We start from the raw sequence: 43,524 nt of genomic DNA on the forward strand, positions 1-43,524 counted from the left end.
CATTTGGATGCGGCTGCCGGTATTGCGGGCTTAATTAAGACGATTCTGGCTCTCAAACACGAACAAATACCACCTAGCTTACATTGTGAGCAGCCCAATCCCCAGATCGACTTTGCCAACAGTCCCTTCTATGTTAATACCACACTGGCGGAATGGAAATCGGGCAGAATTCCTCGCCGAGCTGGAATTACTTCTCTTGGTTTTGGTGGAACCAACGCTCATCTGATTGTAGAAGAGGCTCCTCTGATTGCAGCCTCTAACGTTGGGCGAACCCATAAGTTGTTAATGGTGTCTGCAAAAACCAGTTCTGCTTTAGAAACCGCCACAGTAAATCTAACAAATCATCTCAAGCAGCATCTTGATTTGAACCTAGCTGATGTGGCTTACACTCTCCAGGTTGGTCGTCAGACTTTCAACCATCGCCGGATACTGGTGTGTCATGATATTGATGATGCAGTCGAGGCACTGCATACTTTGGAAGCTCAACAAGTTTTCACCCACTACCAACAGCCTTGTAATCGACCTGTCGTATTTATGTTTCCTGGACAGGGAGCGCAGTATGTAAATATGGCTCAGGAATTGTACCAGAGCGAACCAATATTTACTGAGGAAGTTGATCGCTGCTGCCTGATTCTAAAACCTCACTTAGGGTTAGATTTACGAGATATTCTTTATCCAAGCGAAATCCAAACCCAAACAGCTACACAACAATTAACACAAACTTCTATTAGCCAAAGTGCGCTATTTGTCATTGAGTACGCTTTGTCCAAATTGTGGATGGCTTGGGGTGTGCTACCAGAAGCAATGATTGGTCACAGCATAGGGGAATATGTGGCAGCAACTCTTTCCGGGGTTTTCTCCCTCAAAGATGCTTTAGCGCTAGTAGCAGCTAGAGGACTACTGATGCAGCAAGTTCCAACAGGTACTATGCTCTCCGTTCAACTTTCTGAACAAGAAGTGCAACCCCTGCTCCCAAAAGAGCTTTCTCTTGCGGGAATCAATAGTCCTTCCTTATGTGTTGTTTCTGGTTCGACAGATGTCATCGATAAATTGCAGCAGCAACTACAAAAGAAAGATGTAGGCTGTCGAAAGCTGTATACGTCCCACGCCTTTCATTCTCAGATGATGGATTCCATCATTGAGCCATTTACAAGGTTATTACAAAAAGTCAAGCGAAATCCACCTCAAATTCCATTTATTTCCAACGTAAGTGGCACTTGGATTACCACAGCACAAGCAACAGACCCTCACTATTGGGCAAGGCATCTACGGCAAACTGTGCGCTTTGGCGAAGGGATGACTGAATTACTTAAAGAACCAGAGCGAATCTTGCTAGAGGTTGGCCCAGGGCGGACATTAAGTACCTTCGCCAAACAGCATTATAATTTGGAACCTGTGGTGCTGACTTCAATCCGCCATCCCCAGCAGCAACAGTCAGATGTAGCATTTCTACTCAATACTTTGGGTCGCCTCTGGCTTTTCGGAGTTCAAGTAGACTGGTCTGGCTTTTACGTCAACGAACAGCGTCATCGCATCCCTCTACCAACATATCCATTTGAGCGTCAGCGTTACTGGATTTCACCACAAGCACAGCCACGTGATGTCCGCGCTACGGAAGTGTCATTGAGTAAAAAACCGGATATCGCCGACTGGTTTTACCTACCTTTTTGGAAGCAATCTGCACCTCCAGAGTTACTCGGTACAGGAGACTTAGGAGAGCAAAATTCTTGCACGCTTGTGTTTACCGATGAGTGCGGCTTGGGTTTTCAAATGGTAAAAAAACTGCAACAGCAGGGACAAGATGCGATCGCAATCAAGATCGGATCAGAATTCTTCAAACTAAGCGAATGCCTATATACCCTCAATCCTCGACAAAGTAATGATTACGATGCCTTGCTCAATGAACTCATAGCACAAAACAAGATTCCTAAGACAATTATTCATTTATGGAATGTCACACCAAACTACCGTGCAGAATCAGAACTTGAGTGGTTTGACAGCGCTCAATATTTGGGATTTTACAGCCTGTTGTTTCTCACCCAGGCACTTGGAAAACAGAATTGGACTGATAAGTTTCAAATCACAGTTGTCTCCAACAACATACAGTCAGTAACAGCAGAAGAAATGTTGTGCCCAGAGAAAGCGACTGTACTTGGGTCTGTTAAAGTCATTCCTCAAGAATACTCAAACATTAGTTGTCGTAGCATTGATGTTGCTCTTCCAAAGCCAGCAAGTTGGCAAGAGGAAAAACTTGTAGATTATTTGCTGGACGAGCTACAAATTAAATCCCCTGAGTTTTTTATAGCCTACCGTGGTCTGAATCGTTGGGTGCAAACTTTTGAGCCAGTGCGATTGTCAGAAGCTAAGGGAAAAACATCAAGATTACGCAACGGCGGAGTCTACTTAATTGCTGAGGGTCTAGGAAATATTGGACTGATACTAGCGGAGTCTCTAGCTCAGACAGTGCAGGCAAAACTGGTGTTGATTGGACAGAAGAATCTTCCCCAAAAAGATGAGTGGTTTGGGTGGCTGGAAACTCATGATAATCAAGATGAGGTGAGCCGCAAAATCAGGAAACTGCAAGCTTTAGAGGAGTTAGGAGCCGAGGTTTTAGTTTTGAGGGCAGATGTGACCAACTTTGAACAGATGCAAAGAGCGATCGCCTCTGTCACGGAGCATTTTGGCGACATACATGGTGTTATTTACGCACCAGAGATTGTCAACGACAACTCACAAAAATCTGTTCAAGAAATTTCTCAAACTGATTGCCAGTATCACTTGAAATCAAAAGCTAATGGACTATTCGTACTAGAAAAAATTTTGCAGGGGAGAAAGCTTGATTTTTCTCTGTTGATATCTTCTTTATCATCCATTTTGGGAGGATTAAGATATATCGCTTATTCAGCAGCAAACATCTTTGTAGATATTTTTGCTCAAAAACAAAATCAAACAAATCCTGTCCCCTGGATTAGTGTTAATTGTGTAGGCATAGCCCTTCGTAGACATCGCTGGCAACTTGGAGAAGAAAACACAGCTAGAACAATATTATCTGAATTATTTATCACACCAGAAGAAGGTATAAAAGCTTTTCAACGTATTTTCACAAGTGATAAAATAACTCAAGTTGTTCTCTCCACAGGAGATTTACAAGCTAGGTTCGACCAATGGTTGAACCTAGAATCTTTAGATGATGTTGAGCAGACCTCTTTTGCTGGGGACATAAAAGAGAAATTAGCTTCAAGAAGTCTTGCCAGAATACTCCATCCCCGTCCCAATCTAGGAAATGATTATGTGGCTCCTCGCACTCATATTGAACAAACACTTGCTAATATCTGGCAAGAAATTCTTTGCATTGAAAGCTTAGGCATCAACGATGACTTTTTTGAGCTTGGGGGACACTCGCTATTAGCTGTACACCTAATAGCAAAAATTAATAAACAGTTTGGTAAAAATATTCAATTATCTGCCATTTTTCAGAGTCCAACTATCAAACAGTTAGCAAATACTCTGCACGAGCAAGCTAATTATCAAACCTCGTCCCCCTTAGTCGCAATTCAACCTCAGGGTTCCAAGCCACCTCTGTTTTTTGTGCATCCAGTAGGTGGGAATATTCTCTGTTACTACGAATTGTCACTTCATTTGGATTCAGATCAACCATTCTACGGGCTGCAAGCACTAGGTTTGAATGGGGAATGTGAACCTTATACCCGAATAGAAGATATGGCAGCTAAGTATATTGAAGCACTACGCGAGATTCAGCCGAATGGGCCATATTTTCTTGGAGGTTGGTCTATGGGGGGCGTTGTAGCTTTTGAAATGGCAACTCAGTTACTAAGAAATGGTGAGCAAGTTGACATGCTTGCTATGCTAGACAGCCCAGCACCAGTTAACAGCGAACAAATTGCAGAGATTGATGACTACAACGATGTCAAAATATTAGTCGATTTTGCCACAGATATGGCACAGTCTGCTGGGAAAAACCTATCGGGTTCGGTTGAGCAACTTCAAGGACTGACGCTAGACGAGCAATTGAACTATTTTTTAGAGCAAGCAAGGATAGCTAACCTCTTGCCTTTGGATTTTGAACTAGAACAGCTTCGTTATCTTCTGAATGTTTTTAAGAGTAACGTACTAGCTCTACAAAGCTATACACCACAAGTTTATCCAAACAAAATTATATACTTTCAAGCTAATGATGAAGTATCTAATGAATTTTCTAATCCAACTTTAATTTGGGGTGGACTTTCAAGCGAGCCAATAGAGATTATTACTATCCCTAGCAATCATTATACAATCATTACCAAGCCTCATATCCAAATGATTTTAAAGCATTTGAATGTTTTTATGAATCAGATTTAAAATGAACAGAATGAATTATTAATAAAAATATAAATATTAGTTAAATATTAAATAATAAGTATTAAATTATATTTCATTAAATGGGTTTTAAACGCAAAAAATTATTATTAAAGATTTATGGTAAATTAAAAAAATGATTTTTACAACATGTTAAATATATTTTAGTCTGGAAGTGATATCTAGATTACCAAAACAAATATAAATTCCCTAAATAATCGGAGAAATGAATGATATGATCGGGAAAATCGAGCCACTAGGCACTAGCACAGGAAAAATACTATATAGTAGTAGTCATTGCCAAAATATTCTTGACCTCTCCGTAGCAGAGACTATAGAGATATTCAAGTCATCTGGAGTTATTCTATTTCGAGGTTTTGGGGTAACTCCCAAGCAGATGAAAGAATTTTCAGAACAATTTAGTGGGAAACATATTATAGATTTTACAAAAGTCAGCATTGATTCTGACAAGTTTGTTAATTTTGTAGATGGCGGGATGGATGGTCTTATTCCTCATTGCGAAAATTCTTGTTTTCCCTTTCGACCTGATGTTATTTGGTTTTGCTGTACTGTACCAGCCGAACAAGAAGGCGAAACTTTATTCTGGGATGGTGTCCGAGTGTGGGAGGAACTGAGTCAAGAATCGAAACAGTTATTTATTTCCAAGCAATTAAAGTTTTCTTATAAAAATATTCCGGTTGATATATTGAAAGGAATAATAGGTTTAGATGCTAATACTATAGATGATCTCAAGCAAAAATTAGACAGTCTTGATGGGATAAGTTATCAGTTTAATGATGATAAAACTGTTTCTATAGAATATACTTGCTCATCTGTAGTAAACAACAAATATAATCATCAAAATGCATTTGCCAATCACTTTTGGGTATATCAGAAAAAGACAGAAGAAGCAATTTTTGAAGACGGTTCAAGAGCTTCTGATGAAGTTGCTGATGAAATAGAAATAATTTTCGACAAGTTAACAGAAAAGATCCCGTGGGAAGCAGGTGATCTGGTAATGATGGATAATTCAAGATTTTTACACGGTCGTGGAGCATTTAACGATAAGCGACGACAAATTTTTACTACCCTAAGTAACCTGAAGTTTTGATCAATTGTTTCACATTTGACTTGCATATTAACGCGAGTAGATGATTATTTTTCATTAATTATGAAGCAAAGGAAAAACCTTTTATGTCTTCGTCTTCAGCAACTAGCTATAACAAATTTGATGAACCATTTGCCCGAATATATAACGAGACTTTAGGGCCAAGTTACAACAAAATAGCCTTCCCAACCTTGGAAAAATTACTATTACCTTACATTCCTGAAGGAGCGAATATTCTTGACCTCTGTTGTGGGACAGGGGAACTGTCACAATGGCTGCTAAATAAAGGTTATCAGGTAACTGGAATTGATCGCTCCCAGAGAATGTTGGAATATGCTCATCAGAATGCACCTAATTGCAAATTGATTCTTGGTGATGTGCGCTTCTTTGAATTGCCGCCTACTTTCCATGCAATTTCTTCAATGGGTTTGGGTTTCAATCACATTCTGAATTTGTCAGAATTAACAGGTACTTTCCATAATGTATACAGCGCACTTCATCGCAACGGTATATTTGTATTCGACTTACGTCTAGAAGAAGCATATAATTCTAATTTGAACGGTCGTGTACTAGGTGATATTAAAGATGAATATGCTTGGGCTATGAAAAATATTTATTATCCAGAAACTAAAGAATGTCAAGTTTTTGTAACAACTTTTCAATTAAGAGAAAGAGATTGCTGGAAGCGCCTAGATACTAGTTTTTCAGTCATTGGTTATTCTCAGGCTGAAGTCCAGTCAACTTTAGAAAATATCGGTTTTACAGAAGTTAGTGTATATGATTTTAAACTTGATTTAGCATTGATTGCAGAGGCTGATATGGTCTGCTTTGTTTGTCGTAAAACCAGCTAGAAAGTTAATATAACTTTATTTTAAGTAAAGAATTTTATCAGTACGTTCTTCTATAAAAATAAATGCTTACTGTTTGGAAAAAATCTTCTCCAATACTCCGTATTTTTCTGGTATGAAATATGTCAACTTTGGTAAAACTGGATTGAAAATTTCGCGATTATGCCTCGGGACTCTGAGTTACGGTAGTCCTCAATGGGAAGAATGGATACTTTCAGAAGAAGCGAGTCGTCCGTTTATCCAAAAAGCCCTAGAGTTGGGAATTAATTTCTTTGACACTGCTGATATGTACTCGCAGGGAGTTAGCGAACAGATCCTTGGGCGATCGCTCAAAGACTTTGCCAAAAGGGAGCAGGTTGTTATTGCTACCAAGCTCTACTATCCGATGGGGGATAGTCCCAATGACAAAGGCTTGTCTCGTAAACACATCATGGACAGTATTGATGCTTCGTTACGACGGTTACAGACAGATTATGTAGATATCTATCAGATTCATCGCTGGGACTACGAGACACCGATTGAGGAAACTCTTGCGGCACTACATGATATTGTGAAGGCAGGTAAGGCTCGTTACATCGGGGCTTCCAGCATGTACGCTTGGCAGTTTGCTAAAGCGCTTTACTTGGCTGATATGCATGGTTGGACTCGTTTTGTTTCCATGCAGAATCTTTACAACTTGATTTACCGAGAAGAAGAGCGAGAGATGCTGCCGTTGTGTCAAACTGAGGGGATCGCGGTGATTCCGTGGAGTCCTATTGCACGAGGCTTTCTGGCTGGTAATCAGCCTCGCCATAGTTCCGGTAAGACGATTCGTGCTAGAACCGATTATCAACTCAACTATGAAGAGTTTGATTTTGAAATAGTTGACCGAGTTATAGATCTAGCAAAGCAACGCGGTGTATCTGCTGCCCAGATTTCTCTAGCTTGGCTTCTACATCAACCAAGTGTTACTGCTCCTATCATTGGTGCCACAAAGATAAAGCACCTAGAAGAAGCTGTAGCTACATTAGATTTGGTTATGGATAACGACGAGCGCACCTTGCTAGAGCAGCCATACAAGCCTCGTGCTATCTTTGGGCTTGACTAAAGGTACAGAATCTGAGGAAAGCCAATTCATTAGATGGTAGACCTCGTCTATGACGATAAAATCAAGACTGTGACAAATATTCAACCTTCAATCTTGCAGTCAGTTTACAAAAATACCTATCAAAGGTAAATAGACCAACTCATGCAAAAGAATATAAACAGAGGTATCACTATGGCAACAATGGGAAAATACTGTAAAGCTTACTCTCTCAAAAAATTACGTCAGTTCAGTCAGTGGACAGAACGTGCTGAAAATAGCAGAAAAGAAAAGAAACAAATCGACGGTAAGGAAGTCGAAATAAATCGAAAACTAACTGATGACGACTTTCTTTATCTACAAGAAAACTATGTAGTCACAGATGGTATTTTTCAGGATAAAAATATCATTTTTGACAATGTAACACCTGAATGGCAAAAGTTCTGTAAAAATACACTTTTATTCGATATTCCAGTTGACGAACCTGTGCAAGTAAAAGCATCAGCAGGTTAAGAAAAGAGGTGAGTCATCAAATGAGAGAATAAGAATACAAAAACTAAGTTTGACATCGTGTAAGACAAATCACAGGAGATAAATTATGTATCAAGACGACAAAGAAGACACGACGATTTATAAAGTGGTAGTCAATCATGAGGAACAGTATTCCATTTGGCCTATTGACCGAGAAAACGCTCTTGGCTGGCGAGATGCAGGTCATAGTGGTTTAAAAGCGGAATGTCTTGAGTACATCAAGCAAGTTTGGACGGACATGAGACCACTCAGTTTAAGGAAGAAGATGGAAGAAGCGGCTCATAGCAACACATAACACTACCGATTAGCAAAAGGTTTTAACTACAAGGAAGAATGCCTACCAAAGACGCTCTGTAGGGCTGTTTTATTCATGACAACTACACCAACATTTAACTTTTGCGTTACCTGTCCCAAGCCAAATACTCAAGCTTCGCTGCGTTTATTCTGCTTCCCATATGCAGGTGGTAGTTCTCTCATTTTTCGCACATGGTTAGACAGTCTACCCACAACTGTCGAAGTTTGTCCCATCGAACTACCCGGACGAGGTATGCAAATGAGGACAAGCTTATTCTCGCAGTTAGAACCCCTTATCGGTGCGATCGCTCCAGTCCTCATTCCATATTTAGATAAACCATTCGCCTTCTTTGGCCATAGTATGGGAGCGATTGTCAGCTTTGAGCTAGCCCGTTTACTTCGCAAACAGTACAGTTTGTCACCTGTACACTTGTTTGTTTCCGGTCACCACGCTCCGCAAATTCCCGATCCAGATCCACCCATCCATGCTCTAAGCGAACCTGCTTTCAAAGAAGAAATACGCCGTCTCAATGGGACTCCTGAGGCAGTGCTGGAAAACGCCGAACTGATACAACTTCTTATTCCAATTCTTCGAGCAGACTTTGCAGTTCTGGAAACTTATTTGTACACTACTGAATCACCACTTAACTGCCCCATCACTGCTTTTGGTGGTTTACAGGATCACAAGGTTAGTTACGATAAGCTCCAAGCTTGGCGGGAGCAGACAAATGCTGCGTTCTTACTACAAATGTTTCCTGGGAACCATTTTTTCCTGCACTCAGCCCAATCACTCCTACTAGAGTTTATGTCTCAACAATTGTGGCAAATTACCAGTGAGATAAAGTCGTTGTAACACAACCAGACAACAGGTTAATTTTTTATCTCATTTCTTAAACCTCAACTAGTGGTCTATGAAATTAAATTTGAGGAGGGTAAGAAAACGAACCGCGTACTCCTACAAAAAAGCAAGCTACGCAAAGCGTCTCACAGAGAAGGACGCAAAAAGCGTAAAGTCAGAGGGAAAGAAGAGAAATTTAAAAGCTGATTCACCTATCAAAATTAATGAGACAGACTACTAAGTTACTATATTTTTTCCAGCTTATAATGAGCTATTTACATAAAGGTTTCAAAAATAAAGGTTTTAAAAAAAAATTATTCCGACTTTTAGCATTTGTACTTGGTATTTTATTTACTCTCGTTGTTGGAAGCTACACTCCTGCACAGGTCACAAAATCTACTGAAATACTTTGGGATACCTATGGCATACCTCACATCTATGGCAAGGATGTCCCAAGTGCGTTTCAAGCCTTCGGTTGGGCGCAGATGCAAAGTCATGGTAACTTGCTTTTGCGTCTTTATGGTCAAGCACGTGGACGCGCTGCCGAATATTGGGGAGAGAAATATTTAGAATCAGACCGTTGGGTACAGACTATGGGAGTTCCAGAACGCGCTCGTTCTTGGTACACTTCCCAAAGTCCAGCTTTTCGTAGCTACCTGAATGCCTTTGCTGCTGGAATTAATGCTTATGCTCGGGAGCATGGCGAACTGATTGATGATCAAGTAGAGTTAGTGTTGCCAGTCAAAGCAGAAGATGTTCTGGCTCATTTACACCGAGTTCTGCATTTTACTTTTATTGTTAACCCAGAAGACGTTGCAGCAAGTGTTGCAGGCGATATTTCAAAGGAGCCAAAAGCAGGGTCTAATGGTTGGGCGATCGCTCCATCACATTCTGCGAGTGGTAAAGCGATGCTGCTTGCAAATCCACACTTGCTTTGGGCGGATTTATTCTTATGGTACGAAGCTCAAGTTACTGCTCCAGGTATTAATGCTTACGGAGCAACACTTGTAGGAATTCCTGTATTGGCGATCGCATTTAACAATAATTTGGGTTGGACTCATACCATCAACACTTTTGATGGCTGGGATGCTTACAAACTCAAATTAGTTGACAATGGTTATCGCTTTGATGGCAAAGTTCGTCCCTTCGAGACCACAACCCTTTCCTTGAAGGTAAAACAAAAAGACGGTACAATACGCAACCAATCTCTAGTTGTAAAACGTTCTATCCACGGGCCAGTGCTGACAGAGAAAGATGGAAAAGCTATAGCACTACGGGTTGTCGGTCTTGATCGACCAAAGGTACTTGAACAGTGGTGGGATATGGCGCGCTCCCAAAACTTGAAACAATTTCAAACCGTACTCCAACGCTTGCAACTGCCAATGTTCACGGTGATGTATGCAGATAGAAATGGGAATATCATGCACCTGTTCAACGGTAATGTTCCAGTTCGTTCTCAAGGTAATTTTGAATACTGGGAAGGGATTATTCCTGGTGATACTTCCAAGACATTATGGACAAAAATCCATCCTTATAAAGATTTACCACGCATTATTAACCCGAAAAGCGGATGGTTACAAAATACCAACGACCCACCTTGGACAACCACGTTTCCTGCTGCTATTAAAGCAAATAATTACCCTTCTTATATAGCACCTCGTTCACCGTATTTTCCTGCGAATTTTCGGACAGAGCGTTCTCTAAAAATGCTTTTTGAGGATAACAAAATTTCCTTTGATGAAATGGTGCAATACAAACATTCAACCCGGATGGAACTAGCGGATCGCATCTTGGATGACTTAATTCCGGCAGCACGCAAGCAAGGAAGTTCCTTAGCGCGGCTAGCTGCTGATACCCTAGAAGCCTGGGATCGGCAAGCCAATGCAGATAGCAAGGGTGCGGTACTCTTTGCCGCTTGGGTAGAACAGATGAACTGGGATAAAGGGTTTAGCAAACCTTGGAGAGAAAACTCCCCACTTACTACGCCAGACGGTTTAGCCGATCCAGCGAGTGCAGTCGCAACACTAGAAGCTGTTGCTACCAAAGTTGAAAAAGCATACGGGGCACTAAATGTGGCATGGGGGGACGTTTTTCGGCTAGTGGTAAATAATAAGGATTTGCCTGCTAATGGTGGTGTTGGACGTCTCGGTCTTTTCCGCGTTCTTAATTTTGCTCCAGCATCGCAAAATCGCTTCCAAGCAGTTAGTGGTGATTCGTTCGTCGCAGCCATTGAATTTTCTCAACCAGTAAAGGCGATGGCACTCATTAGCTACGGCAATGCTACTCAACCGGGTTCGCCCCATGTTGGCGATCAGTTAGAGATGTTCACTCGCAAGCAGTTGCGTTCGGTTTGGCGTGAGCGCTCAGATATCCTAGCTCATTTAGAAGAGCGCAAGGTGTTCTGAAGTCAATACATTCTATTATCCAACATCAGAATATAGAAGTATCAAGCGCTCCAAAAGTTATGGATGTCATACAAAGTTTAGACTTGACACATGTAATTAAATTTCATAATTCTGATTTCAGGACATTCATCAACAACCTTGATAATCAGTGGCTTCCATTTGATTTTATTTGGAACGATGCTACTAATTCTGGTGGGGTTCAATTCAGAGAGTTATTTGATTTGCTTAAGCCCAATGGTGGGATAATGGTTATTCACGATAAGCTAACGAGTACGACAGGTCAAAAGGAGATTAGTGATATTAAGCAGGCTCAAGCAACAACTATGTTCAATGATTTTGAATTATTTAACATACTAGAGCCTCATAAGTTTTGGCAAACTAGTGCGACGCTAATTAAGAGAACATCCGAGTGTAAACCCAAATTATTTCCAGGTGTGCTGACACCGGAAATGGAGCAAGATGCTACATATTTCTTGGAAACTAGGGCAGTTCGTAACCCACATATTGATTATTGACAAAGTTTTATATCTAATTTGTTCAGCAGTTTCGCACCGAGAACTAGTCTAAACTCCAGTTAGTAGAAGATAACCAAATCCCTCATAGCTACCACACAGTAGTTTGAGGGATTTACGCTCTGTTCTTTTCCAAAAGTTAAAAAAAAGGCTATTCTTTCTAGCTAATTGCCTTCTTTTTCTTCAGCCATATTCCTAATAAACCAGCAGTAACTGCTATTCCTCCAATAGTTGATGGCTCAGGCACAGGTTTTACACTCACATTATCCAAGTATAAGAATTCATATTTATCCCAATTTCCAAACTTTAACTCTGTGGATGATGCATCTGCCGTGAAATTAAACTTATATTGCGTGTATGGTTGAAAAGAAATATCTTTTTGATCAAAAAGCTTATTTCCACCTACAAATGTCTGAAATTGATTATCAAGGTTAGGAGCCTCATCTATAGATGCTAAATAGTAACTAAGTTCGTATTTCTGACCAGGTTGTGTAGAAAGTGTCTGTGATACGTAGCTGAGACCTATAAATCCACTAAGTGATAAGCCCTGATTACCACTATTATGCTGAGGAAAATTGCTTATTCTTATCCCTGATATATCCATTGGATCGCCAGACTTAGTCCAGTCTGTAATATTCGGATTTGTAGCGTTGGGATTGTTAGGATCTACGAGGGGATCAAGTTCAAAACTTCCGTTTTTAACAAGTTCTGCCGCTTGTGCTGCTGCATTATAAATATTAGTAATCACAGCAGTGCTAATTAAGATAGTAGTAAAACTAAAAACAATAATTGAGAGTTTTTTAGTTAAATTCATGAAACTTGACTCCAAATAATTCTAAAATTTGACAATGAAAACAAGTTGATAGTTACATTTATACTTGCTGGCTTTCAGTAGTGTCAAGAAAAATGAACACTTTCTTCTGGTTTATAAGAGTTAGCTATAGATGTGGATAATGATTTATACACTCAAGGCAATTTTCTCAATAAACCTATGATAAAGTTTTTAAATCAGATAAATTTTAATGGCATTCTTGACACTATTGAGCCAGACATTGCTTATGCTTCTACCTGTGGTTTATTCATCCCCATAGTTTTTCCCTTTATATTCAGGTGTAGCTTTGACACTCACATCATCCAAATATAAAAACGCATATTTAGCTTGGGAGCCAAACTTTATTTCGGTGGATCTTCCTTTTGCTCTAAAATTTAACGTGTATTGTGTGTAGGGTTGGTAAGGAGTATCTTTTTGAACATAAACATTTTTACCACCTACAAAAACCTTAAATTTGTTCTTTAGCTCAGGTGCCTCTTCTGTCGATGCAAGATAGTAAGTAAGTTTGTAGCATTGACCAGGAAATGTAGGGATAGTCTGTGATATGTAGCTAATAGCTGAAAATCCACCAAGCGATAATCCCTGCTTACCAGTATTTGAAAAATTGTCAATTTTAGTACCTGATGTATCTATCGAATTACCAGATTTAACCCATCCTGTAACATTAGGATTTGTAGTTTCGGGATTAGTTGGATCTATAAGAGAGTCGTATTCAAATCCTCCGTTGATAATCAGTTCTTGTCTTTCAGCTTGTGCTGCTGACTTATAAGTATTAGTAATCACAGCAGTATGAAGGAAAGCAGTAGTCAAACTACAAACAATAATTGAGAGTTTTTTAGTGAACTTCACAAGACATGACTCCAAATAGTTCAAAATTCACGACAACAAGTACTCGATTGATTTACTTTCTGGTGATTAAGGCAGGATAAACCCGTAAGTATTTTTGAAGATATTCTGAGCAGTACTACCACTTAAGTAGTTAGAAAAACTCTGTGCCGTCGTTAAAACTTTTGTCCTGCTGAGTATACCCAGTGGATAAACAATCGAATCGCTCTCTGTTGTGAGGGCAGTTTGTACAACTCTTACCTTGTTAGAAATGGCCGCATCAGTTTTGTAAACAGCACCTGCACTGATGGTTGTAGTTATACCTCCAACTACAAGAGTTTTATTTTCAACAGCAGTTAAGACGGCACGCACATTAGCAGCACGGTATAATTTGGGACTAAGAGTAGTAAAAATACCTCGGCTAGTGAGAACTTGTTTGGCATAATTTCCTGCTGGCACAACTGGAGGAGTACCTGTGTAGTCACCTATGGCAATACCAGTAATGTTGGCATTGGTCAAACCATTGAAGCTAGTGAGAGCAGCACTACCAGCACTAACAGGAGGTGTTGTAGGCGCAATCAAAACTAAACGATTTTTAACGACGTTTTTACGGCTACCTGCAACCAATTTACTTGGGGTTGAATTCTGCAATACATCTATTTGGCTGGTAGCAGCAGAAATGAAAATATCTGCTGGTGCTCCTGCTTGTATTTGGCTTAGTAAAGTACCAGAAGCACCAAACGTATAAACGACGTTGACGCCTGGGTTAGCATTTTGGTACTGAGTCTTAATGGCATTCAGCGCGTTTGTTAAACTGACAGCTGCATACACGTTAAGTGTCGTTACAGAGCTTGCTGGTGATAAATTAACGAACTGTAAGCCTATTACCAGCATCATGCTGCTAGCTGCTGTAGCAATCCAAGCAATAAGTCTTCTTCTGTTCATGAAAGTTATAGTTTGGGGGAAATATTACCTAAAAGTCTCATTGTTGACATACCTGACTTACACACAGTCAACAGAAATACCAACCACACAGAAGGTAGAGGATATAGATAAATGGGAGTTAGAGAAGGTTTTGGTGTAAATCTTACGCATCATTACACATCATAAATTTTGGAAATAAACGGCCAATCACAATTGCTAAAAGCATTGGTGTGATAGGCCCTTTGTTATTTCCAAGTGGAATTACACAAACAGCGAGTGAAATATATTTAGTGATGAAATAATATCAGTTAAATACGATTATTACCAACTTTTCTGGTCAATAAATCCTGACAAAAAGCTAATGCAAGTATATTTAAATTCTCTAAAAACCTTGATTTATCTATATAGAATGGATTATGCTATAGACTTTTCTGATCACTCCTAAATATCTAAAGCTTTATTTATACCAACTAAATACTTTCAATCATCCGTTTAGCTAACTTTATTGGTATTGTAAGTACTGCTCTGACAATCTTTGGATGCGATCGCCTCTCCTACTGTGTAAAAAATCGTAAGCGCATCCAGCAGTGCTCATAACTCATCCGCCTAAAGATGTACATATAATTCTTTATTTGTATAAAAACATATATAAACTTCTATATCATCAATAAGAAAAATTGATTTAACATAAGTTTAATGATAGATAGATTTTATTAAATGAACAGTCGAAACTTGTAACAAGTTACACAGAACTAGATAAAACACATGGCTAACATAATTGACACTGCCACTAACAATGGTTCTTTCACGACACTAGTTGCAGCAATCCAAGCGGCTGATCTGGTAGATACACTTAAAGATCCAGGGCTATTTACTGTCTTCGCACCCACTGATGAAGCGTTTAATAAGCTTCCAGCAGGTACAGTAGACGCACTACTTTAAGATACTGCCAAGCTCAAAAAAATCTTGACCTATCATGTTGTCTCAGGCAAGGTACTGGTTGCTGATGTGGCTAAACTGAAGACAGCTAAAACAGTTGAAGGTTCAGATGTAAAAATTGACGCTTCTAATGGCGTCAAGATAAATGATGTAACAGTTGCAACAGCAGATGTTGCTGCTGATAACGGTGTCATCCATGTCATTGACACAGTTTTGATTCCTGCATAACCAAACGTCAGAATAGCGAACGCTATTTCTGGGGTGACGACTACCTATAGTCATCTCTTCATTACAGTCTGGTTGAATGTTTTTTAGTAAACACCAACTAACAATAAATCCATCTAGATAGGATCTAGATGGATTTATTGTTTTATGCATGTAGAAACGTTGCAATTGCTAGTCTCTCTTAATTAAATGCAATCAAATTTTTAGTTTTGCTAAACCTAAATAACGGATACCTTCGGGGGAAATGTCAAAACGGCAAGGTAAAACTTCTAAACCGAGAGCGATCGCATCCCGCAATAATTTACCATATACAGGATCTGTGCGATCGCCAGGGGAAAACTCTGTACAATCACCCCGATTGATAAAATAAAGCATCACCGCACGAGTCAAAGGTAACAGCGCCATTAATTCTCGCAAGTGTTTTTGCCCTCTGGTAGTTTCCGTGTCAGGAAATAGGGCTAATCTCCCCTCAGACAAAGTTGTATTTTTCACTTCTAAATAAATCGGGCGTTTCTCATCACTCCCCGTCAAGAAAAAATCCACTCGACTTTTTTTATCTAGCCCATAAACTACCTCGCCCTTAATTTGGCTATAGTCACCCAATTCCGGGAAAAGGTATTTCGCCAAAGCTAGCTTTACCACCCGATTAGGCAAAACAGTATTTATGCCTACCCAAGTCGGCTCATTATCATGTACCTGAATTAGTTCTAGAGTGTAAGCCAATTTGCGGTTAAGATTATCGCTTTTAGAAAGTTGTACCGTACTTAAAGGTGTCGATACTCCAGTCATTGGCCCTGTATTAGGACAGTGTGCTGTCACTATTTCGCCAGAAGTAAGTTGAACATCAGCAAAAAACCGCTTGTAACGCTTAAGTAAAATACCGGAATATAAAGGTGGGTAACGGTAAAGCCAATCTATCATTATGGAACCTTGTTGCTGTTTGTAAATATACGTCGATTCATTGACCACCGAACCCATATCTGCAAATCTTTTCAGTAGCGACTCCGTTCTGTGACAGAATTTGAGTTACTTTAAATATCATAAGTTGTCCATTTATGTAGTTAAATTGACAACATATTAACAAAAATTAGCATATAATAAATATTATAAGCCTCCCATAAAAAAATTCGGGAGAATCTCAACGTGCAAGGAGGTAAATCCTATGCAAAAAGTGTGGACAGTAACGGAATTAGAATATGCTTTTCTATTTACTCTCAGAAAGGTAAATTCGATCGGTCTAGAAGGTTTTAAGCCGTTTTTTAGTAATATGCCTCTTGACCCTTATATCAAAGGCAATTATCGTTCCAGAAGATTATCTCGGTTCACAGTCTCTGGAAATCAGTTAATCAAATTACCTCATGGCGTCTTCTTTCAAAGTAAAGAGTATAATCGATTAGCGGGTGACGTAAAAAGAGAGTTTGCAGAATTAGATGATGCACTCATAGAACTTGATATTTTCAAAAATCTTGTTTTGGCATTTAGTGATTCTTGTAAACTTCATCCGGAAGCTGAAATTGGAGTTCATCAAATTAGAATTAGTTGTTCTCCAGAGAATTTTGGTAATCCAGCGCCTGAAGGTATCCATCAAGATGGCACTAATTTTATTGGCATATTTTCAGTAAATAGAGAGAATATTCAAGGTGGAGAAACACATCTGTACACTGCCAAAAAAGAAAAGCCTGTGTTTAGTAAAATTCTCAATCCGGGAGAACTTCTATTAGTTAATGACCATGAATTTTTCCACTACGCTAATCCTATCAAACCACAAACTGACGCTCAAGGAAGTTGGGATGTTTTTGTTCTAACTTCTCCTAGCTTGCTTTCAGAATAATGTTAGTGCGATAATTCAGGACTCAAAAAGCATAAGTCAGAAGAAATCTAGTACTATTAGTATATTTATTCTAGAAATTGTCTACTGATTATTGAACTATTCTGATTGCTAAATTTTGAATTTTAGTCAGCCGTAAATATTTGAAAATCTACGAGATATGGGGGATTGAATTTAGTCAATTTTCCATATTTTTATTGGAAAATTTACAGAAGCTAGCTGATAATAGTTGATTAAAATTAATGGCTAAAGTTGCCATATCAATTAATAAAGCTCTAATATTTTATTGTAAGACGAAACTATATCAAATACATAGGCACAAACTGCTGAATATAATCATAAATTTAATTGGTGATATTTTCACCAAACTTAACCCTCAAATCTGGATGTGTACAATATTCCATTTCTCAAAACTTAGGGTAGTGTGTTGGTTTTATTTCACAAAAACTATGAAATATACTTAAAATATGAAGATGATTGTATAGGTTAGACTACGAAACAAGCCTGTTGGAATTCAATTAACTGAATCAACCAAACAAATGCCATGAATGACGAATTATACAATAGAGGATTGGAAAAGGCTAGGGGAAAAGATTACGCGGGAGCAATTGAGGAATTTAACCATGCTTTACAACTGACACCTTACTTTAGCGAAGCTTATTTGCAACGGGGTTTAGCATATTATGACTCAGGAGCAGTCCTGAAAGCTGTTTCAGATTATACCGAAGCCTTGAAGCTGAATCCTGATAGTGTAGAGGCATATTATTGTCGGGGATTGGCTAGGGTAGCGCTGAAAAATTTACCGGGGGCGCTAGACGATGTTGAACGCGCGATTCGTCTCAATCTTAATTATGCTGCTGCTTATAATCTGCGGGGAATGGTGCGGCGCAAACAAGGTTACATTCAAGATGCGATCGCTAACTTTAAAAAAGCTGCTGGGTTATATTTAGAGCAACAGGACAAAGAGAATTGTCGTCTTTGTCTAGAACGAATTAAACAGCTACAACCACCACAAAAACCTGCTCTTGAGCAATCGCATTCCAGCAATGCAGCAATTTTATCCACCAATGATTATTTCACGCAATTATTAGAAAAGGCTGAAAAGGGAGATACCCAAGAAGCACTTGCCGATTTAAACTGGGTATTAAAAGCCGATCCGCAAGATGCCCAAGCTTACTGCTGTCGTGGGGTTGTGCGTTGTAAAATTGGGAATTATCGAGAAGCGATCGCAGATTTTAATCAAGCATTACGACTAAATTTTCAAGATGCCATTGTCTACCGCAACCGAGGTAAAGCACGTTCTGTCTTAGGAGATCATCAAGGGGCGATCGCGGATCTTAACCAAGCACTCCAGATGCAACCCGAAGATGTCTTAGTTTATATTGCCAGAGGTAATGCCTATCGGACAACGGGCAATTATCTTGGTGCAATTCAAGATTATACCCAAGCATTGCAAATCAATTCTGATGATGCTCAAGCTTACTATAATCGCGGCATTGCCTATACTTGCTTAGAAGAAATACAAAACGCTGTAGAAGATTATCAACGGGCGGCGAGTATTTTTTGCAAACAAGAAGACTGGGAAAATTATCAACAAGTCTTAAGTAGTTTAGAAAAAATTCAGAAATTTAGTCCATCAAAAAAGCAAAAATATCACCTGCTACGTCAGCGACTTTTACGAATGGTTGGGGGACACTGGGAAATTGCTGAACGATTGATTCAGCAAAATCAAGATTACCATCCTGGGATGTCAGACGAGTGGTATTTGCAAAAAGTGATTGATGATTTAGAACGCGATCGCAATAGATAAAATATAAATGCCGCTATAAAAAACGTAAAATCACCCGTACATTATTTATACGGGTGAAGAATGCGAGCGATTGCTTGTTATTTTTGAATTAAACTAAACGCCCCCTATATTAAGCACCGTTTCCAAGTTTAGTGAGAAGTGCGACTTTGACGGCGGCGGCGCAATCCAAACATACCAACTGCTCCCACGGCAAACATTGATAGAGTAACAGATGGTTCAGGAACGGTAGCACCAATTAAAGCTTTAACATTTGCCTCACCGACATCAAGAACGACGACAACATCATTAAAGTCGCGATCGGAACCTTCGTTCCACTTACCAGTTGCAGAATCTACCCCTGAAGCGTGTAAACCACCGTATAAATCCTCGAATGCCAGGAGGATGTAGTTGTTGTAAGCATATGCAACTGCGTGCTGTAGTCCGTCAGCGTTAGAGGCAGTATCAGTACCAAAGATATTGGCAGAGTTGCCACGGCCTAAACCATCAGCTCTCAACCAGAAGTCTAGTTGAGTACCTGCGCTAACATTACCAACTTTGACTCCATCACCTAGTTTTAGTGCGTTACCGCCCCAGCCCCCAACACATCCATTTCCTTCACAAGAAATATCATTAAAAAGCAGTCCAGACTTCTTAGTAGCTCCTGTAGCTTCAAAAGCTAACTGGTTTCTATAACCTGCACCCTCATTAATAAAGTAAACAGAAACATCATGGTTGTATTTTAGGTTTAATTTATTGGGGTCTAATTTAAATTGTCCGCTGTTTGGAAGGGCAACACTTTCTGCTTGGACAAATTGTTGAAAAGGAGTGTCGTTAAAACCAGTTTGAGACTTATTATATACAGTTGGTTGAGTCCAAGAGCTATTCCAATTAAAATCAGCAGCAGATGCAGTTTCTACTTTGGAAACTAATCCGGTCAAGGTAGCTGTAGCGGCAATCAAGGCTGTGAATAAATTAAGTTTCATGTTATGAGCTATTAAGGAGGAAAAACAACTTAGATAATGCTTTTTTAGCAGTTATCTATCTTTAGTTGTCTTTCACTTCTAACAGCTACACTTCTGCAAAGTCAATCTGTTTGTTTATTTTTACTAATATATTCAAATAGCTCTTTATTTCAAGTATTTTTACTGAAAAAACATTATTAATGAGCGGCTATTACTCTGTAGTTATCACTTAGTAGTTAGAGCTAATTTGTAAACTCAAGTAAAGTACTTGTCTAATAAGGGTTTCAGGTATTTAAGTCAATACAGCACTTATTCGCTGAAACTCAGACATAGCAATGAATTGAGTATCATTAAGATTTTCTTTACGAATCAGCTCTTAGCCTGATATATAATTAAAACTTGATAAAGAGTTTATACTTTTTATGAAAATAAGATGTGTAATTTCTCTAGTGAAAAGCTAAAAGCTTAATCTAGAAAAACTTTTTTTGAAATGAAGTAGATAAGTAATAGTACACCGTCATCCATATCAACTGAGCCAAGGCTTAGTTAATACACTATTCTATAAATAGAGTTAATCTCCGTACTTACGTTGGGAAACGTAGTAATCTATCAAATCAAATAAACCTGGGAAAATAAGTTTAGTCTTTGTTTTAAGCACTCAAGTGCTTACTACGTACTACACTTTCGTTAGATTGATTAACTAATAGTCTGTCAAAATCGACTTCGGTATCATCAGAATCTAGAAGTTATGCCAAGGATGGGAGACAATTTAAGGGGGTTGTACCTTAAAATGAGAGTCTTTGCCTAGACTTGATGAATATCTTTTAAGGTTAAAATAATCAAGCTTTTCTAGAGCTACATTCCCCCTTTCACAGATAAAATCTATATATGAAAGCTACACAAGAAAAACTAAAAACTCTCTTAGAACAGGCTTTAATCGCGGCTTTTGGCGCTGAATGGAAAGAAGTAGATCCAATTTTGGTTCCTGCTAGCAATCCTAAATTTGGCGATTATCAGGCAAATGTGGCTTTATCTTTGAGTAAAAAGTTAGGAAAGCAACCAAGAGCGATCGCAGGTGCAATCGTTGAGAAACTAGATGTATCCGAAATCTGTGAACCGCCGGAAATCGCTGGGCCAGGATTTATCAATCTCAAACTGAAAACAGCATATTTAGAAGCACAACTAAACGTAATTCAAGCCGATTCCAGACTGGGAGTTCCACCCGCGAAAACGCCAAAGCGGGAAATTGTGGATTTTTCCAGTCCGAATATTGCCAAAGAAATGCACGTCGGACACTTGCGTTCGACAATTATTGGTGATTCCATCGCCCGGATTTTAGAATTTCAAGGACACGATGTACTGCGGTTAAATCATGTCGGTGATTGGGGTACGCAGTTTGGGATGTTAATCGCCTATCTGCGGGAAGTTTACCCAGACGCGCTTACCACCGCTAATGCTTTAGATATTGGTGATTTAGTCTCTTTTTATCGCAAAGCCAAATTGCGGTTTGATACAGATGAAGCTTTTCAAGAAACAGCACGCCAAGAAGTTGTCAGATTACAAGCAGGTGCAGAAGATACACTTCATGCTTGGAAACTATTGTGCGAACAGTCGCGCTTTGAGTTTCAAATAATTTATGAGTTGCTGGATATCAAGTTAACTGAACGCGGGGAATCTTTCTACAATCCTTTACTACCAGGAGTTGTGGAAGATTTAGAAAAATCTGGATTACTAGTAGAAAACCAAGGGGCAAAATGTGTTTTCTTGGAAGGGTTTACAAATAGAGAAGGTGAACCCTTACCTTTAATTGTGCAGAAATCAGATGGTGGTTATAACTATGCCACAACAGATTTAGCATCTCTCCGTTACCGAATTCAGCAGGATGAAGCTAAACGCATAATTTATGTAACAGATGCTGGACAAGCAAACCACTTTGCTCAAGTTTTCCAAGTTGCACGCAAAGCCGGATGGATACCCGATGATGTAGAATTAGTTCATGTTCCCTTTGGGTTAGTGTTAGGAGAAGATGGTAAGAAATTTAAAACTCGTTCTGGGGATACTGTGCGGTTACAGGATTTATTAGATGAAGCTGTTTCTCGTGCCCATACTGACCTAAAAACTAGATTACAAAAAGAAGAACGCCAAGAAACTGAAGAATTTATTAATGAAGTTGCTAGGGTAGTTGGAATCAGCGCAGTTAAGTATGCAGACTTAAGCCAAAATCGCACGAGTAACTACATCTTCAGCTACGACAAAATGCTGGATCTCAAAGGTAATACTGCGCCCTATATGTTGTATGTTTATGCGCGGATTCATGGAATTAGCCGCAAGGGTGATATTAACTTTAAAGAGTTGGGAAATAATGCTGTTTTTTTGCAGCATGAAACAGAATTAGTGTTGGCAAAATATTTACTTCAACTGGATGAAGTTATTAGTAGTGTAGAGCAAGACTTGCTGCCCAATCGTTTATGTGAGTATTTGTTTGAACTGAGTCAGAAGTTTAACCAATTCTATGATCGCTGTCCCATACTCCAAGCGGAGGAACCGCAGCGAACATCCCGCTTGATTCTGTGTGATTTGACTGCTAGAACCTTGAAATTGGGATTATCTTTGTTGGGAATTCAGGTTTTAGAGAGGATGTAATATTTTTTTAACGCATAGGCGCTTCGCCTTCCCGTAGGGTAGGTACGCACAGTAAGAGTTAAGTTAATTTCTTCTTGGTGTCCTACCCTGCGGGAAGCCACTTCGTGTCTATGCGTCTTAGCGGTTCGTTAATCATAATTTTTGGATTTGGAGGCGATCGCTTATGGTACGGACACTATCAAAAAACATAACTTTGGCAGAGTTTCTAATGTTACCAGAAACAAAGCCCGCTAGTGAATACATTGATGGTCAAATTATTCAAAAACCTATGCCACAGGGAAAGCACAGTATAATTCAAGGTGAAATGGTTAGCACTTCAACTTAACAGTCAAGCCTAAGCGAATTGCTCGTGCTTTTCCAGAACTCCGATGTACTTTTGGTGGAAGGTCAATAGTGGCAGATATTTCTGTGTTTACTTGGCAAAGAATTCCCCGTGATCAAAATGGTGAAGTTGCCAACGTATTCCAAGCAGCCCCCGATTGGACTATTGAGATTCTATCGCCAGACCAAAGACAAACGAAAGTTACAAAAAATATTTTACATTGCCTGAATTATGAAACACAAATGAATTGGCTGATCGATCCAGAAGAACAAACGGTGTTTGTGTACATCCGCAATCAACAGCCACTCATGTTGGATGAACTAGAAGCTTTACTCCCTGTGCCAGATTTTGCAAGTGAGTTGAGGCTAACGGTGGGAGATTTATTTGGTTGGCTATTGGAGTAAACCCAATCATGTCAAACCGTGACGAACTGAGTAAGGAAATACACCAAGTACAACGGGTTTTATGGGTAGGAATCGGTTGTAAATGGGGAACATCATGGGAATTGATTGATTGGGCAATTGAGAAAGTCTTTCGAGAAAATCAACTTTTTCTAAGTGCGATCGCAGGTATTGCTACCATTGATACTAAAGCCTCGGAAGTTGGCTTAATCAAACTTTGTCGCCTCCGCAATTTGCCTCTAAAAACTTTTTCTGCAGAAATCCTTAGCTCTGTCTGTGTCCCCAACCCTGCCACAATTACCGACGATAAAGTAGGTACACCTAGCGTAGCAGAGGCAGCTGCTATGCTTGCAGCCTCTCAACTTACATCAATGACTGTTTTTCCGTTTACAAAGATAGAGCAATTGCGGGTGAAATTCTTAGTTCCTAAACAAATTTTCCAAAGACAAGGGCAACCTGGAGCAGTAACTCTTGCTGTTGCCCAAGCTTTAAATATTAGTATTACAAAAGTTCCCTAATTTTTCTAGTCAACAACTCTCAAAAAATAGTTAATGATGCTAGAAACAATTGCTAGGACAATTGAACCTAACAAAGCAGGTAAAAAGCCCTGAATCTCAAAACCAGAACCAGGAGTTAGGACACTTGCTAGCCAAAGGGCTAAGGCGTTAATCACCAATGTAAATAAACCAAAGGTGAGCAAGGTAATTGGAAACGTTAAAATCTGTAAAATTGGTCTAATAAATGCATTAACCAGACCAATTACAAACGCAGCGATTAAAGCAGTCACAAAATTCTTGATAAAGAATCCCGGAACGATATTAGCTGTAATGAATAACGCCACCGCAGTACCGAGCCAAGTTAATAAAAAGTGTTGCATAAGTTTTTTTTAGACAAATTAGCAGTAAGTTTAATTAATTTCATTATTGCCAGTTGTGATCTGTAACACGATTAGATATTGTTGTGCTTGACTCCTAAAGTTGCCATCATCTTTCGTCAGCCTAAAATCAATGTAATTATTCAGTGCTGCTAAGAGAGATACTTCTAATCGGTATATCTTTATCGTATTGCAGGATGTACCGCATTAAATTCATAAAAAACAGTGTGGAGTGCAAAAGCCCTACAAAGGTTTCTCTAAGTCGAAAAACCTCAGTGATTATGGATTTCCAAGAAATAAAGTATCTAGTTTTGTACGGTGAGCAACATTCGACTGAACGCTCACGCCGAAATGTTGTCTGCACCTCTGGTTACAGACAGGTGAGACGCTATATATATGTACCAAGTTTGAAGAGTAGGGATATGGTTAACGCCGCAAAAGAACCTCCCAGGTAGAGCCACCAACTACGCCGTCAGCTTCTAAACCATAGCGCTTTTGTGCAGCTTTCACAGCTGCTTCGGTTGTCTCGCCAAAGTCTCCATCGGCATCACCTTTCAAGAAACCAAGCTTTTTCAGTTGTTGTTGCAACTTAAGAACTTCAGAACCACGTAATCCTATACGCAAAATTGGCAATCCTTCTAAGGTGTATTGAATACCAGGAGTTCGTTTAGTAGTTATGTTTGACTGAGTTCGAGTAGTTGATATAGTACGCTTCGGCGTTTTCTTTGTGCTTGAAGTTGTAGTTTTTCTGGGAGTAGCTGGTCTTGGTTCAGGGTTGCCTGTAACTTGGGTTACAGCTTTTTTTGTGGTAGTAGGTTTTGGTTGTGATCTAGTCGGAACTTGGGTTACAGCTTGTCTCGGAGGGTTGGGGTTGGGATTTGCAACGTTGGTGAGGTTACTAGCCTGAGTTGGAACAGGAAAATTTGTAGCTGAGTTAAATCTTGGCTGGGATGAAGGGGTGGTTGATGCTGCTACTGGTTGATTAGGAAAAAGTCGTTGCCAAGTGCTGGCATCAACAACGCCATCTGGATTCAAGCCAGCTGCTTGTTTAAATCGGGAAACAGCACTAGCTGTATTTTCACTATAAATGCCATCTACTGTACCAGAATAAAAACCCAAAAGTTTCAAAGCTGCCTGAAGTTCAGATACACGTTCGCCTTGGCTGCCAACTTTGAGGCTGGGGCGGTTGATGCTATTTCCAGGATTTACTTGGGCAATTTTTTGTGGCGCTGCTATTGATACTAGAGTCGTTGAGGTAATAAGCAGAGGCGTAGCAAAGAACAAGAGTATTTTAATGGCTGATAAAGATTTAGACCTCTTTGACCACCAATCCTTTTGCCGTTTTTCCATTCTACAGCGATTTACAGTTGGGTCTAGTAATTTCAAATAACTCAAAATACTTGCTCTCAGGCTGCTTTGCATGGAATTCGCTCCCAGAATATTCTCATGCTAATGGTACAGCCGCTTGGTCGAAAAAACAGCTGCTGGATTTTACGATATCTGCAACGGGCGTCGCTGTGACATATTCTCAGTTACGCGATCGCTCGATTAATTGCTTCTTCTTGACCAACTAAAGACAAGTAAGGCTCTTTTAAATACTTACAAGCTGAAGCGATCGCATCCTTGGCACTCACCGCCGCAACCAATTCTTGGAACTTGGTGTCAAAATCAATTCCTAAGCCCAAAATTTCATACCAGCCGTATATCTGAGCAATTTGCCCGTTCGTTTGTTTACCCAAGGCGTATTGCCCCAGGATCTTGTTTTTAGCCGCTTGGAGTGCGCTTTCGGATATTTCGGTGGTACATAACAAATCTACTTCTGTACGCAGTCCTTCTAGGGCAATGCTGGTATTTTCTGGTGCTGTACCCATATAAACTATAAAGGAGGCTGGAAATAGCCTTGTGGAGTAAAAGGCGGAGACTTCGTAAGCTAAACCGCGCTTTTCCCGTAATTCGACAAATAAGCGGCTAGAAAGCCCATTTCCCAAGTAGGTACACAGCAATTTTAATGGGGCATAGTCAACAGAACTCACCGATGTTCCTAAATAACCGAGCATTACGATTGATTGTTGTGTCTGTACAGGCTTCAGTCTTACCTGTGGTTCCACCTTAATCTTAGGTAAATTCAGTATTGGCAGTGCCTGGGCTGGGGCTTGCCAATCAGCAAAAACTTCTTCCACCAACGCTGCTGCATCTGTGGGTGTGACTCTACCAGCAATACTAATTACTACATTATCTGGACGGAAATAAGTCTGATGATACTCCACTAAATCCGCACGAGTTAAGCGGCTCATGGTGGTTTCATCTCCCAGCACTGACATGGAGTAGGGATGATTTTGGTACATTACCTGCCGCATTTGTTCAAAGGCGACATTGAACGGTTGCTCTTTTTGGGAACGAATATCCTGGAGTGCTAAACGCCGTTCTAGTTCCACTTGAGTTTCAGGAAAAGTAGGCGATCGCAAAATCCGCCCTGCCAATGTTAAAATTTCCCCAAAATCAGATGTTACCGTCTTGAAAGATAGCAAAAAATAATCAGTGCCAGCATCTGCACTCAAACTTGCCCCTACAGACTCGACTTTTTCTGCAATTTCCAAGCTAGAAAGTCCATCACATCCCTTTGTGATCACTGCTGATAACAAATGTGCCAACCCTGCTTGCTCCCGGTTTTCGTTACAACTACCAGCACGCACAAAGATTCGCGCTGCAATAATGTCCGCAGCCGGATTTTCTGCCACCAGCACGACAATGCCATTGTTCAATACGGTGCGATGGATAGGCGATTTTTGCAGCAAGGTTGTCATTTGTCCTTTGTCATTTGTCATTTGTCATTTGTCCTTTGTCCTTTGTCAAAAACTAATGCCCTATGCCCCATGCCCAATGCTCAATAACTAACACGGTTTAAGTACAGTAACCGCGTAATTCTGCAGCGATAGATACTGTTTAGCTAATTTTTGCAATTCTTTGGCATCAAAAGACTGAATCTGCTGGGGATATGTCACAGCTAATTCAACTTGGGCAATGGTATTGTAATATCCATAAAGCCCTGTAAGTTGATTTGGCGTTTCGGTAGAAAACGCATACTCGTTACATAGAAGTCTGCGTGTACGAGCAAGTTCTTGTTCACTAATTCCTTTAGTCTGCAAATCATCCAAATGAGCGCAAATTAAAGACTCAACTTCCTCCAGATTTTCTGGTTCTAACCAGGCAGTAATTGTAAATAAACTTGATTCTCGTTGTAGAGAAAAACTACTGTAAATTCCCTGTACTAATTGCAAATCTTCTCGCAAATCACGCACTAAACGCGAAGTCCGCCCTTCTGCCAATAAAACTGACAAAAAATCTAAACCATAGCCAGTACGGATATCTTCTACTCCGGGTACTAGCCACGCCATTAACAATCGCGCTTGCTCTATGCGTGGTAAACACAGTTCTTGACGGTGGATTCCTGCAATCGCTGGTTTTATCACTTTCTCAAACTGCGGACAATTTGAGGGTTCGGCAAAATCAGCAAATGAATGATTTATCATTTCCCAAGCTGGTTGCTGGGCTATACCTCCGGCAATTACCACCGTCATGTTTTCTGGCTGATAGTGAGTGCGGTGAAAACAGCGCATTGCTTCTGGCGATTGCTGCATCAGTTCTTGCTCAGTACCCAACACCGAACGTCCGTAAGGGTGATGCGGATAAATGCTTTGAATTAGAGCTTGAAATCCTATCCAGTCGGAATCGTCCTGACAAGAGCGAATTTCTTCTAGTACCACGTCTCGTTCGCGGCTAAATTCATCTTCTGGAATTGCCGCATTGAGTAGTAGTTCTCCCAAATAAGGCAGAGTCTCTTTTAAATAAGGGGCAGCTGTGGTAAGTGAATAATGAGCATAATCATAGCTTGTCGCTGCATTACTTACACCACCCCGGTTTTCAACTTTGGAATCGAACATTCCAGGAGGTAGCGTCGCCGTACCTTTAAAAATCATGTGTTCTAAAAAGTGCGCCATACCAAACCACGGGTTTGGCTCTAGGCTGGCTCCAGCACGCACCCAAACATCCGCCACAACTACAGGAGTAGTGGGAATTTCTTGATGAATAAAAGTTAAACCACTCTCTAGTCGGAAGACCGAGGCTGGAAATACGGTATTAGTTAGTTGTTTTAACAATTTTTTGTAGTTTTAACCACAATTTAACGGAATTGTGTCATTTTAACTCTGAACGATACCTGATTTAGAATCAAATTATACAGATTTAGTAGAATTATGCTATTGCTGTTCTCCACATTACTGAAAAATTAGAAGCGTTATGCATTGGGAGGAAAATCGCAAATTAGTTAAAATACTGGAATCTCAATGACAAATTCTGTTCCTTCGCCAAGTACAGAATTGCAACTCAACCGCCCATCATGGATTTGCTCAACAATTTGACGAGCGATCGCTCTAACTCTTGTGCATAATTTCGAGATTCTTGATAAAGACGAGCATTTTCTAGAGAGGGCTTGATCGCATAGCAAACTTCGGTGCGATCACTTGTAAATGCACCAATTGTCATAGCGATCGCACTTAAGTGTGGTTTACTTAAGTAATGTTCAACGCGGTGCAATATTTGTGAGACTTGGGGAGCGATCGTCCCCACCCAATTCTTAGAGGAAAAAAGCGTAAGCGCAGCCCCTTAAAGTAGACATTGCATACAAAAGAGCTTGGTCTATGTCAGAACCAAGCTCTTAGCTATCTCAATCAATTATTTATTGGAGGTAGAGTAGTCTCATCAGAACCCATTAGGCAACAGGTTGCTCTAGATTAACTTTGACAACTTTGTTCTTTTCTTGCTCAGTTTTAGGCAATGTCAGATTCAAAATGCCGTCTTTATAATCTGCGGTGACATTGGTATTTTGAACCCTAGTAGACAGAGGAATTACACGTTGGAATTTACCGTAGTAGAATTCACTCTTGGTAGTGCCATTGTTCTGGGTTTTAGTTTCAGACTTGCGCTCACCGCTAATGTGAACAGCATCTTCAGTGACTTGAATATCTAAGTCTTTAGCTGACAGTCCTGGCAGTTCTAGCTTGAGATGAATCGCATCATCAGTTTCTTGCAACTCAGCAGCAGGAACTCTGATAAAGCCTTTTTCAAGCCGTGCAGATGGGACTTTGGTATCTCCCAATAAGCCGTTGATGTGACGTTCTAAAGCGTTCAATTCTTGCCAGGGGTTGTAACGAACTAGCATATTAATTTATCCCTCGTAGTAGTAGTTTTTTGCTCAACCAACTTTGGATTTAATTCCTTGCTTTGATTTCCATCTTATTGAGAAAAAGCAAGCTTTTAATTCGGTAATTATCACCAAATATTTGATGATTACCGCACCAAATTAAGCAGTCAAAAAAATTACGGTTTACTCGAATTTTGCGGTTCGGTAAACCAGAATAATTATTAATACCAATAATAATAAACCAACTATTCTACTGTTAAAGGGGATTTGCTTTGACACTAAACTTTACTTTCTTCTACCCAAACGGTTGCCCCCAGCGCTCCCAATTTTCTTTGTTAAATGGACTGCGCCACTTTAAAATTAAGTTCAATTCCAACTCTTGCCAGGGTTTTCTCAACCCGAGCATCCCACCAAAAGCGGCGTTTACTGCTGTTTGCAAGCCATAGCGATAATGTAAATCTTGGTAGCTGGCGGATATAGTCTTTGCAGGTGTGTATGCCCTTCCACCGCTTGTTACTGCGGCACGTTTCCCCACATGCAGTACTAGAAATCAGAGGATGTCAAAGAATTATGCCTTTGATATTCAATCCGCACTTGTTTAACGTCAAGCTCAGATTCTAAAAACACGAGTTTTTCTACTTGCTGTAATCCCAGACTTTCAAACTGTTTAAGTTCCAAGTCTGATAATGGCCAAGGTGGGCCAGAAGGTTCAGCTTCTGTATCTCGAACACGAGTAATCAGCAAAAGTGTGCCACCGGGAGCAACAAAGGAGGCAACTGAGGAAATAACCCAAGAACGCACATTCAACGGCAAAGCTTGAATATTACGACATTCAAAAACAAAGTCAAAAGCTTGATGCCATTGTGGGGGAATTGCTAACAAATCTGCAACTATATAATTGACAGTCGAATCTGGAAATCGTTCTTGACACCAAGCGATCGCTGTCGGTGAAATATCAAAGGCAGTTACTTCAAACCCTCGATCAGCTAAAGCTTCGGCATCATCTCCCAAGCCGCAACCAATGACTAGCGCCTTTTGCCCAGAAGCGAACGGTTGATGATTCGTCAACCAATTTTGTAGATAAGGGTGAGGAGTTAACTTTGCCCAAGGAATTTTTGCTGTATCACCTTTAGCTTCGGTATATAACACTTCAAACCATGCCGATGGTTCTGATTTTTGTAAAGCAACGCTTGCTAACTGTTTAACATAAAATTGTAAATCTTTAGGTTGTTGTTCAAACATAAAAACTGACATCACTAACAATTGTGCAAAACTTCCAAATACCCTAAGTATTGTAGATCAGCAAAAGCGATGCCTACGCTTCACTCTATTACACTTACATTTTGGCGTTGCATAATTGAAAACTGATTTAAATAATTAAAGCCCCCAAATTCTAACTGAACTTTGGGAGCTAATAATTTTAAGTTCACCGCGACGCCGTTTTACCTAAGTTTATGACCTGGGTTTATCCAGGTGGGAACCTAAATTCCTCGTTTAAAGTTTCCGGGTACATGCCCGGTCTACTGCCACGAGAACAGTTGACTCCCTTGTCATTAAAGGCATAGATCAAAAAACTTGATGGCAGTCACCAACGTCGTAGTGCAACTTAAATCATTATAGCTTTCAAAAATATGTTGTGTGTTCAACAGCGAAACTTTCTGCTCAATTTACCTGGGATACCAGATAGATTCTATGGTCTGGGCGATCGCGATCGCCATCTCTCGATTATGATTATCCAGCAAAACGGTGATATGTCCTAACTTTCGTCCCGGACGTGATTCTGTCTTTCCATACCAGTGAAGGTGCGCTTGGGAAATTTCTGCTATTTGTTGACGCTGACTTTGGTAGTCACTGTGAGAATTTTCATACCCCAATAGGTTCACCATTACAGCGCCGGCGCACTGGAAAGCCGGATTTCCCAAAGGTAAATCACAAACGGCTCGAAGATGCTGCTCAAACTGAGAAGTTTCACAAGCGTCAAGAGAAAAATGCCCAGAATTGTGTGTACGTGGTGCAATTTCATTTACCAGCACTTTGCCATCAGCCCTGAGAAATAGCTCAATTCCAAAAATTCCCACTACTTCTAGGCTATTTAATAGAGTATGTGCGATCGCTTGGATTTCTGCTACTTGATTGGACGTAATTTCGGCTGGCGCAATCACCCGCCGACACACTTGTTGTTCTTGTTGGGTTTCTACAACTGGATAAGTAACAATTTCTCCCTCCACAGAACGAGCTGCAATTACTGCTAGTTCTCTTTCAAAAGGGACAAATTCTTCTAACAAGAAAAGCGATTGATTTAAAGTTGGTGTTGAGGTTTCATAATTTAGCTTTTGCTCTAAAGTAGCAAAATCTGGAATTATGAAAGTACCTTGACCATCATAACCGTGGCGACGGGATTTGAGAACTACTGGGAAACCTAGATATTCTATTTTTGATTGAAGATTTTCCACCTCGTCATGAGCAAAAAATTGAGGAACTGGTAATCCCAAGTCGCGTAAATAGCAACGCTGATGATATTTATCTAAAAGAGGAGCTAAAGCTTCTAATCTGGGACGGAAGCAAACGCCTTGCTGTGCCAAACCAGATAAAGCTTGCAGGTTAACAAATTCGTTTTCAAAGGTGATGACATCACATTTTTCAGCTAATATTTCCGTAGAGCTTGCATCATCAACTGGTGCGAAAACAGTTTCTTTGGCGATTGACACGGCCGGGTCGTGTTCGCTAGGAGTTTGTACTACTAATTCTACTCCTAGCTTCTGCGCTGCATCCGCCATCATCCAGGCAAGTTGTCCGCCACCAATTACACCAACACGCTTCATTGACATCCTAGAGAATCACGAGTTTGCACGCCTGTTTTGGAATTCACACCACTGGCTTTTTCGCACAGTTCTTTGATTTGCGCTTTATCCAAAATTGCATCTGTAAAATCTGCACCGTCTATATTTACATCATTAAATATGGCACGGAGCAAAAGAGCTTCTTTGAAAACTACATCGCTCAAATCTGCCTTAGTCAAGTTTACCTGATCGACCATTGCATTCGTTAAATCCGCTCCGTGGAGATTTGCTTTTGTCATCACCGAAGCGCTCATGACTGCTCCCCGTAAGTCAGCATTTGTAAAGTTAGCCAATTCCATATTGGCGTTAGAAAACTCCGCAGCTTGCAAACTCTGTCCAGAAAAATCACGTCTTGATAACTCTGCATTGCTAAATGACAGTGGATGAGTCCAGTCTACTGCCACTGCTGGATCGGCCACACACCAGATAATAATTCCGAAAAGGAATGCTAATGCTTGCCGCCAAAATATATCGAGAGCCAATTTAGTGTATAATCGCCGCATTTAATTACCGCATTTGAATATTAGCAAGACTGACTCGTACTAATTGAGACTCGCAGCCTTGCTACTGGACTTGGAGAACGTGTATTTCCGTTGCTTAATATTTTGTAACGCAAAAAGAGCATAAGCTTCTTACTTTAGCAAAATTATCCCTGCTACTTGAGGTAGAGAGTGGCAATCAGCGATCGCACTAAAATTAGATTAGATATCAGAACAATAATTACTAAATAGCAAGTGCAATGACTGAGTATAAATTGTTTCTCACATCAAGCAAGCTTTAGCAAAATAGAGATGGGGAGCATAATCTATCGCTCTTAATGCAGATAAAACTTGAAATTCCTAACTCTAAAGGAATAATTTAGCTGAATAAAGCAATGTCTACTATGGTTTATGCTTATTGACTTGTTTACAATTCTTTCTTTCTGGATTTAAATTTTCAAGATATAAAAAGTCTTTTTGAGCAGTAATACTCATGGAGTGATTTACAATTTTTGACTTTTTATTTTGCAAGTAAAGTTTGTTGTCTTTTAAATTCAACAGCCCCGATCAACTGTTAGTCTTTTAATTAATGAAAGCAAGGTTTGAACGTAATTATATACGTTTTAATTGCTTAACAAAGCTTAAAAGTTCGATAATTAGCGTTAATTTTATAGCGATTAGTTAGTTCTTCAGAAATCTCTTAGAGTTTACATTTACCAAGTACATAACTTCCACAAACCAAACTCCGAAACCCGATGATAAATCATTACTCTCTTCAATGGATAGAGGCATGGTGCCAAGAAAATGGCTGGACAGATTTATTTGTTGAGCGACGTAACAACTTCTGGGCTTTCCCTCCGGGTGGGGTAATGCCAGAGCCAATTCCAGTTCATGTTCTCAGATTGATCAAAGCCGAAAAAGGACTGACTCTGGAAGAACGATTGTGGTCGCTGTCGGCAGTAATTGGCACAATCCTAGCTGTTCTTTTTACCTTTTGGTTGCAGTCGCCGATGCCATTAGTTTTAGCTTTCGCTTTTAATGCTGTTACAGTGGCTCAATTTGAACTTGAAGATGCCTAATTTTTATTTTGGGCTTTGCTATTCAAAACTGCTCTTGTCTGCTTTCAGCAAGAGCAGTTTTTAATTTAACAAGAAAGAATTCAGGAGTCAGGAGCCAGAATTCTCCAATTGGATTCTGTGCGACTTGCTATCCCTGCAAAGAAACAAGCTACGCGCTGTGTGAACGTAGAGAACGTCTTGATTCTGACGCCAAGCCGCAAAGCGTCTTAGGCTTCGCTTCTGAATTGTTCTTTAATGATTTGTATAGCAGCCGTCTAGTCTATTAAGACATAACAATTAGAAATCACTAACATTTAAGAGCAGCTAGTAGGTATAGCTATTTTTGCGTGTTTGTTAACGTAGTCCACAAATAATTGCTTCAATCGGGGACTAACACCAGCGTGTTCAAAGAATCCAAAACCGAGATTTCTCGCTTTTGCTAAGGTTTCCTCTGGTGTTAATCCTTCCTGGATAGCGATACTCAACAGCGCAATTCCAGTCGAGCGCATCCCGGCGGCACAATGTACAACTGCTGGTTTCGGGATTTGTTCGAGTATCGTGAGGATTTTGGTAATCACCTCTTCATTCAAATTTTTTAGATCCACCTTGAGTGGAACATTTTGATAACATAGCCCCAATGCTTCCGCTACTTTTTGCTCATCTTTGGAAAATCCTAGTTCATCAGGCGATCGCAAATTGAGAACGGACTTAAAACCTTCTTGAATAGCTTGCTCAAGCTGTTTCGGTATGACTTGTCCTGTTGTTGTCAAGTTTTCGTTAATTTGTATGGCGTTGATCACATTTACTCCTTTTGATTTTCTAATGTCTTCTGGCTTGTCAAATACTCTAATAGAGCAAGCTTTAAGAAGATATTCAAAATAAGCACAGCAAAATAAGCCAAATATCACAAGATATTGCTTGATTACTTCAAAATTTGTCTCTTGAAGTTGGTTATTTTTTTGCTTTATCCATAATATACGGTTTGTCGATAGAATTAGTGATAATTAGGGTTTTTTATACTTTTTGTTGATAAAATTACTGTAGTTTATATTTTAAGAGTTATACTATTGGGTCAAGTTGCAGGAGCAATTGATCGGAGTTTTGCGAACAAGGGTACTAATAATGACTGTTACAGAACAAATTTCTTCTCTATCCATTGGAATAGTATTGTTCCCAAATGTAACGCAGTTAGATTTTACGGGCCCCTACGAAGTCTTTGCCAAATTGCCAAAGGCGCAATTATATCTGCTGGCGGAAACACTTGAACCAATTCGGAGCGATTGCGGCCTCACTTTTCTACCTGACACAACCTTTGCTCAAGCCCCAGCTTTAGATGTGTTATTTGTGCCAGGAGGCCCAGGTATCAATGCCAAAATGGAAGATGAAAAGTTCCTCGGCTTTCTCAAAACCCAAGGAAAACAAGCCCGTTATGTTACGGCTGTCTGCACTGGTTCGCTGCTGCTGGCGGCGGCGGGTTTACTTCAGGGCTATTGCGCTACTACTCACTGGCTATCGTTGGATTTACTTGAAATGTTAGGAGTGAAGACAGTTGCCCAAAGAGTTGTCATTGATCGCAATCGAATTACAGGCAGTGGTGTGACAGCTGGCATTGATTTTGGGCTGGCTCTAGCTGCTGAGTTATTTGGGGAAGCGCTCGCCCAAGCAATTCAACTACGGATTGAATACAATCCCCAACCACCGTTTAACAGTGGTTCTCCCCAAACTGCTCCTGCGGCTGTACTTGCTCGCGTTATAGATGCAAGTCACAATGTTCAGGAAATCAGACGGCAAATTGTCCAGCGAGTTGTGACTCAATTGCAAACTGCTAATAAATAGCTAGGCGCAAATAATTATAAAGATAGGGTAGATTGATATTAACGTGAAACACATAATGCACCATTTCCGATTTTCGGTGCGTTACGGAAGCCATAACATACTCTACAGAACAATTCTTCTTTTTCAACTAGGCAATGACCCAGAACTAAAGTTTTCATTCATACTTGTTTCCTCCTGCCTTCTCCAAAGGAGAGACGCTAAAAGCAATCTGCCCTCTGCCTTCTGTTGTAATCTGAATGCCAGCCTTGAACCTATGAGCGCTAAGGAAATATCTCTTCGACCTGCCCAAGAAACAGATGCGTGGGTGCTGAGTGCAATTCATATTGCTGCTATCAAAGCTCTACCTGCAACTTTCTACACCCAAAAAGAACTTTTAGCTTGGCGCAATAACCGCGACAAACCTGATGGTTCAAATATCTTGAAGAGTATGAAAGCGGAATCTTTCTGGGTTGCGAGCGAGGGAGATGTTGTTATAGGTTTTGCTAGTTTCATTGTTGATGAACTAATCGGGTTGTATGTCCATCCTAAATATCAAGGTAAAGGGATTGGCCGTGCTTTAGTTCAACATTTTTGCAATGAAGCAACTGAGCAAGGTATAGATAAGGTAATTACAACTGCTAGCCTTTATGCTGAAGGGTTTTATTTACGACTAGGATTTACTGCTATCCAAAAAGCACCTCATTATTTAAGAAGTGGGATAGTTGTTCCAGTTATTAAAATGAGTAAAACATTAGCTACCGTACTGAAATAAATTTGAGAAGGTAAATATTTTCAATAACTTTAAAAATGTTGGCATCAACACGATTTTCCCCAAATTATGACCACTTTTTCTACATAATCTATGATGAAAGGAAGTACTTGCCAGCATAAATGCATAAAACCATCCGTTCATCAACTCTCACCCGTACACGTTTGATAGAAGCCGCCTTACAGGTATTTGCCAGTTTAGGTGTTCAAGGAGCAACTACCCGTGAAATAGCTCGTGTTGCTGGTGTGAATGAGGTGACTTTATTTCGCCACTTTGCTAGCAAAGAACAACTTCTGAGAGCAGTAATGAAAAATGCCTTAGTACTCCAGACAGAAGCCCTTGCACACCCCGAAGCATGGACACAGGATCTAAAAATTGATTTAAAACAGTATGCCCATCTCTACAATACTATGCTAGAGACACAGGAGGACTTAATTCGTACCTTCATTGGAGAAGCCAAACGTCATCCAGAGGCAGCCAAACAAGTGATTCAAGAAGCTGCCAAGCCCTTAGCACAAAAACTGGTAGCTTACCTGCAATCGAGTCAGAAACGAGGCACTGTCAGGGCAGACCTCGATCCATTTCCGGCTGTTGATATGTTTACAGGAATGCTGTTAGCTGGAATGCTATGCCGCAGTGCAAAATTCAATCAAGGCAGCTATAGCTGTGAGGACTATATCGAAACCTGTGTAGATATTTTTGTACGTGGTATCAGTGCCACTTCCTCTTAGTTACAAAAATAAAGATAGATGAAAATCTTGAAAGGTAAGGTTGTCAGTGGTTTAGGAAACTTTTCTTACTGGATTGAGAAACTCCAGGAATATTACTTGAGAAAAACGGGAATGAAATTATTTCCTGGAACTTTAAATATTCAGCTAGATCAACCTTACCATCTTCCTAAAAATTTAATGCGTCTGGAAAAGGAAGAATATGGAGGGACTGTTTCTGTTAACATTGTTCCCTGTCAGATATTTGGAAGAGATGCTTTTATTTTAAGAACAGACAAAAATAATACTGACAGTGGAGATCATCCGAAAACAATTATTGAGATAGCTTGCGATGTGAAACTTCGGGAGTTATATAACCTTAAAGATAATGATTTGATTGAAGTTGAGATTCACGATGTCAGATTTTTCTGAATTAAACAATCTGCTTGCAGATGAAGCGTTAATCCATTACGCGAGTGGTCAGGAGCAAGATCGGTTATCAAAAGGTGCAGGTTTGTTGGAATTAGCCCGAAGCCAAGAACTTATTAGCCGCCACCTATCACCTCCTCCCGCAGTGATTTTCGATGTTGGCGGTGGTGCTGGCGTCTATTCTTTTTGGCTTGCTCAACAAGGCTATGAAATCCATCTCATTGATGCAGTTCCTTTGCACATAAAGCAAGCCTGACATTTGTCTCAAGCTCAACCGGAATATCCTTTAGCTAGTTTGGCAATTGGAGATGCTCGGCAACTGAATCGAGCGGATAATAGCGTTGATGCTGTTCTCTTACTTGGGCCTTTGTATCATTTGACTGAGCGCACAGATCGGATTATTGCTTTGCGTGAAGCTCATCGGCTCTTAAAAACTGGAGGTTTTGCCTTTGCTACGGGAGTTTCTCGATTTGCTTCAACTTTAGATGGATTATTTCGAGGGCATTTAGATGATCCAGAGTTTGTAGAGATTGTTAAACAGGATTTGATTGATGGTCAACACCGCAACCCAAACAACCATCCCCGCTACTTTACAAAAACCTTCTTTCATCATCCAGAAGAACTCAGAGCAGAAGTTGAAGAAGTGGGTTTGCATTCTGAAAAGATTTTAGCGATTGAAGGGCCAGGCTGGTTATTACAAAACTTTCAGGAACACTGGAATGATGTTGGTCGCCGCGATCGCCTTTTAGAAGCGATTCCTTGGTTAGAAACCGAACCCACTATATTGGGAATGAGCGCTCACATCATGGCTGTTGCCTATAAATAAACGTTAAAGTAGAGCGATCGCCACTAACTAAAAGCGCTTGTTGTTTTGCCAGTACTCGTTTGTTTAAATCTTCAGTAATTCACGGCTTTGTTGCATAAAATAAAAAGCGAAGTTTCCATTCTCCCTCGCCATACACTTTTACTCCAGTTGAATCCACCACAACATGGATCGCCTCATCCTTTGGGATTACAGGCAGTTCCACGGATAATTTGCTCAAACGACGGCATAAGGTGGAGTGATCTGGCACTTTCAACTCAATTTCCATTCAGATAAATAGTAGACCTCTTGCACAAATGCAAAATTCCCCCTCATCCCCCAACCCCTTCTCCCAATTTTGGGAGAAGGGGAGCCAATTTCAAAGTCCCTCTTCCAAGCTTGGGAGAGGGATTTAGGGTGAGGGCTTTTGATTTATGCAAGAAGTCTAGTGATTCTAAAAATCATAAGAGTTTGCCACCCTGCTAAGTGAAATACCGATTGTACAGTTCCCATCGTAGCGTTCCCGCTTCTCCTGTCAAAGACGCTACGCGAACGGGTTGCCGAAGCCATCGCTATGTCACTCTAATAATTAGAGGCTCCCTTCTGTACTGTCTTTTTTTCGTTGCGCCATTGTTCAATTATTTCTTCACTCACCCAGAAAGTCAGACTACCTCGCTTTGAGTGCCGCATCGTATTCTTGCCAGTTACGGATTCTATAGTTGTCTTTGGCTTTCGTTTTCATATTCAAACTAGGAAATTAGCAGAGGATTAGTAAAGGTAGCAAGGAATAAGTAAAATTTACCATTTTTTCCCATTTATCCAACAACGCCGGAATTCGTTCTAAAATCTAAAAACAAAAATCCAAATCTCAAATCCCTCGTTGTGATTATTTCACGTCTGTGACACGCCAGCTAAGTTTCAAATTAATCCAGAAATTCCAGATGGTAGCAACTGCGATCGCTATCAACTTAGCTAAATACTGATTTATTTCCAAGATATTATAGAGAAAGTTAATTATTAGAGCTTGTAATATAACTCCTGCCAAACAGACCGCACTGAACTTCAAGAATCGCTTGAAACGTTGATGCAAAGCACGTTGTCCCTGAGAAATATCACTAAAAGTCCATATATCATTCCATAGGAAATTATTTACGATTGCCACTCCGGCCGAAAGAATCGTACTGCGGGTTAAACCTAAATGAATTACAGTACGCAGCAAGTGAAACACCGTTAAATCCACAAACACACCACTAAAGCCAACAAACCCAAAACGCACAAATCGACCGATGGGGAAATTGACTTTTCTACGCAATCGTCCTACCTTCCCTGTGGAAAGCCGCAATCGCACTAAGTGGTGGATGTAATCTATATATTGCTTCCATGTCACCTTACTCTCGCCCTCTTTGCGTTCGCAAAATACATACCCAACCTCGGCAACTTGGTCTACTTTTCCCCGACCAATTACTTCTAGGAGAATTTTATATCCGACTGGATTGAGTGTTGCACCTGCGATCGCACTCCGGCGCACCATAAAATAACCACTCATCGGGTCAGAAACTCTACCCAATACCTCCGGTAAGATTACCAAGCCTAACAACTGAGCGCCACGAGATAAGAAACGCCTAATAACACTCCAGCTACTAACACCGCCTCCTTCTACATGACGGCTAGCTACTGCCAAATCTGCTCCCTGCTCAATATTACGCAATAGTTGTATGAGTATTTCTGGTGGATGCTGTAAATCTCCATCAATCACCCCCAATACACTGCCCATAGATGCTTGCCACCCACGAATCACCGCTGAGGACAGCCCCCGCTCCTGTTGGCGTCGCATCACCCGCAACTGGGGGTATTTTGTCATCAAAGATTGCGCTATTTCCCAGGTTCGATCTGGGCTATCATCATCTACCACTATTAGTTCATAGTTTCCTGCAATAGATTCATCCAGTAATTGACTCAATATGCTGACTACATTCTTAATGTTTTCACGTTCTTTATAAGTAGGAATTACTAGAGAAAGATGAATATAATCATCACCTGTACCCACGGAGTTGGGAGGCAACTCTGAAATCTTTAGTGGGCCAGTTGATACTGTTAACAGCGAGTTAGATGAGTTTGTTTTCATATTCCAAATTGCAGAACGAAGGTGTGTAAAGTCTGTGGAAAATAGAGGCAAACATCTGCTGACTTTATTAATTGAACCTAGTTACTTCAAATTTGAGGAATACTTTTGTTACAATTAACTGGTCGGAAAATTTAGTAATTTCAGTACTGAGATTTCCAGTATTTTCTCAAATTTTATCTAAATTTTATATTTTACCCTTTGTTTTATGATATTACACAGAAGATTACGTATTTTTTAGCTAAATATCCTGTACCTTTAAGTAAACTAAGTCAGCAAATATACAGTTTATCAAGCATATCTTTATAATTTTTTAAGAATACTACGCGGAATATTAATTTAAAATGGAGTCTCGGGAATTTTGGGATATGCTTATACATTATTCTTGTTACAGCAAGGTAAGAATAAAATGCAAATGCTGACTATATAAGCTTGTTATACGCAGAAAAATTTATTTATTGATCCAATAAGTATTGAATTAATTAAACATTACAAAAAAAAGAAAAATCATTTTGATTTTTTGAGAATATTAACTATTTCTCTAATTGTAAAAGCAACTAAGGATTCTTATTTTATTTTTAAAAACAACTCCTCCTCAAGGCAAGAGGCAGTTAATGTTTAGCTATTAACTGTTTTTAGGAGTGATTTTATGAATCAAATGAGACTAGAGATATACAGTTGCGTTTTGCTATTGCAAAAAACAGAAAAATTTTTTTTGTTATTAAAATGATGGCATAGTTTTATTGATTGTTTTGAGTAAATCAACCTCTAAGAATACAGGGTAAATCGCGCATATTCCTGATGGATTTGTTTCTATTCCAGTGACAGGAGCCAATACCGTTGAGTTAAGCTTTTTTCTCTCCCCCTGCCTCCCCTGCCCCCCGCCTTAAGAGATAAATTTCCTTAACCCAAGCGTATTGTGGCAGCGCTGTTTGTTGCCTTCGGGCGGATCGCAAGAGGCTTTTGGTATTCGTCGTGCCCCGATATTGGGATTAATGACCGCTTTTATATTTGCTACCCAGATGATCAATTTTCCAGTAGCAGGAGGTACTAATGGTCACTTGTTGGGGAGAACCTTAGCTGCGATTGTTTTGGGCTGTTAAAAAATGGTGCTACTTTAGACCAGTTGGGTTTGCCGATAGATTGGTGATTTCAGATGAAAAGAAGTGAAGAAGGGAATAGGTTATAGTTTACAGAATACAGATTATTCCCTATCACTCCTAATCCTAATACCTCTTTTACCCGTAATATTGGATACTATATTGTGGGTTTGATTACTGTTGGAGTGTTAATGTCTGTTTTACATAAATATACTGTTCTTGCTCCTGTTAGCCTAAGTATTGCTTTATTTGTTACTGGTTGCACCGATAATAAAGTTTCCCAGTGCCAGCGACTGATTCGAGTTGTAAATGCTGGAACTTCTCTAATTGATAAAAATAAAGGAACGCAAGTGATAACTAGCATACAGCTATCTAAAGATTTAGACTTTGTGACTAAATCCATTGCAGAATTGAAGCTAACAGATCCGAAGCTGAAAGAATTTCAAAGCAGTTTTGTAAAGATTTTTCAAAATCTTAGCCAAGCGATCGGTAAGGCAGGTAAGGCGCTTGGTGCAACTAAGACAGCAGAAGCCTCGGCATCTGGTAGAGAAACAATCCAAAAGGCGAGAGTCGATATTGACTCAGCACTGACAACAGCTACAGATCTTGGCAAACAGTCAGATACATTAGTGAATCAGATGAATAAGTATTGTAGCGAGCCAGAATAATCTATATAGATCAAAAAGTTTTCCAGAAGCCTTACCAATCCTTCATTTACACTTAGGAATACAAGGAGCCGAAATCAGCCTGTCCTTCGGGTTTTCAGAACTTTTGTTCTGCGTGAGCTTCAGAGCGATCGCCACACAGTTCAGGCTAATTTTATCGAGACTCGTTCAGTTGCTGCTGAAGTTGTTGGACTTCCTTAATTGATAAGCCTGTGCATCGCTTCATAATATGGCTGTAATAGTTTTATTGTGCCTAGACACTGAGTTGTTCAGCCGACGATTACCACCCTCCATTCCCGGAACTGACCTTAAAACTCCCACGAAATCGTTGCTTGCACCGTGAACGGATCGCCATAAAAAACATTTAGCTTATCCTGAGCAGATTCAAAATAGTTAATGTTAAACAAATTCTTGAAGTTAAGTGATGCCTGGAATCTGTCTTGCTTATAGAAGATAGCCGCGTTAGTCAGGAAATAATTAGGCAAAGTAAAGGTATTATCTAAGTCTCCTTGACGTTCTCCAACGTAGAATAATCCCAAACCAAAGCCCAAACCTCTGAAGCTATTATCAGTATGCTTGGTGAAATTAAAACCTGTGACAAGTTGATGCCTAATGTTGCCTGTGGCAAACTTACCCACCACATACGTCTCAATACCATAATTTCTTTCATCATTCACACCCCTGCTGTAGCCTCTACTTAGGGTACGCTGATCCTCAGCTAAGGCGATGTTAAAGGGATCGTTTTTATACCGTTGAAACGACGAATATTCAAAGGCGCTACGGATCTGCCAGTTAGAGCTAAAGCGATGTTCGAGATCGTAGCCAACGCGAAGCGCACTTGTATCGGTCGTATTATATGGCTCTGCTGTACTACGATTGCGCGGGATTTTGCCATTCGGATTGAGTAATACCAAATCCGGTTTACATAAACCCCTAATAAATTAAATAACATTTAGCCAATGATAATTAGTTAGATTTCTAATTTCTTCTTTCATTTCACTGAGAAGATTACAACGCTT

39 protein-coding genes, 1 other RNA gene and 4 pseudogenes (1 of these 44 cut by a window edge) are annotated in these 43,524 nt (G+C 40.0%); 24 read left to right on the plus strand and 20 right to left on the minus strand.

Annotation, left to right across the window (positions count from 1 at the left end; genetic code table 11):
• From V7K89_RS22815 to V7K89_RS22855, 9 genes are all read left to right on the plus strand, one after another.
• On the plus strand, positions 1–4,359 hold the 3' portion of the coding sequence (locus V7K89_RS22815; RefSeq protein WP_335191194.1) for a beta-ketoacyl synthase N-terminal-like domain-containing protein. 1,080 nt of this gene lie to the left of the window's left edge; 4,359 of the gene's 5,439 nt are visible here — the last part of the coding sequence; the start codon falls outside the window, past its left edge; the stop codon is at positions 4,357–4,359.
• A 223-nt stretch (positions 4,360–4,582) separates the two neighbouring features.
• Positions 4,583–5,467 carry a TauD/TfdA family dioxygenase gene (locus tag V7K89_RS22820; RefSeq protein WP_335191196.1) on the plus strand — a complete coding sequence of 295 codons (885 nt, stop codon included), beginning with the start codon at positions 4,583–4,585 and terminating at the stop codon, positions 5,465–5,467.
• Between the two features lie 83 nt (positions 5,468–5,550).
• On the plus strand, positions 5,551–6,315 hold the full coding sequence (locus V7K89_RS22825; RefSeq protein WP_335191198.1) for a class I SAM-dependent DNA methyltransferase: 765 nt from the start codon (positions 5,551–5,553) through the stop codon (positions 6,313–6,315).
• Between the two features lie 112 nt (positions 6,316–6,427).
• The gene (locus V7K89_RS22830) at positions 6,428–7,399 is read left to right on the plus strand and encodes an aldo/keto reductase (RefSeq protein ID WP_335191201.1); all 972 of its coding nucleotides are present in this window, start codon (positions 6,428–6,430) and stop codon (positions 7,397–7,399) included.
• 171 nt (positions 7,400–7,570) lie between these two features.
• On the plus strand, positions 7,571–7,888 hold the full coding sequence (locus V7K89_RS22835) for a hypothetical protein (RefSeq protein WP_335191203.1): 318 nt from the start codon (positions 7,571–7,573) through the stop codon (positions 7,886–7,888).
• Positions 7,889–7,973: 85 nt separating this feature from the next.
• Positions 7,974–8,201, plus strand: coding sequence for an MbtH family protein (locus V7K89_RS22840; protein ID WP_335191205.1), 228 nt, complete (start codon positions 7,974–7,976; stop codon positions 8,199–8,201).
• Between the two features lie 75 nt (positions 8,202–8,276).
• A complete protein-coding gene (locus tag V7K89_RS22845; RefSeq protein ID WP_335191207.1) occupies positions 8,277–9,053 on the plus strand; it encodes a thioesterase II family protein in 777 nt (258 codons plus the stop codon).
• Positions 9,054–9,304: 251 nt separating this feature from the next.
• Positions 9,305–11,443, plus strand: a complete 2,139-nt coding sequence (locus tag V7K89_RS22850) for an acylase (protein ID WP_335191209.1) — start codon at positions 9,305–9,307, stop codon at positions 11,441–11,443.
• Positions 11,444–11,502: 59 nt separating this feature from the next.
• Positions 11,503–11,958, plus strand: a complete 456-nt coding sequence (locus V7K89_RS22855) for a hypothetical protein (protein ID WP_335191211.1) — start codon at positions 11,503–11,505, stop codon at positions 11,956–11,958.
• 157 nt (positions 11,959–12,115) lie between these two features.
• On the opposite strand, the gene V7K89_RS22860 is transcribed toward V7K89_RS22855, so the two are convergent.
• The 3 genes from V7K89_RS22860 to modA form a co-directional block, all read right to left on the minus strand.
• The gene (locus tag V7K89_RS22860; RefSeq protein WP_335191213.1) at positions 12,116–12,769 is read right to left on the minus strand and encodes a DUF642 domain-containing protein; all 654 of its coding nucleotides are present in this window, start codon (positions 12,767–12,769) and stop codon (positions 12,116–12,118) included.
• Between the two features lie 261 nt (positions 12,770–13,030).
• Positions 13,031–13,636: a DUF642 domain-containing protein gene (locus V7K89_RS22865; RefSeq protein ID WP_335191215.1), complete on the minus strand. Its 606-nt coding sequence runs from the start codon at positions 13,634–13,636 to the stop codon at positions 13,031–13,033.
• A gap of 66 nt (positions 13,637–13,702) precedes the next feature.
• Positions 13,703–14,557 (minus strand): molybdate ABC transporter substrate-binding protein, encoded by an 855-nt coding sequence (gene modA / locus V7K89_RS22870; RefSeq protein WP_335191216.1) that lies wholly within the window; start codon positions 14,555–14,557, stop codon positions 13,703–13,705.
• 744 nt (positions 14,558–15,301) lie between these two features.
• Between modA and V7K89_RS22875 the strand changes: the two are divergent.
• Positions 15,302–15,703, plus strand: a pseudogene (locus V7K89_RS22875) (fasciclin domain-containing protein).
• Between the two features lie 192 nt (positions 15,704–15,895).
• On the opposite strand, the gene sfsA reads toward V7K89_RS22875, so the two are convergent.
• Positions 15,896–16,621, minus strand: a complete 726-nt coding sequence (gene sfsA / locus V7K89_RS22880; RefSeq protein ID WP_335191271.1) for a DNA/RNA nuclease SfsA — start codon at positions 16,619–16,621, stop codon at positions 15,896–15,898.
• Between the two features lie 241 nt (positions 16,622–16,862).
• Between sfsA and V7K89_RS22885 the strand changes: the two genes are divergently transcribed.
• Positions 16,863–17,531 (plus strand): 2OG-Fe dioxygenase family protein, encoded by a 669-nt coding sequence (locus V7K89_RS22885; RefSeq protein WP_335191218.1) that lies wholly within the window; start codon positions 16,863–16,865, stop codon positions 17,529–17,531.
• Positions 17,532–18,072: 541 nt separating this feature from the next.
• On the plus strand, positions 18,073–19,338 hold the full coding sequence (locus V7K89_RS22890) for a tetratricopeptide repeat protein (RefSeq protein ID WP_335191220.1): 1,266 nt from the start codon (positions 18,073–18,075) through the stop codon (positions 19,336–19,338).
• A 128-nt stretch (positions 19,339–19,466) separates the two neighbouring features.
• Here V7K89_RS22890 and V7K89_RS22895 read toward each other — a convergent pair whose 3' ends face one another.
• Positions 19,467–20,300, minus strand: a complete 834-nt coding sequence (locus V7K89_RS22895) for a DUF4114 domain-containing protein (RefSeq protein WP_335191222.1) — start codon at positions 20,298–20,300, stop codon at positions 19,467–19,469.
• 867 nt (positions 20,301–21,167) lie between these two features.
• On the opposite strand from V7K89_RS22895, the gene argS reads away from it, so the two are divergent.
• The 3 genes and pseudogenes from argS to V7K89_RS22910 all read left to right on the plus strand — a co-directional run bounded on the left by argS (position 21,168) and on the right by V7K89_RS22910 (position 24,163).
• Positions 21,168–22,922 (plus strand): arginine--tRNA ligase, encoded by a 1,755-nt coding sequence (gene argS / locus V7K89_RS22900; RefSeq protein WP_335191224.1) that lies wholly within the window; start codon positions 21,168–21,170, stop codon positions 22,920–22,922.
• A gap of 163 nt (positions 22,923–23,085) precedes the next feature.
• A pseudogene (locus V7K89_RS22905) lies at positions 23,086–23,648 on the plus strand (Uma2 family endonuclease).
• Positions 23,649–23,656: 8 nt separating this feature from the next.
• Positions 23,657–24,163: a cobalamin biosynthesis protein gene (locus V7K89_RS22910; RefSeq protein WP_335191226.1), complete on the plus strand. Its 507-nt coding sequence runs from the start codon at positions 23,657–23,659 to the stop codon at positions 24,161–24,163.
• A gap of 5 nt (positions 24,164–24,168) precedes the next feature.
• Here the strand turns inward: V7K89_RS22910 and V7K89_RS22915 are convergent, their stop codons facing one another.
• From V7K89_RS22915 to V7K89_RS22965, 11 genes are all read right to left on the minus strand, one after another.
• The gene (locus tag V7K89_RS22915; RefSeq protein WP_094347683.1) at positions 24,169–24,522 is read right to left on the minus strand and encodes a phage holin family protein; all 354 of its coding nucleotides are present in this window, start codon (positions 24,520–24,522) and stop codon (positions 24,169–24,171) included.
• 423 nt (positions 24,523–24,945) lie between these two features.
• Positions 24,946–25,941: a peptidoglycan-binding domain-containing protein gene (locus V7K89_RS22920; RefSeq protein WP_335191228.1), complete on the minus strand. Its 996-nt coding sequence runs from the start codon at positions 25,939–25,941 to the stop codon at positions 24,946–24,948.
• A 110-nt stretch (positions 25,942–26,051) separates the two neighbouring features.
• Positions 26,052–27,323: a M16 family metallopeptidase gene (locus tag V7K89_RS22925; RefSeq protein ID WP_335191273.1), complete on the minus strand. Its 1,272-nt coding sequence runs from the start codon at positions 27,321–27,323 to the stop codon at positions 26,052–26,054.
• An 87-nt stretch (positions 27,324–27,410) separates the two neighbouring features.
• On the minus strand, positions 27,411–28,676 hold the full coding sequence (locus V7K89_RS22930; protein WP_335191230.1) for a M16 family metallopeptidase: 1,266 nt from the start codon (positions 28,674–28,676) through the stop codon (positions 27,411–27,413).
• Positions 28,677–28,902: 226 nt separating this feature from the next.
• Entirely contained in the window at positions 28,903–29,145 is a 243-nt protein-coding gene (locus V7K89_RS22935) for a hypothetical protein (protein WP_335191232.1), read from the minus strand.
• A gap of 142 nt (positions 29,146–29,287) precedes the next feature.
• Entirely contained in the window at positions 29,288–29,737 is a 450-nt protein-coding gene (locus V7K89_RS22940) for an Hsp20/alpha crystallin family protein (RefSeq protein ID WP_335191235.1), read from the minus strand.
• Positions 29,738–30,014: 277 nt separating this feature from the next.
• On the minus strand, positions 30,015–30,254 hold the full coding sequence (locus tag V7K89_RS22945) for a hypothetical protein (protein ID WP_335191237.1): 240 nt from the start codon (positions 30,252–30,254) through the stop codon (positions 30,015–30,017).
• A gap of 8 nt (positions 30,255–30,262) precedes the next feature.
• Positions 30,263–30,961 carry a class I SAM-dependent methyltransferase gene (locus V7K89_RS22950; protein WP_335191275.1) on the minus strand — a complete coding sequence of 233 codons (699 nt, stop codon included), beginning with the start codon at positions 30,959–30,961 and terminating at the stop codon, positions 30,263–30,265.
• Positions 30,962–31,141: 180 nt separating this feature from the next.
• Positions 31,142–31,325, minus strand: a non-coding RNA gene (gene ssrS / locus V7K89_RS22955) — 6S RNA.
• Positions 31,326–31,386: 61 nt separating this feature from the next.
• Entirely contained in the window at positions 31,387–32,541 is a 1,155-nt protein-coding gene (locus tag V7K89_RS22960; RefSeq protein WP_335191276.1) for a 5-(carboxyamino)imidazole ribonucleotide synthase, read from the minus strand.
• A complete protein-coding gene (locus V7K89_RS22965; RefSeq protein WP_335191239.1) occupies positions 32,538–33,062 on the minus strand; it encodes a pentapeptide repeat-containing protein in 525 nt (174 codons plus the stop codon). The genes V7K89_RS22960 and V7K89_RS22965 overlap by 4 nt, the downstream gene beginning before the upstream one ends.
• Positions 33,063–33,793: 731 nt before the next feature.
• Here V7K89_RS22965 and V7K89_RS22970 point away from each other — a divergent pair.
• Complete coding sequence (locus V7K89_RS22970) at positions 33,794–34,117, plus strand: hypothetical protein (protein WP_335191242.1); 324 nt, start codon at positions 33,794–33,796, stop codon at positions 34,115–34,117.
• 293 nt (positions 34,118–34,410) lie between these two features.
• Here the strand turns inward: V7K89_RS22970 and V7K89_RS22975 are convergent, their stop codons facing one another.
• Complete coding sequence (locus V7K89_RS22975) at positions 34,411–34,896, minus strand: protein tyrosine phosphatase family protein (RefSeq protein WP_335191244.1); 486 nt, start codon at positions 34,894–34,896, stop codon at positions 34,411–34,413.
• Between the two features lie 322 nt (positions 34,897–35,218).
• Between V7K89_RS22975 and V7K89_RS22980 the strand changes: the two genes are divergently transcribed.
• The 6 genes from V7K89_RS22980 (at position 35,219) to V7K89_RS23005 (ending at position 38,642) form a co-directional block, all read left to right on the plus strand.
• Positions 35,219–35,932, plus strand: a complete 714-nt coding sequence (locus tag V7K89_RS22980) for a DJ-1/PfpI family protein (protein WP_335191246.1) — start codon at positions 35,219–35,221, stop codon at positions 35,930–35,932.
• Between the two features lie 253 nt (positions 35,933–36,185).
• The gene (locus tag V7K89_RS22985) at positions 36,186–36,683 is read left to right on the plus strand and encodes a GNAT family N-acetyltransferase (RefSeq protein WP_335191248.1); all 498 of its coding nucleotides are present in this window, start codon (positions 36,186–36,188) and stop codon (positions 36,681–36,683) included.
• 119 nt (positions 36,684–36,802) lie between these two features.
• Entirely contained in the window at positions 36,803–37,411 is a 609-nt protein-coding gene (locus tag V7K89_RS22990; RefSeq protein WP_335191251.1) for a TetR/AcrR family transcriptional regulator, read from the plus strand.
• Positions 37,412–37,429: 18 nt separating this feature from the next.
• Complete coding sequence (locus tag V7K89_RS22995; protein WP_335191253.1) at positions 37,430–37,819, plus strand: DUF120 domain-containing protein; 390 nt, start codon at positions 37,430–37,432, stop codon at positions 37,817–37,819.
• Positions 37,803–38,072 (plus strand): hypothetical protein, encoded by a 270-nt coding sequence (locus V7K89_RS23000; protein ID WP_335191255.1) that lies wholly within the window; start codon positions 37,803–37,805, stop codon positions 38,070–38,072. The genes V7K89_RS22995 and V7K89_RS23000 overlap by 17 nt, the downstream gene beginning before the upstream one ends.
• A 3-nt stretch (positions 38,073–38,075) precedes the next feature.
• Positions 38,076–38,642: a class I SAM-dependent methyltransferase gene (locus V7K89_RS23005; protein ID WP_335191257.1), complete on the plus strand. Its 567-nt coding sequence runs from the start codon at positions 38,076–38,078 to the stop codon at positions 38,640–38,642.
• A 106-nt stretch (positions 38,643–38,748) separates the two neighbouring features.
• Here V7K89_RS23005 and V7K89_RS23010 read toward each other — a convergent pair.
• A pseudogene (locus V7K89_RS23010) lies at positions 38,749–38,895 on the minus strand (transposase); the annotation flags it as partial.
• Positions 38,896–39,504: 609 nt separating this feature from the next.
• Positions 39,505–40,743, minus strand: coding sequence for a glycosyltransferase (locus tag V7K89_RS23015; protein ID WP_335191259.1), 1,239 nt, complete (start codon positions 40,741–40,743; stop codon positions 39,505–39,507).
• A gap of 913 nt (positions 40,744–41,656) precedes the next feature.
• Here V7K89_RS23015 and V7K89_RS23020 point away from each other — a divergent pair.
• A pseudogene (locus V7K89_RS23020) lies at positions 41,657–41,837 on the plus strand (energy-coupling factor ABC transporter permease); the annotation flags it as partial.
• 194 nt (positions 41,838–42,031) lie between these two features.
• Positions 42,032–42,508, plus strand: coding sequence for a hypothetical protein (locus V7K89_RS23025; protein WP_335191261.1), 477 nt, complete (start codon positions 42,032–42,034; stop codon positions 42,506–42,508).
• Between the two features lie 305 nt (positions 42,509–42,813).
• Here the strand turns inward: V7K89_RS23025 and V7K89_RS23030 are convergent, their stop codons facing one another.
• On the minus strand, positions 42,814–43,419 hold the full coding sequence (locus tag V7K89_RS23030) for a TonB-dependent receptor domain-containing protein (RefSeq protein ID WP_335191263.1): 606 nt from the start codon (positions 43,417–43,419) through the stop codon (positions 42,814–42,816).
• Between the last annotated feature and the right edge of the window lie 105 nt (positions 43,420–43,524).

This window comes from Nostoc sp., assembly GCF_036917515.1.
Lineage (GTDB): Bacteria > Cyanobacteriota > Cyanobacteriia > Cyanobacteriales > Nostocaceae > Nostoc.

Excerpts from the sequence above, each read along its gene's own strand:
- V7K89_RS22820 (WP_335191196.1), top strand. The coding sequence starts at position 4,583 with ATGAATGATATGATCGGGAAAATCGAGCCACTAGGCACTAGCACAGGA.
- V7K89_RS22825 (WP_335191198.1), top strand. The coding sequence starts at position 5,551 with ATGTCTTCGTCTTCAGCAACTAGCTATAACAAATTTGATGAACCATTT.
- V7K89_RS22830 (WP_335191201.1), top strand. The coding sequence starts at position 6,428 with ATGAAATATGTCAACTTTGGTAAAACTGGATTGAAAATTTCGCGATTA.
- V7K89_RS22835 (WP_335191203.1), top strand. The coding sequence starts at position 7,571 with ATGGCAACAATGGGAAAATACTGTAAAGCTTACTCTCTCAAAAAATTA.
- V7K89_RS22840 (WP_335191205.1), top strand. The coding sequence starts at position 7,974 with ATGTATCAAGACGACAAAGAAGACACGACGATTTATAAAGTGGTAGTC.
- V7K89_RS22845 (WP_335191207.1), top strand. The coding sequence starts at position 8,277 with ATGACAACTACACCAACATTTAACTTTTGCGTTACCTGTCCCAAGCCA.
- V7K89_RS22850 (WP_335191209.1), top strand. The coding sequence starts at position 9,305 with ATGAGCTATTTACATAAAGGTTTCAAAAATAAAGGTTTTAAAAAAAAA.
- V7K89_RS22855 (WP_335191211.1), top strand. The coding sequence starts at position 11,503 with ATGGATGTCATACAAAGTTTAGACTTGACACATGTAATTAAATTTCAT.
- V7K89_RS22860 (WP_335191213.1), bottom strand. The coding sequence starts at position 12,769 with ATGAATTTAACTAAAAAACTCTCAATTATTGTTTTTAGTTTTACTACT.
- modA (WP_335191216.1), bottom strand. The coding sequence starts at position 14,557 with ATGAACAGAAGAAGACTTATTGCTTGGATTGCTACAGCAGCTAGCAGC.
- sfsA (WP_335191271.1), bottom strand. The coding sequence starts at position 16,621 with ATGATAGATTGGCTTTACCGTTACCCACCTTTATATTCCGGTATTTTA.
- V7K89_RS22885 (WP_335191218.1), top strand. The coding sequence starts at position 16,863 with ATGCAAAAAGTGTGGACAGTAACGGAATTAGAATATGCTTTTCTATTT.
- V7K89_RS22890 (WP_335191220.1), top strand. The coding sequence starts at position 18,073 with ATGAATGACGAATTATACAATAGAGGATTGGAAAAGGCTAGGGGAAAA.
- V7K89_RS22895 (WP_335191222.1), bottom strand. The coding sequence starts at position 20,300 with ATGAAACTTAATTTATTCACAGCCTTGATTGCCGCTACAGCTACCTTG.
- argS (WP_335191224.1), top strand. The coding sequence starts at position 21,168 with ATGAAAGCTACACAAGAAAAACTAAAAACTCTCTTAGAACAGGCTTTA.
- V7K89_RS22910 (WP_335191226.1), top strand. The coding sequence starts at position 23,657 with ATGTCAAACCGTGACGAACTGAGTAAGGAAATACACCAAGTACAACGG.
- V7K89_RS22915 (WP_094347683.1), bottom strand. The coding sequence starts at position 24,522 with ATGCAACACTTTTTATTAACTTGGCTCGGTACTGCGGTGGCGTTATTC.
- V7K89_RS22920 (WP_335191228.1), bottom strand. The coding sequence starts at position 25,941 with ATGCAAAGCAGCCTGAGAGCAAGTATTTTGAGTTATTTGAAATTACTA.
- V7K89_RS22925 (WP_335191273.1), bottom strand. The coding sequence starts at position 27,323 with ATGACAACCTTGCTGCAAAAATCGCCTATCCATCGCACCGTATTGAAC.
- V7K89_RS22940 (WP_335191235.1), bottom strand. The coding sequence starts at position 29,737 with ATGCTAGTTCGTTACAACCCCTGGCAAGAATTGAACGCTTTAGAACGT.
- V7K89_RS22950 (WP_335191275.1), bottom strand. The coding sequence starts at position 30,961 with ATGTTTGAACAACAACCTAAAGATTTACAATTTTATGTTAAACAGTTA.
- V7K89_RS22960 (WP_335191276.1), bottom strand. The coding sequence starts at position 32,541 with ATGAAGCGTGTTGGTGTAATTGGTGGCGGACAACTTGCCTGGATGATG.
- V7K89_RS22965 (WP_335191239.1), bottom strand. The coding sequence starts at position 33,062 with ATGCGGCGATTATACACTAAATTGGCTCTCGATATATTTTGGCGGCAA.
- V7K89_RS22970 (WP_335191242.1), top strand. The coding sequence starts at position 33,794 with ATGATAAATCATTACTCTCTTCAATGGATAGAGGCATGGTGCCAAGAA.
- V7K89_RS22980 (WP_335191246.1), top strand. The coding sequence starts at position 35,219 with ATGACTGTTACAGAACAAATTTCTTCTCTATCCATTGGAATAGTATTG.
- V7K89_RS22985 (WP_335191248.1), top strand. The coding sequence starts at position 36,186 with ATGAGCGCTAAGGAAATATCTCTTCGACCTGCCCAAGAAACAGATGCG.
- V7K89_RS22990 (WP_335191251.1), top strand. The coding sequence starts at position 36,803 with ATGCATAAAACCATCCGTTCATCAACTCTCACCCGTACACGTTTGATA.
- V7K89_RS22995 (WP_335191253.1), top strand. The coding sequence starts at position 37,430 with ATGAAAATCTTGAAAGGTAAGGTTGTCAGTGGTTTAGGAAACTTTTCT.
- V7K89_RS23000 (WP_335191255.1), top strand. The coding sequence starts at position 37,803 with ATGTCAGATTTTTCTGAATTAAACAATCTGCTTGCAGATGAAGCGTTA.
- V7K89_RS23015 (WP_335191259.1), bottom strand. The coding sequence starts at position 40,743 with ATGAAAACAAACTCATCTAACTCGCTGTTAACAGTATCAACTGGCCCA.
- V7K89_RS23025 (WP_335191261.1), top strand. The coding sequence starts at position 42,032 with ATGTCTGTTTTACATAAATATACTGTTCTTGCTCCTGTTAGCCTAAGT.